Raw genomic sequence first — 57,671 nt, forward strand, 5'->3', positions numbered from 1 at the left:
CTGCGAGGGCATCGAGGGGTCGTCGGAGGGCAGCGCGGCGGCGATGATCAGGAACAGCCCGTTCGCGATGATGAAGCCGATCGGCGCGCCCAGCTGTGGGAAGGTGCCGTACCAGGCCCGCTTGCCCTTCGGCGCGTTCTCGGTCGCGACGAGCGCGGCGCCCGACCACTCGCCGCCGAGGGCGAAGCCCTGCGCGATGCGCAGAACGACGAGCAGCAGCGGGGCGAACCAGCCCACCGCGAGGTAGGTCGGCAGCACGCCGATGAGGAAGGTCGCGATGCCCATCGTGAGCAGCGCGCCGACGAGCGTGGCCTTGCGGCCGATCTTGTCGCCGAGGTGCCCGAAGACGACGGCGCCGAGCGGGCGGGCGACCATCGCCGCGCCGAACACGGCGAACGAGGACAGCAGCGCCGTGGTCGCGTCGCCGGTCGGGAAGAACAGGTGCGGGAAGACGAGGACCGCCGCGGTCGCGTAGACGTAGAAGTCGTAGAACTCGATCGTCGTGCCGATGAGGCTGGCGAGGATGACCCGGCTGCGCGGATTGGCCGGCGCGGCGGGGGCGGTCGATGGGGCTGACATGCTGCAGAGACTCCGTGCGGTTCGAGGCCCCGGCGGACTGGCGTCGGTCTGGCGTCGGTTCCGCTGGTGGCGGGATGATCTGCTGCTTGTGGCAACCCGCCAACCTTACGCGCGGTGGCGTCGCGCGGCGGCTCCGCTGCGACGAGCGGTCGCATCCGGGCGACGAACGGCGACCGGCGGGTCAATCGAAGGTTCGAAGCGACGGATCGCCCCGCTGGTTAGGCTGGGGGCATGGACACCATCTTCACCGTTCTGCACGTCGTCACCGCGGTCTTCATCGTCGGGCCGATGGCGATCATCCCGATGACGGCGATGCGGGCGGTGCGCGCGGGCAACGCGGCGCAGGTCCGCGTGCTCGCGAAGTCGACCACGGTCTTCAGCTGGCTGTCGCTCATCGTCTTCGTGCTCGGCTTCGGCGTCATGGGCATGGCCGACAAGGAGTACGGCCTGAGCTTCACGACGCCGTGGATCCTCTGGTCGATCATCCTCTACGTCGTCGCCTTCGCCCTCAGCGTCTTCGTCGTGGTGCCCGCGATGAACAAGGCGGCCGACGCGCTCGAGGCGAGCGTGACCGCGAGCGCCGGCGGCGCCGTGGCCGCCGAGAAGTCCGGCTACCCGGCGATCGCCGCGGGCAGCGGCATCGTCTCGCTGCTCCTCGTCGCCGTCGTCGTGCTCATGGTCTGGAAGCCGTAGCGGCTAGGCGCCGGCGAGCCCGCGCAGCACGCGCGCGGTCGCGATCGCGGCCTCTGCGGCCTCGCGTCCCTTGTCTTCCTTCGAGCCGGGAAGCCCGGCCCGGTCGAGACCCTGGCGTTCGTCGTCGAGGGTGAGCACGCCGAAGCCGACGGGCTTGCCCGTGTCGAGCGCGACCCGCGTGAGGCCGTCGGTCGCCGCCGCCGAGACGTACTCGAAGTGCGGGGTGCCGCCGCGGATGATGACGCCGAGGGCGACCACCGCGTCGGCGCCGGCCTCGAGCGCCGCCTTCGCGACGACCGGCAGCTCGAAGCTGCCGGGCACCCGCACCAGGCGGTGCGCGGCGCCCGCCGCGTCGAGGGTGCGCGTCGCGCCGGCGATCAGCCCGTCGGTGATCTCGTCGTGCCAGCTTCCGGCGACGACGACCACGTCGAGGCCGGAGCCGTCGAGGTCGAGGCTCGAGCTGTCGAGGTTGGGGGAGCCGGCTCCGCTCATGATGCATGTCCTTCCAGGAGTGCTTCAGCCGCGGCATCCGCGAGCTGCTGTTCGTCGATCTGGTGCCCCATCCGGGCGGCCTTGGTCTCGAGGTAGCGCTGGTTGCCGCGACCGACCCCGACGACGAGCGGCAGCCGCTCGGCGACGTCGACGCCGTGCTCGGCGAGCTGGCGCACCTTCTCGGGGTTGTTCGTCAGCAGGCGCACGCGCGTGACGCCGAGCTCGGCGAGGATGGCGCTCGCCGCGCCGTAGTCGCGGGCATCGGCCGGCAGGCCGAGCGCCACGTTCGCGTCGAGGGTGTCGAGGCCGTCCTCCTGCAGCCGGTACGCCCGCAGCTTGTTGATGAGGCCGATGCCGCGCCCCTCGTGCCCGCGCAGGTAGATGACGACGCCGCCCTCGCGCTGGACGATCTCGAGCGCCGCGTCGAGCTGCGGCCCGCACTCGCACTTCAGCGAGCCGAGCGCCTCGCCCGTCAGGCACTCGGAGTGCACCCGGACGATGGCGCCGCCCGCGGTCGCGGCAGGGTCGCCGGACAGGATCGCGAGGTGGTCCGCACCGGTCTTGCGGTCGCGGTACGCCCGCACCCGGAAGTCCCCGAAGCTCGTCGGCAGCAGCGTCTCGACCTCGAAGTCGACCCGCGCCGACTCGGCGATCGCGGCGGCGCCCGAGGCGTCTGCGCCGACCGCGGCATCCCCGTGCTCGTGGAGCCAGTCCACGAGGGCGGCGACCGTCGTGACGGGCAGCCCCTCCTCCTCGCCGAGCTCGATGAGGCCGGGCAGGCGCATCATCTCGCCGTCGTCGGCCACGAGCTCGCCGATCACGCCGACGGGGGACAGCCCCGCGAGCCGCATCAGGTCGACCGCGGCCTCGGTGTGGCCGGCACGTTCGCGCACCCCGCCGTCGACGGCGCGGAGCGGCAGGATGTGCCCGGGCCGGATCAGCCGCTCGGGCGTCGCCTCGGGGTCGGCGAGCACGCGCAGCGTGTGCGCGCGGTCGGCCGCCGAGATGCCGGTCGAGGTGCGGTCGGCCGCGTCGACCGAGATCGTGTAGGCGGTGCCGCGCACGTCCTCGTTTCGGGCCACCATGGGCGGCAGCTGCAGCCGGTCGGCGAAGCCGTTCGGCATGGGCGCGCAGAGGAAGCCGCTGGTGCGGCGCACCATCCAGGCGATCCACTCCTGCGTCGCGAACTCGGCCGCCATGATGGCGTCGCCCTCGTTCTCGCGCGCCTCGTCGTCGGCGACGATCACGGGCTTGCCCGCGCGCAGCGCGTCGAGGACTTCGGGGATGGTGGCGAGGCTCATGCCCGCACCTCCTGCTCGTCGGCGAGGGAGCTCGGCAGTTCGCGCCCCTCGAAGCGGTGCAGCCTCGCGACGTGGCGCGCGAGGATGTCGGTCTCGATGTTCACGAGCTCGCCCGGCCGCCGCTCGCCGAGGGTCGTCGCCTGCAGCGTCTCGGGGATGAGCGACACCTCGAACCAGTGCCCCGCATCGGCGCCGGTGCCGGTCGTGCCGACCTCGCTCACGGTGAGCGAGACGCCGTCGACGGCGATCGAGCCCTTGTCGACCACGAGCGGGGCGTGCGCCTCGTCGAGGGAGAAGCGCACGACGCGCCAGCCGTCCTCCTGGCGCACCTCCAGCACCGTCGCGGTGCCGTCGACGTGACCCTGCACGATGTGCCCGCCGAGGCGGTCGCCGACGCGGGCGGCGCGCTCGAGGTTCACCGCGAGGCCCGCTCGGGCGCCGTCGAGGGTCGAGACGGCGAGCGTCTGGCCCATGACGTCGGCGGTGAAGCGCTCCGCGTCGAAGTCGACGACCGTGAGGCAGACCCCCGAGACGGCGATCGAGTCGCCGTGCGCGACGCCCTCGACCGCGAGCGGCCCGCGGACGGTGAGCCGGGCGGCGTCGGCGCCGCGCTCGACGCGCTCGATGCGGCCGAGCTCTTCGATGATGCCGGTGAACATGTCAGTTCCCTTCGGTGGGGGTGGTCGGTGCGGCCCGGTGGGCGACGAGGAGCACGTCGTCGCCGAGGCGTTCGACGGCGGAGAACGCGAAGCGCGGGGCCGCGGCGATGGTGGGCACGCCGAGCTCGCCGAGGGCGAGGCCCGGCCCGCCGAGCAGGGTCGGGGCGAGGTAGACGAGGAGCTCGTCGGCGAGGCCGGCGGCGAGGAACGCGGAGGCGAGCGTCGGCCCGCCCTCGACGAAGAGCGAGCGGATGCCTCGCGCCGCGAGCTCCTCGAGGGCGGCGGCGAGCTCGCGGCCGTCGTACTGCAGCAGTTCCTGCGGGTGGCGGCGCAGGGCGGCGCCCGCGGGCACCTCGCGGCGGCCGAAGACGACGGGCACCGGCTGGTGTGCGAGCAGGCCGCCCTCGGCGTCGCGGGCGGTGAGCGCGGGATCGTCGGCGAGGACGGTGCCGGTGCCGACGGCGATGGCGTCGGCGGCGGCGCGCCGGCGGTGCACGTCGGCGCGGGCGGCCGGGCCCGTGATCCACTGACTCGTGCCGTCCGCGGCGGCGGCGCGGCCGTCGAGGCTCGACGCCCATTTCACCGTCACCCGCGGGCGGCGGGCGCGGGCGGTGAACAGCCAGTCACCGATCGCGGCCTCCACCTCGTCGGCGAGCAGGCCCCGCTCGACCGCGACGCCGGCGGCGCGCAACCGCTCGGCGCCGCCGCTCGAGGCGCGGCCGGGGTCGGCGACGGCGTAGACGACGCGGGCGACCCCCGCCTCGATGAGGGCTTCGGCGCAGGGCCCGGTGCGGCCGGTGTGGTTGCAGGGCTCGAGCGTCACGACGGCGGTGGTGCCGCGCGCCGCGCCCGCGGGGAGCTTCGCGAGGGCGTCGACCTCGGCGTGCGCGGTGCCGGCGCCGCGGTGCCAGCCCTCGGCGAGCGTCTCGCCGTCGGGGGAGAGCAGCACGCAGCCGACCTGCGGGTTCGCGCCCGTGGCGGGACCGCGGTGGGCGAGCTCGATCGCCCGTCGCATCGCGCGGAGCTCCGCGTCGTGGCCTGCCGTCATGTCCGTCCTCGTGATCGAGGCTCCGGGGTGCGCGGCGCGCCGCAGTTCGGCCGCATGCGCGAACGCACCTCGGCCGACACGTGCCGCCTCCCATCCGGACTCTCACCGTCGGTACCGGAGTTCCACCGGTTCAACCGCTCGCTCCCCGAAGGGCGCTCGCGGCTCGCGGACTGTCACCGCCGGTTCGGAATTGCACCGACCCCGGAGCACGTTGTCGTGTTCGATTCTAGGTCAACGCGCCGGGCGCCGGACTATTCCCGTGGTCACGGGGCGACACAGCGTGGCTACGCGTGCTCGACGAGCGCCCGGGCCGTGCCCTCGTCGGTGATGAGGTCGGTGATGAGCCCTGCGGCGATCGCCCCGCGCAGGCTCGGCAGCTTCGCGCGCCCCGACACGACGCAGATGCGACGCGGGGCGCGGCGCAGCACGCCGAAGTCGGGGCCGGTGGCCCGCTCGTTCAGCGGGATGCCGTCGCTCGAGCCATCCGCCCGGTAGAACACGGTGGCGACGTCGCCGACGACGCCGTCCGCGCTGAGCGCGGCGTAGTCGTCGCGCTCGAGGTACCCGCCCTGGTAGACGCGGCTCGCGACCTCGGCGAAGGGCGAGCCGACGCCGAAGAGGGCGACGTCGAGGCGCTCCTGCAACTCGAGCAGCCGCTTCGTGCTGCGCTCGCGCCAGAACGCCTCCTTCGTGGCGGGGTCGTCGAAGAAGGCGGGCACGGGGAACTGCTGCACCTTCGCGCCGAAGGCGTCGCCGAAGCGGCGCAGCAGCTCGCTCGCGTAGAGGATGCCGGTGGTGCGGAGGTTGCCCGCCCCGTTGAGCTGCACGATCTCGCTGTTGTGGGTCGACTTGGGCACGAGGTGCCGACTGACCGCGCTCATGGTCGAGCCCCAGGCGACTCCGACGAGCTGGTTCGAGTCGATGAAGCGGCCGAGAATCCGTGCAGCCGAGAGCGCGACCCGGTCGAGCCGATCGACGTCGCTCGCCTGATCGGGCACGGGCACGACGTGCGCGGCGATCTCGTGGCGTTCGAGGATCTCCTGCTCGAGCCGGCTCGGCAGATCGAGCGGGGAGTGGATGGAGATCTCGACGAGCCCGCTCGCCCTGGCGTGGCTCAACAGGCGCGAGACCGAGGAACGGGAGGTGTGCAGCTCCGCGGCGATGGCGTCCATCGTGAGGTCCTGCATGTAGTACAGGTGCGCCGCGCGCAGCGCGTCGCGCGTCTTGCCGGCCGGCACCTCGGGGCTGCGGTCGGGGTCGTCCTGCGGGGTCCAGGTCATCGCCGGTCTCCTTGCACGTTTGTGCACGCGAGTTGAAAGAAGGTTCGCGTGCGTTCACGATGTATTCATCCACAGACGGGACGCTTCTGGCAAGCCCGTCGGCACCGTCGAAAGGACCGGGATGAGCCACACGTCGACGTCGACGCATCCGACCGCCGCGGAGCGGCCCGAGATCGCCGAGCTGCGCGCCCGGCCGACGGCGCAGGTCGTCGTGATCGGCGGCGGCATCAACGGCATCGCGACCTTCCGCGATCTCGCCCTGCAGGGCGTGGACGTCGTGCTCGTCGAGCGCGACGACTTCGTCTCGGGCGCCTCCTCCGCGTCCTCGCACATGATCCACGGCGGTATCCGCTACCTCGAGAACGGCGAGTTCCGGCTCGTGCAGGAGTCGGTCACCGAGCGCAACGCGCTCATCCGCCTCGCGCCGCACTACGTCAAGCCGCTGCAGACGACCGTGCCGATCTTCTCGACCTTCTCGGGCATCCTCTCGGCGCCGCTGCGCTTCCTCACCCACCGCTCGGGCAAGCCGACCGAGCGCGGGGCGCTGCTCATCAAGACCGGCCTCACGATCTACGACTCCTTCTCGCGCGACGGCGGCAGCGTGCCGCGCCACCGATTCCTGGGGCGCACGCGCACCCTCGCCGAGCTGCCTAGGCTGAACCCCGGCGTGAAGTACACCGCCACCTACTACGACGCGAGCATGCACGACCCCGAGCGGCTCGCCCTCGACGTGCTGCACGACGGGCTCGCCGCGGGGTCCCATGCCCGCGCCGCGAACCACCTGGAGGCCGTCGGCCTGGGCGCCGGCGGCGTGCGCGTGCGCGACCGGTTGAGCGGGGCCGAGTTCGAGCTCGCCGCCGACGTCGTCGTGAACACCTCGGGGCCCTGGACCGACCTCACGAACGAGGCGCTCGGTCAGGAGACCCGCTTCATGGGCGGCACCAAGGGTTCGCACATCGTGCTCGACCACCCCGAGCTGCTCGAGGCCACCGGCGGCCGCGAGATCTTCTTCGAGCACGAGGACGGCCGCATCGTGCTGATCTACCCGCTCAAGGGCCGGGTGATGGTCGGCACCACCGACCTCGAGCACGACATGCGCGAGCCCGCCGTGTGCACCGAGGAGGAGATCGACTACTTCTTCGAACTCGTCGCGCACGTTTTCCCGGACATCGAGGTGGACCGCTCGCAGATCGTCTACCGCTTCTCGGGCGTGCGCCCGCTGCCCCGCCACGACGAGACCCAGCCGGGTTTCGTCTCGCGCGACTACCGCATCGAGCGGGCCGAGGCGCCGGGCCGCCGCGGCACGACCGTGCTGAGCCTCGTCGGCGGCAAGTGGACCACATTCCGCGCGCTCGCCGAGCACCTGTCGAACGAGGTGCTCGAGCTCCTCGGCACCGAGCGCCGGCGCAGCACCGCCGGGCTCGCGATCGGCGGCGGCGCGGGCTACCCGACCACGCCGGACGCCCGCCGGGTCTGGCTCGTGTCGCACGGCGACGAACTCGGCGCCGTGCGCGCCGAGGAACTGCTCGAGCGCTACGGCACCCGCGCCGAAGCGCTCATCGACGAGCTCGAGCCCGCCGAGGACCTCGTGCTCACGAACCACCCCGGGTACAGCCGGCAGGAGATCGCCTGGCTCGTGCGCCACGAGCGCGTCGCCCGGCTCGACGACCTCGTGCTGCGCCGCACCAGCATCGCCTTCACCGGCACCGCCACCCTGCCGCTCCTCGAGGAGCTCGCGGCCATCGCGGGCGAGGTGCTCGGCTGGAGCGCCGAGCGGCGGACGGCGGAGGTCCAGGCGACCCGCGCGCTCCTCGCGGAGCGGCACGGCGTGCAGCTGCCGGAGCTCGAGGCCGCCGCCGCCCAGTAGCGCGCACCGGGTGCACATCTGCACGGATGTGCACCCGAAAACGCTCCGCACCGGGTACTTCCCCGGATAGCGTGCAGCAGGGCCCCTCGGCCCGATGTCACACCGGGGGCGGCGACCCGTGCCGCCCCACCCATTGAAAGAAGGTCAACGTGGACAATCTCGGCGTCCTGTTCCTCGCGGAACTCGTCGGCACCGCCCTGCTCGTGCTGCTCGGCACGGGCGTCGTCGCCAATGTCGCGCTCGTGCGCAACAAGGGCTTCAACGGCGGCTTCCTCATGGTCAACATCGGCTGGGGCCTCGCGGTCTTCGCGGGTGTCGTGGTCTCCTACGCCTCCGGCGCGCACCTGAACCCGGCGGTCACGCTCGGGCTCGTCGCGAACGGCGCGGAGCAGTTCGGCAACGGCGATCTCGGCACCACCGTTCCCGTCTCGTTCGTCTCGGTGCTCACCTACCTCGGCGCGCAGATGCTCGGCGCGTTCCTCGGCGCCGTCGTCACCTGGCTCGCCTACAAGCAGCACTTCGACGCGGAGCCCGAGGCGGCGAACAAGCTCGGCGTGTTCTCGACCGGCCCGGCGATCCGCTCCTACGGCTGGAACCTCGTGACCGAGATCATCGGCACCTTCGTGCTGGTCTTCGTCGTGATCGGCTTCGGCCGCAACGGCGACACCTCGGGGCTCGCCGCGCTCGGCGCTTTGCCCGTCGCCCTGCTCGTGATCGGGATCGGCGCCTCGCTCGGTGGCCCGACCGGCTACGCGATCAACCCGGCTCGTGACCTCGGCCCGCGCATCGCGCACGCCATCCTGCCCATCAAGGGCAAGGGCTCGAGCGACTGGGGCTACTCCTGGGTGCCCGTGCTCGGCCCGATCATCGGCGGCGTCCTCGCCGGCCTCGCGGCGATCCCGCTGCTGCCGGTCCTCGGCTGAGCCGAACCGATTCCCACCCACCACCCGCACTGACAGCAACGGAGTTCTCAGATGGCTGACTACGTCCTCGCGATCGACCAGGGCACGACCTCGTCGCGCGCGATCATCTTCGACAAGTCCGGTTCGATCGTCTCGACCGGGCAGCTCGAGCACGAGCAGATCTTCCCGAAGGCCGGCTGGGTCGAGCACGACCCGAAGGAGATCTGGAACAACACCCGCGAGGTCATCGGCCAGGCCCTGGCCAAGGCCGACCTGACCCGCCACGACATCGCCGCGGTCGGCATCACCAACCAGCGCGAGACCGCCGTCGTCTGGGACAAGACGACCGGCGAGCCCGTGTACAACGCGATCGTCTGGCAGGACACCCGCACCCAGGACATCGTCGACCGCCTCGCCGCGGACGGCGGTGTCGAGCGGTTCAAGGCCAAGGTCGGCCTGCCCCTCGCGACGTACTTCTCCGGCACGAAGATCGTCTGGATCCTCGAGAACGTCGAGGGTGCGCGCGAGAAAGCCGAGGCGGGGGACCTGCTGTTCGGCACCACCGACTGCTGGGTGCTGTGGAACCTCACCGGCGGGGTCGACGGCGGCGTGCACGCCACCGACGTCACCAACGCGAGCCGCACGATGTTCATGGACCTCGAGACCCTCGCCTGGGACGACGAGATCCTCGCGGCCTTCGGCGTGCCCCGCTCGATGCTGCCCGAGATCAAGAGCTCGTCCGAGGTCTACGGCGTCGCCGAGGCATCCAGCCTGCTGCGCGAGACGCCGATCGCCGGCATCCTCGGCGACCAGCAGGCGGCGACGTTCGGCCAGGCCGCGTTCGAGGCCGGCGAGGCGAAGAACACCTACGGCACGGGCAACTTCCTGATCTTCAACACCGGCACGGACATCGTGCACTCGAAGAACGGGCTGCTCACCACCGTCGGCTACAAGCTCGGCGACGCCCCCGTGCACTACGCGCTCGAGGGTTCGATCGCGGTCACCGGCTCGCTCATCCAGTGGCTGCGCGACAACCTCGGCCTCATCTCGAGCGCCGCGGAGGTCGAGGAGCTCGCGAAGGGCGTGGAGGACAACGGCGGCGCGTACTTCGTGCCGGCGTTCTCGGGCCTGTTCGCGCCGTACTGGCGCCCGGACGCGCGCGGCGCGCTCGTCGGCCTCACCCGCTACGTGAACAAGGGCCACATCGCCCGCGCCGCGCTGGAGGCGATCGCCTTCCAGACCCGCGACGTGATCGAGGCCGTGAACGCCGACGCCGGGGTGGACCTCACCGAGCTCCGCGTCGACGGCGGGGCGACGGCGAACGACACCCTGCTGCAGTTCCAGGCCGACATCCTCGGCGTGCCGGTCGTGCGACCGGTCGTCGCGGAGACGACGGCGCTCGGCGCGGCCTATGCCGCGGGCCTCGCGGTCGGCTTCTGGTCGGGCCTCGACGAGCTCAGCGCCAACTGGCAGGAAGACACGCGCTGGACCCCGTCGATGGACGAGGCCGAGCGTGCACGTCTCGACCGCAACTGGAAGAAGGCCGTCACGAAGACCCTCGACTGGGTCGACGACGACGTGCGCTGATCGGCGCGGCGGGGCCCTCGGCCCCGCCCGCCGATCGGGCGCACGGGTCCTGGGGAGGACCCGAAGGGGAGGACGGGCCGGATGCCGAGGCATCCGGCCCGTCCGCGTTCCCGGCTCGGTGTGCTCAGCCGAGCCGACTGACGAGCAGAGCGGATGCCTCGTCGAGCGTCGTCGCCTCGAGCACGCCGAGCTCCCGGGCGAGGGCGGCCTCGGCAGGATCGGGCGTCGCGTCGACGCGGTTCAGCCAGACGCCGAGGAGGCCGGCCTCGGCCGCACCGATCGCGTCGGTGCGGAGCCGGTCGCCGACGTACGCGACGGGCCCGAGCGGACCGGTCTCGGCGAAGCGTTCGACCGCGGCGAGGAAGATCGCCGGGTCGGGCTTGGCGAAGCCGAGCGCGCCGGAGGCGACGACGTGCTCGAACCGCTCGGTGAGGCCGAGCCGGTCGAGCTTCGCGAGCTGGAAGTCGAGCTCGCCGTTCGTGATGACCCCGAAGCGCACGCCGGGCAGACCCGCCTCGAGGGCCGCGAAGCTGCGAGCGACGTCGGCGTGCACGCGCCACGAGGCGCGGTAGTGCGCGAAGTACTCGTCGAACCAGGCGCCGGCCGCCGGGTCGTCGAGGGACTCGCCGTGGGCGAGGGCGAAGTCGCGCGCTCTGGCCCGCCGCTGCCCCTCGAACGTCAGCTCGCCCGCGAGGTACGCGTGGTAGTGCCGCTCCTCGAGCTCGTGCCAGAGCACGGGCACGTCGAGCCCGGCGACCGGGTCGTATGCCCGGATGCGCATGTGCTGCTCGATGCCGAGCTGCACGGCCTCGCGGTGCGCCATCAGCGTGTCGTCGAGGTCGAAGAGCACGACGGGCGCAGGGCGGCCCGGCGCTGAGCGGTGCGTCGGCACGGCCGCGCCGGTCACGGCGTCGCCGGGCCTAGCGGCGGCGGAGGAAGCCGACACGCTCGTACACCTGGGCGAGCACGCGCTCGGCGCGCTCGGAGGCCTTGTCGGCGCCGATCGCGAGGAGCCGGTCGAGCTCGGCCGGGTCGTCGAGCAGTTCGAAGGTGCGCGCGCGGAACGGCTCGAGCCGTTCGACGACGAGCTCGGCGAGCTCCTTCTTCAGGTCGCCGTAGCCGCGACCCTCGTAGCGGGCCGCGATGGTCTCGATCGACTCGCCGCTCGCCGCGGCGTAGATGTCGAGCAGGTTCGAGATGCCGGGCTTCGCCTGCCGGTCGTAGCGGATCTCGCGCTCGGCGTCGGTGACCGCGCTCTTGATCTTCTTCGCGGTGATCTTCGGGTCGTCGAGGAGCTTCACGAGGCCGGCCTCGGAGGCGGCCGACTTGGACATCTTCGCCGAGGGGTCCTGCAGGTCGTAGATGCGCGCGGAGGCCTCGGGGATGTACGCCTCGGGGATGACGAACGTCTCGCCGTAGCGGGAGTTGAAGCGGCCGGCGAGGTCGCGGGTGAGCTCGAGGTGCTGCCGCTGGTCGTCGCCGACGGGCACGAGGTTCGTCTCGTACAAGAGGATGTCGGCGGCCATCAGCACCGGGTAGGTGAAGAGGCCGACCGTCGTGGACTCGGCGCCGTAGCGCTGCGACTTGTCTTTGAACTGCGTCATGCGCCCGGCCTCGCCGAAGCCGGTGATGGTGCCGAGCACCCAGGCGAGCTCGGCGTGCGCGGGCACCTGCGACTGCACGAAGAGCGTGGATCGCTCAGGGTCGATGCCGGCGGCGAGATACTGCGCGGCGGTGCGCCGCGAGCTCTCGCGGAGCTTGGCCGGGTCCTGCGCCACGGTGATGGCGTGCAGGTCGACGACGCAGTAGATCGGGTCGACGGTGTCTTGCAGCGCGACCCAGTTGACGAGCGCGCCGAGGTAGTTGCCGAGATGGAGGGAGTCGCTCGACGGCTGCATGCCGGAGAAGACGACGGGTCGTTCGGTGCTCATGGTGTCCTCGATGAAGTTCGGATGACGCACGGTCGGGGCGGCCGGAGGCCGGGGATCGCGGGGTCGCGGGGTCGCGAGTCGCGGGTCGGGGCGGGCGTCAGATCGCGTAGTCGACCACGACGGGCGCGTGGTCGGACCATCGCTCGTCGTAGGCCGCGGCGCGGTCGACCACGTAGTTCTGCACCGTCGCGGCGAGCTGCGGGGTGGCCAGGTGGTAGTCGATGCGCCAGCCGGTGTCGGTGTCGAACGCCTTGCCGCGCTGCGACCACCAGGTGTACGGCCCGGGGACCTCGCCCGCGTGCCGGCGGCCGACGTCGATCCAGCCGAGGCCGGCGCCGTCGTTGTAGCCGGGCTCGCCCTCGGCGCCGAGGAAGCGGTCGAAGTACGCGCGCTCTTCGGGCAGGAAGCCGGCGCGCTTGACGTTGCCCTTCCAGTTCTTGATGTCGAGGGTGCGGTGCCCCACGTTCAGGTCGCCCATGATGACGGCGTACTCGGAGTGCGCGGCGAGCTGGGGGAGGCGCTCGACCATCGCGTCGAGGAACTTGTACTTCTCGACCTGCTTGGGGGTGTCGACCTCGCCGGAGTGCACGTAGGTACTGACGACGGTGATGACCTTGTCGCCGACCTCGTAGTCGGCCTCGAGCCAGCGCCCCGCGCTGTCGAAGTCGGCCGGGCCGAGCTCGACGCGGTGGATGCTCGCCCGGTGCCGGCTGGCGAGCGCGACGCCCGCGCGGCCCTTCGCCGTGGCGGGGTCGTGCAGCACGTCCCACTCGTCGCCGAGGAGGCCGACGAGGTCGTCGGTGGAGGCCCGAACCTCTTGCAGCGCGAGGATGTCGACGTCGCGGGCGGCGAGCCAGTCGCCCATGCCCTTGCGGAACGCGGCGCGCACTCCGTTGACGTTGACACTGGCGATGCGGAGGGGCTGAGCGGGCATGGAACGATCCTACGGGAGCCCGCCGACACCGCCGCGCCCGGCGGAATCGCGGGTCACGGGCGCTCGGCCGGGCCCGGCCCGCCCCGCTCGATCTCCTCCAGCTCGAGCCGCGCCCGCTCGAGCCGGCGGCGGGCGGGGAAGCGGGCGAACCATCCCGCCTCGCCGAGCTCGTGCTCGGCCTCGCGCACCCGCACCCGCGCCGCCGTGACGAGCGCCCGGTGCTCCTCGGCGAGCCGCTCGGCCTCGAGCTGCTCCGGCGTCACCATGCGCAGGGACTCGTGCGCGTCGCCGGCCTCGACCGCGATCCACGCCGAGGCGACGAGGATCACGATGCTCGTCAGCCGGAACCAGAGCAGCAGACCGATGAACACGGTGAAGGTCGCGAGCAGCGGGTTCCTCGAGGTGCTCGACAGCAGCAGGCTGCTGAACAGCTGCAGCACCGAGAGTCCCGCCGAGCCGAGCAGCGAGCCGATCCACATCCGCCGCCAGGGCATCGCCGCACCGGACAGGAAGCGGAACAGCACCGCGAGCGCGAGGGTGTCGATGAGGAAGACCGCCACGAGTGAGCCGAGCTGCACGAAGAAGGTGAACCATCCCGACTCGCTGCTCCAGCCGAGCAGGGAGAAGACCCAGCTCACGAACGAGGTCGCGGCGAGCGAGAGCACGGAGGCGAGGAGGAGGACGAGCCCGAAGCCGAGCCCGGCGAGCAGGTCGCGCGCCTTGAGGAGGAGGTAGGCGCGCGTGTCCTTGGGCAGGCCGAAGATCGAGCGCACGGCGGTGCGGGTGTAGGTGATCCAGCCGATCGCGGTCCAGATCAGGCCGGCGAGGGCGACGGCGCCGGTCCAGCCGAAGAGGCTCGTGCTGGAGCGTGCGATCTCGGTGACGTCCTGCTCGGAGATGACGCCCGCGCTGCCGTTCTCGCCGACGAGCCCTGGGGCGAGGGTGTTGATGAGCCCGAGCAGCGCGTTCAGGGCGTCCGGGTTGTTCGTGAGCCAGAGGCCCGCGATCGCGAAGACCACGTAGAGCGCCGCGAACACCGCGAAGAGGGCCTGGTAGCTGAGCCCCGCGGCGAGGATGAAGCCGTTGCGGTCGAGGAAGCGCCGCCAGACCCGCACCGGGAAGAGCGCGAGCGTGCGCTCGGTGATCGCCGTCACCCGCTTGATCGGCTCGTCGAAGCGCTGCCGGATGGGCTGCTCGGCGGTCTCGAGCCGCTGCTTCGCCTCCTGGCCGGCGACCGACAGCTCGGCGCGGATCCGCGCGGTGCGCGACGTCGAGGGCGTCGGCTCGGATGCCTCGTCGCCGGCCGTCGCCGGCGCGGGCGTCGGCCCGGGCGCGCCCGCGCGCCGCGTCGGCCCCGAGGCATCCCGTCCGCTCACGCTCTCACCATACCGACGGGCCCCGTCCGGCGGTGCGCCCGCTCGGGCGCGCCCGGCGGACGGACCCGGGTGCGCACGGTCCCCGGCTCGGGGGTCGCCCTGAGCCCCACTCGGGGGACACCCCGCTTTCGGGGGGTGGAAGATGAGGAATCCTTGCGGATGGCGCCGAAGTGTGGCAGAACTGGCGCCAGCTGACCCGAAGTTCGAGCCGGCTCCAACCCGATGAAATACAGGAGCTGTCATGCACGCACTCAGTCGTGGGCGCTTCAGCGCGCCCGCACGATCCGGACCGAGGCGGCGACCCGCCGTCGCACTCGTGTCCATGCTCGCGATTCCCGCACTCGTCCTCCTCGGGGCGCCGACGCTCGCCGCCGCCGAGGAGCTGCCCGACTCGGCGGCGAGCGCCGACACGCTCGTCGCCGACCCGGCGGCCGGCGAGGGCACCGACGCCGCGGCGACGACGCCGCCGGCGCCGGACCCCGCGACGCCGCCCGCGGAGGAGGTGCCGCCGCCCGCCGAGGAGCCCGCGCCACCGGCCGAGGAGCCCGCTCCGCCGGCCGAGGAGGTGCCGCCCCCCGCCCCAGTAGACCCCCCGGACGCAGCCGTAGAACCCGAAACGGATGCCCCGGCGGCGCCTGACCCGCAGGCGCCGGCCACGGTGCCGGAGGCGGACGCGCCTCCGGCACCCATCGACTGCATGACGATCCCGATCGCCAACGACGACCGCAGCGAACGGGACGCCTGTCTCGCGGCCCAGCAGGGCTCGATGCGCTCGTTGGCGGCGCAGGCCGTCGTGGACCCCGCCCCGAACCCCGACCTGCCCGATGTGTGCGGCCTCGACATGGCCTTCATCCTCGACAAGTCGGGCTCCATCGGCGGTGCGGGCATCGCGAACCTGAAGGCCGCGGCCGACGCGTTCTCCGGCGCCCTCGTCGACACCGGATCCGAGGTCTCGGTGACCTCCTTCGATCAGGATGCCGCGGTGCTGCTCGGCGCGACCGAGCTCTCGAGCGGCAACGTCGGCACGGTGCAGGGCTCGTACGCCGGCCTCAGCTCCGACGGCTGGACGAACTGGAAGCGCGGGCTCGAAGTCGGCCACGGCACCTTCGGCGGCTTCAGCGACGGGCCGGTCGAGCTCACGATCGTCATCACCGACGGCAACCCGAACACGGTCGATCCGAACAACGGCGGGGAGTTCCCCGACGGTTCGCCCGGTGCGCTGAACCCGGCGATCGAGCAGGCCAACGCCATCAAGGCCGACGGCTCGCACGTGCTCGTCATCGCGGTCGGCAGCAGCGTCACGCTCGGCCCGATCGAGGCGATCTCCGGCCCCGAGGCGTTCGACGGCACGAACATCACGACCGCCGACTACCTCACCACCACCGATTACTCGACCCTCGCGGACTCCCTGAAGGAGGTCGCGATCGCCCTCTGCGGCGGCTCGGTGGTCATCGACAAGACGGTGAACGGGCAGCCCGCCGAGGGCTGGGAGTTCTCGACGAGCGACGCCGACGTCACGCCGGCCTCGCAGGAGACCGCCGCCGACGGCATGACCGACCCGTACGACGTCTCCGGCTACGGCGACGCGGACAGCCGGGCGATCACCTTCACCGAGGAGGACCGCCCCTATTGGGAGATGGCGGCCGTCAGCTGCGAGGTCGGCGGGGACGACCGGCCGGTCACGCTCGTCGGCGACCACGGCTGGACCGTCGACGTCGGCAAGTTCGAGATCGTGCACTGCAGCGTCACGAACCGGGAGAACGAACCGGTCTGGGGCGTGACGAAGTCGAGCGATCCGCCGAGCGGCACCTCCGTGGAGCGCGGCGACACGATCGACTACACGCTCTCGGTGCAGCACGTCTCCGGTCCCGGAGTGAGCGACATCGAGATCGAGGACGACATCTCGCAGCTCGCGCCCTACGTCGACTTCGAGGGCTTCGTCGGCACGCAGCCGGCGGCGTTCAGCTGGGACGACGACGAGCCAGGCAAGCTCTGGCTGAAGGTCGCCCAGCTCGACCCGGGCGAGACGCTCGACCTCGTGTACCGCGTGACGGTGCGCGACGACGCCGATCCCGGCGCCGTGCTGCGCAACCACGTGCTCACGAACTGCCCGCCCGCGCAGCCGCCGGTGACGGTCGCCGCTGTGCCGGACGCCGAGCCCGACCCGTGCGTCACCGAGCACCCGACGCCCGGCTGGGAGCTGTGGAAGACGGCCGACCCGGCTTCGGGCAGCACCGTCTACCCGGGCCACGACGTGGTCTACACCCTGCACGCGTACAACTTCTCGCAGGCGGAGGTGTCGGGCGCGACCGCGGTCGACGACCTCTCCGACGTGCTGGACGACGACGCGAGCCTCGTGGAGCCGCTCGACCCGCAGCTGGAGCTCGACGGTACGGACCTCACCTGGTCCATCCCCGACCTCGCACCCGGTGAAGAGGCGGCGATCTCCTTCACGGTGACCGTCGCGGACGACGCCTGGGGCGAGACGCTGCACAACGTCGTCACGCCGGACGGCGTGGGGGAGTGCCCGCCCGAGGGCGGCGACGATCTCGCGCCGCTCGAGCAGAGCGAGGAACTCGTGCTCGCCTCCTGCGAGACCGACCACGAGGTGGCCGAGCCCGACGTGCGGATCGAGAAGCTGTGGTCGCACGACGACGGTGAGCACCCCGTCGACTCCGGCGACGCCCCGCCCGACGTCATCAGCTACACGCTCAACGTGTGGAACGACGGCGATGCGGTCGTGGACCCGGTGGTGACGGACACCCTGCCCGAGGGCGTGACCTTCGTGCCCGGCAGCGAGGTGCTGCCGGCGGGCTGGACGCTCGACGACTCGGTCGAGGGGGAGCTCACCTTCTCCTACCTGGGGAAGTTCGCGAGCATGGCGTACCCCGGGGTGACGATCACCTTCGACGTCGAGGTGGGCGAGCTCGCCCAGCCCGACCCGACGGTGCCGATCCCGGACCTCGTCAACACCGCCTGCGTGGCGGCCGAGGTGCCGCCGGCCGAGGAGGAGTCGCCGCCGGAGCTGGCCCCGGCCTCGCTCGCCGAGATCTTCGCGGCGGCCGCGGCCGAGGAGCCGGACCCGGAGGGCCCGCTCGCCGACTGCGCCGAGGCGGAGACGCCGGTGAAGTCGATCGCCCTCGACGGCTTCGCGCAGTGCCTGAACGACACCCCGTGGTTCAGCTACGCGATCACACCATCGAACCTCGACACGCTGCCCGACGTCGCGCTGATCTGGTGGACGCCCGACGCCTTCGCGGGGCACGACCCGTCGATCCCGGCCGGCGACGAAGCGGCGATCCTCGCCGACGGCGCCTCCCAGGTCGACTACGTGACCGTGCCTCCCGGCTGGCAGCCGGGCGACACCATCTCGGGAGCCCAGCTCTGGCCGGGCGCCGAGGTGGACGCCGAGGGCAACCCGACGGACTGGCCGGGCTGGACCCTGCTGCCGAACGGCACCTGGGTGCTCGACCCGTCCGCACCGTTCTACGACCTCCGCAACGAGGCGGTCGTGGAGATCCGGGTGAACCCGTCGACGGACACGATCACGGCGTACCCGCCGGCGACGCCCGATTGCAACGCGGCGCCGACGAACTCGCCGAAGCCGCCGAAGCCGACGCCCTCGGGCATGGCCTCGACCGGCTTCGACCAGGGCTGGCTGCTGCCGCTCGCGGCGGGCCTGCTCGCCGTCGGAGCGCTCGGCGTCTGGTTCGTCGCCCGCCGTCAACGACGGGACGACGCGGGCTGAGCCCGCGCGCCGTCGCGCCGTGAGCAGCGCGACGGCGCCCCGCCCGGTCGGGGCGGGTCGGGTCGGGGGACCCCGATCCGCGCCGACCCTGGAAAACGGATGCCCCGGCGTGCGCGCCGGGGCATCCGCCGTGCCTGTCGGGCATCCGCCGTGCCTGCGATCCGGCCGCGACTTTTCCCCGGAATCGGGCGAATGCCCAGGTGCGGTGCGAAAAGGGGGCGCTTCGGGCGGCGCGGGGGCCAGGCATCCGTCAGTTGCCCCCCGTTTTGGTGGTGGTGCCAGTATTCCGAACGACCCTCATCTCTGCCACGCTACGAAGGACTCACGTTCTGCGTGGGTTGCAAACCCGAAACCCGAATGACGCGCAACCCGAAATTTCGCGTCGAACCCGAAGGCGTGCAGCCATGCTTACCCGAACCCGTGTTTCGTCGACCCCTCGGCACCGCGACACCCTACCCAAGGGCCGCCTGAAGAAGGCGCTCTCGGTCCTCGCGAGCGGTGCGCTCATCATCGGCATGGGGGTGAGCGGCGCACTCTTCGCCGCGGCGCCAGCCCAGGCACTCGATGTCGATCTCGGCTCGATCAGCGCGAGGGTGAGCGATCAGCGCACCACGAACGCGAGCGGCAGCCAGGACGGCACGACCAGCAACAACTGCTTCAAGTACTCGCCCGAGGCGAGCTCTTCGAGCACCGACTGGGTCTCATCGACCGGGAGCTGGGCCCGCGCCGCGCACGGCACCAGCGGCAGCTGTCCGAACAACCTGAGCACCTCCAGCCAGAGCGTGATCAGCGTGCAGCCGGCCGCCGGCGGCAACATCACCCTCGGCTCCGAGTTCCTGCTCGGCTCGATGTCGCACATCAACAACCCGATCAACGGCGTCACCTCGGACTACTTCAAGGGCAAGCTCGACTACCGCCTGAACGGCATCAGCGGCGCCCCCGTGCTGAGCTTCCCCTGGTGGCTCTGGGAGAGCCCGAATGACCTGACCGGCAGCAACTGTCCGACCGGGCGTGAGAACAACGGCTGCAACGACCAGGTGAAGTTCACCTCGCAGGCCTCCGACCAGGCCATCACCATCGGCGGCCAGGACTACAAGCTCGTCATCACCGGTTTCATCCGCGTCGGCACCGGCAACCAGAGCTCGACCGAGGCGATCACCTGCCCGGCGACCGCGACCGGCACGCCTGTGAACTCCTTCAACACCGTCGAGAGCCGGACGACGAAGGCCTGCCTCTACGGCAAGCTCGCGCAGGTTCGGGACATCACCGTCAAGAAGGTCGTCGTGGGCAGTGGCGCCCCCGACACCACGTTCAACTTCGCCCCCACCTCCAGCCTCGACGGCTCGCCGTGGAAGGACAGCTTCACGCTGAAGGGCGGCCAGTCCAAGACGGCGCAGGCTCTGCAGGGCGAGACCATCACGATCGCCGAGAACGCCGTCGCCGACGCGCAGTGGTCGCTCACCGGCGTCGCCTGCGTCGACAGCGCGAACCAGCCGATCGGCACGCCGAACCTCGGCAGCCGGAACGTGACCCTCACGAACATCCCGGCGAGCGCCAACTCCGACATCACCTGCACGTTCACGAACACCTACGCCACGAAGGCGAAGCTGACGCTCAAGAAGGTCGTCGCCTCCGGCACCGCGAACAAGAACGCCTGGACCCTCTCCGCGAACACCGGCGGCGGCGCCGCCGAGCTCTCCGGCAACGACCAGGGCTCGGGCGTCAGCAACGCGAACCTCTCGGCCGGCACCTACGTGCTCGCCGAGTCCGGCGGCCCGGGCGGCTACACGCAGCAGGGCAACTGGGTGTGCACCAACGACGGCAACGGCTCGAGCGTGACCGTGACCAACGGCAGCGTCGACCTCGTGGACAAGGCCTCGGTCACCTGCACCGTCACGAACCGGTACCAGACCGGCTCGCTCGAGGTGAAGAAGGTCATCACGGATGCCTCGGGCTTCTCGGGCACCGCCTCGACGCCGTTCACCGGCACCTGGAGCTGCACCGTCGCCGGCCAGGGCGTCGTGCAGAGCGGCAACTACACCGTCTCGACCGGCACCGCGCAGACCGTGAGCACGACACTCCCCGCCGGCGCCGAGTGCACCGTCACGGAGAACGGGCCGAGCGGCAACCTGAAGAACGGCTCCTACGAGTGGGTGCAGTACGCCACCGACGGGCCGAAGACGATCGTCGACAACCAGAAGACCACCATCACGGTCACCAACTCGACGAAGCAGAACACCGGCACGTTCACGGTCGAGAAGAAGGTCTCGCCGGCCGACGCGAGCACCCCCGCCGGCGGCTACACCGGCGGCACCGGCCGGCAGTTCACCGTGCACTACGTCTGCACGCTCGGCGGCCAGACCATCTCCGAGGGCGACCTGCAGGTGACGCCGGGCACGCCGGTCTCCGGGCCGACGCTGCCGACGAGCACGAGCTGCGCGCTCACCGAGCCCGCCTTCTCGGCCAAGGCCGGCGACTTCGCGGACGCCTCGTACGAGTGGGCCGGCCGCACCGTGCTGCCGAACGTCGTCACGATCCCGAAGGGCGTCGACGCGACCGTCGACTCGACGGTCACGAACACCTTCGTGCGCAACTTCACGAAGCTCGACGTCAAGAAGGTCGTCACGGGCGACGGCTACACCTCGACCGGTGACGACTTCAACGTCAACGTCGTCTGCGGTTCGACCACGACGCCGCTCACGCTGAAGAACGGCGAGACCGAGACCGTCCAGAACATCCCGGTCGGCAGCCTCTGCACCGTCCAGGAGGTCACCCCGATCACGGCGCCGCTCGACGCGGGCCACGAGTGGGGCGCCCCGACGTACGCGCCGGGCACGCAGGTCACGGTCGCGAAGAACGAGACCAAGCTCGTCACCGTCACCAACACGACGGTGCCGGTCTACGGCCAGGTCTCGGTGACCAAGGCGACCCAGGGCGGCGGCATCGCGGCCGACACGGCCTTCGACATCACGATCACCTGTGGTGCGAAGACCTACACCGCCGCCATCAAGGCGGGCGAGACGTACACCACCCCGGCCGGCGAGCTGCTCGCCGGCACCGAGTGCACCGTGCACGAGGGGGCGGTCTCCGGCGGCCTCGTCGACGACTCCTACGCCTGGGCCGCGACCCCCGTCGCGAACGACGTGAAGGTCACCGTCGCGAAGAACGAGACGAAGAACGTCGTCATCACGAACACGACGAAGCGCGCCTACGGTGCGCTCGTGATCACGAAGGACCTCGTCGACCCCGACGGCGTCTACAACGGACCCGGCTTCTCCGGCACGTACAGCTGCACCGACGGCAAGAGCGGCAACTGGGGCCCGCTGGCCGACGGCGGTCAGGCGACCGTCACCGGCATCCTGCTCGGCTCGAGCTGCACCGTGACGGAGACGGCGCCCGCCGCTCCCGCCTCGGGCGACGGCTCGTACGTCTGGGCCGGCATCGACTACGCGCCCGGCACCCAGGTGACCCTCAGCGCCGCCACGCCGAACCCCGGCGTCACGGTGACGAACACCATCGTGCGCCAGTCCGGCTCCTTCGCGGTCTCGAAGACCGTGCAGGGCGACGCCGCCGGCTACGACCCCGACGTGCCCTTCGGCTTCGACTGGGTCTGCACCGACGACAGCAACCAGGAGTACAGCGGCAGCTTCGACGTGCTCGCCGGTGCTGCCGGCGGGCCGGGCGAGCCCATCCCCGCGGGCAGCGACTGCACCGTCACCGAGCACGACGCCCCGGCGCCCGCCTCGGGCTACACCTGGGACGGCGTGACCCTCACGGCGACCCCGGGCGGCAGCCCGCAGGACGGCCGCTCGGTCTCCTTCACCATCCCGGCCCCGCAGAACGGCGACCCGGTCACCGTGCAGGTCTCGGCGATCAACGCCCTGTCGAAGAAGTACGGCTCGGTCGAGATCACCAAGGTGGTCGAGGGCGACGGCTACACCGGCGGCGCCGACATGGAGTTCGAGGCATCCGTCGCCTGCGGCGTGAACGGCACCGAGCAGGTGACCTTCACGACCGGCGGCAGCGACGCCCTCGAGCTGCCCCTCGGCTCCGAGTGCACCGTGACCGAGGTCACGCCGGTCGGCGGGCTCGCCGACGGCAGCTGGGCCTGGGACGGCGTGACCGTCTCGCCCGAGACCTTCACCATCACGGAGCCCGGCCAGCAGATCGACGTCACGATCACGAACACGCTGAAGCGGGTCTACGGCTCGGTCACCCTCGAGAAGACCCTCAGCGGTCCGAGCGGCGTGGTCGACCCCGACCGCGAGTACTCCGGCACCTGGCAGTGCACCCACGACGGTGACGCCCCGGTGAACGGCGACTGGACGACCACCGCCGGTGCGAGCGCCATCACGCTGAGCGACGAGGTGCTCGTCGACTCCGACTGCGTGGTGCTCGGCGAGGACCTCTCGCAGGCGCCGACGAACGACCCCTCCTACACCTGGGGCGACCCGAAGTTCACGGGCGACACGGTCGGCGCGGCCGAGCCCGCGCTGCTGGTGGTCGGCAACTCGTTCAGCCGCGAGACCGGCAAGATCGAGGTCCTGAAGGCCGTCACCGGCGACACCGAGGGCTACGTCGCCCAGGCCGCGGGCGGCACGGACTTCCCGATCAACTACGACTGCTCCGTGGACGGCGTCGCCGGCCACCTGAAGGGCACCGTGAACGTCGCGGACGGCCAGAAGACCGTCCTCGTCGACGGGGTGCCGCTCGGCTGGAGCTGCGAGCTCAGCGAGGGTCAGATCGACCCCGACACGCTGAAGGACGCCTCGTACAGCTGGGGCCAGGCGACCGTGTCGCCCAGCTCGGTCACCCTCGGCTCCGACGGTGAGACGAAGCTCGTGAACGTCACGAACCCGATCTCGCAGGCCTTCGGCACCTTCACCGTGACGAAGCAGCTCGACCAGGTTCCCGGCAAGGTCGTCGCCGACGGCACCGCCTACACCGGCACCTGGAGCTGCAGCTACGACGGCGACGTCGTGGCGTCCGGCGACTGGCAGATCGACGACGCGACGGGCGGCACCACCGAGGCCTTCGGGCCGGTCCCGCTGACGAGCGAGTGCTCGATCACCGAGGACGCGCCGAGCGACGGCGACCTCGCGACCGGCTGGTCGTGGAACACCCCGGCCATCGCCGACCCGGTCGAGATCGTCTCGCCCGACGTCGTGCCGACGGCCGAGGTCACCAACTCGGTGTCTCAGCTGTGGGGCGCGCTCGAGCTGACCAAGGTCGCCGAAGGCGAGACGGCCGGCATCCCGGCGGGTCTCGACGTCACCGGCTCGTGGACCTGCGACTGGGTCGACGGCGAGGGCGAGGACGCGCAGGCCGGCGGTCAGTGGACCGTCCCGGCCACGGGCGGCACCGTCTCCCTCTTCACCGCCGCGCAGAAAAAGGTGCCGGTCGGCGCCGACTGCCAGGTGCAGGAGGACACGCTCGACAACGGCGAGCTGAAGGACCCGTCGTACGCCTGGGCCGCCCCGGACAACGGCGAGACCGTCACCCTGGTCGACGGCCAGACCGCGGGCATCACCGTGACCAACACGGTGGAGCGCGTGCGCGGCACGGTCATCATCGACAAGGTCGTCACCGGCCCGGCGAAGGATCTCGTCGACGGCGCCACGCCGTTCACGGGCACCCTGAGCTGCGTCTACGGCGACGACCCGGCGGTCGAGTACGAGTGGACCGCGACCCCCGACGGCAACGCGACCGTGACCGGTGTGCTCGCGACGAGCGACTGCACCGCCGTGGAGACCGCGCCGGCCGCCGGTCCGGTCCCGACCGACCCGTCGTACCAGTGGGTCGAGGTCGTCGGCTACGACGGCAACCCGGCCACCGTCCCCGCTGCGGGCGACGACTGGCCCGTCATCACGGTCACGAACGACACCTTCCGCCTGAAGGGCGACTTCACGATCGAGAAGGTCGTCGCCGGCACCGATGCGGCGCTCGAGGGCGTCGACCCGGATGCCTCGTACACCTTCGAGTACTCCTGCGTGCTGCCCGAGGGCGGCGACCCGGTGACGGGTGAGCTCACCGCCACGGCGACGAGCCCCGCGAACCTCCCGAAGGGCGTGGACCTCCCCGCCGGCACCGAGTGCACCGTGACCGAGCCGGTCGACGGGCTCCCGGGCCTGAAGGACGACGCGTACTCGTGGGGCGACGTGAGCTACACCTCGACCGACGCGGGAGCGTCGACTGAGGGCCGCAGCATCACCTTCACGATCGCCGGGAAGGGCGCCGAGGAGCTCGGACACGTGCTCGTCACCGCGACCAACCCGATCACGAAGACCCCGGGCGCCTTCACCACCTCGAAGACGTCGAACCCGGTGAGCGGCAGCACGGTGAAGCCGGGCGACACCATCACCTACACGGTGACGGTCACCCCGACCGGTCAGGTGACCGTCCACGACATCGTCGCGGTCGACGACCTGAGCGGCGTGCTCGGCAAGGCGGTCCTCGACGAGGACGGCATCACCGCGAGCGTGGGCACCTTCGCCTTCGACGACGCGACGCAGAAGCTCACCTGGAACGTCGGCGACCTCGCCGCGAACGCCGGGCCGCAGACGCTCGTCTACTCGGTCAAGGTGAACGCGGACGCCTGGGACGCCACGATCGGCAACTCGGTCACCGCCGGCGGCGACGTGCCGTCCGACGAGTGCACCCCCGAGGAGCCGTGCACGACGGACCACCACACCGACCCCGAGCCCGCCCACCTCACCCTGGTGAAGGAGGTCGACAACTCGGCCTTCGAGGGCAAGCTCGGCGAGGGCCAGGTGCCCGGCAAGCCCGCCGACTGGCGCCTGCGCCTGCTCGGCGACGGCTCGTCGGTCTTCCACGGGCTCGGCGGCTCGGCCGACCTCCTCGACCGCGAGGTCAAGCCGGGCGCGTACACGCTGCTCGAGACGCTCGAGAACGAGACGAACCCGCTGCTCGGCTTCTACAGCCCGGGCGAGTGGAGCTGCGTCGGCGAGGGCGTCTCGCTCAGCGAGGGCGTGCTGACGCTCGACCCGGGCGCCGACGGCACCTGCACGATCCTGAACACCGCCAAGACGGTCGACCTGTCGATCGACAAGCACCACGTCGAGCAGAACGACGGCGGTGACTGGCTCGTGCCGACCGACGAGGACGCCAGCTACCCCTACTCGATCACCGTGAAGAACAACACGCCGAAGCTGGTCGTGCCGAACGTGGTCGTGAAGGACGAGCTGCCCGCCACCCTGAAGGCCGCCCCGGTGGCCGAGTGGACGGTGCCGGCCGGCTGGACCGCGACGCTCACGGGCGCCTCGGCCGACGGCTTCGGCGGCACGGCGACCTTCACGAAGAACGCCTCGTGGACGCCGGAGGAGGCGCAGAGCGCCGAGTTCGGCTTCCAGGTGACGACGGCCGCGACCCTCCCGCGGGAAGGCGGCAGCGACACCGGCAAGATCCTCGACATCGTCAACACCGCGACGGTGACGAGCGGCGGCGTCGAGGGCACCCCGGACGACAACACGTCGACCGAGGAGACGCCGGTGAAGTCGATCGAGGTCAACGCGCTCGCGATGTGCATCGCGAACGCCCCGTGGGTCACCTACGACCTGACGCCGTACAACATCGAGAACGTCGAGCTGCCGCGGATCGTGATGATCTGGTGGACGCCGGAGGCCTACGCCGCCCGCAACCCCGACATCCCCGCGAGCGACATCGACGGCATCCTCGCCGACGGCGCCGCGAAGGTCGATGAGATCGTGCCCCCGGCCGACGCGCAGAGCGGCGTGACCATCACCGGTCAGAAGCTCTGGCCCGGCGCGGCGGTCGACTCGGCCGGCAACGGCATCGCCTGGCCCGGCTGGCGCCTGCTGCCGAACGGCCGCTGGGTGCTCGACCCGAGCGCACCGTTCTACGAGCTGCGCGGGAACGCGGTCGTCGAGATCCGCATGAACCCGAGCACCGACGCGGTCGAGGCGTACCCGCCTGCAACGCCCGACTGCAACGCCGCTCCGACCCAGCCGAAGCCGAACACTCCTGGCGGCATGGCCAGCACCGGCTTCGACCCGAGCTGGGGCATCTGGGGCGCCGCGATCCTCGTGATCGGAGGTGTCGGGCTGCTGCTGATCATCCGCCGCCGCCGCACCGCGGAGTAAGACCCCGGCGGCCGTCGTCGCCGCCGAGGCTGGAGCCTTCTTCGCTCCAGCGGGTCCGGAGTCCATCCCGAGCTCCGGGCCCGTTCCCCATAACACCCACCCGGGTCGCTTTCCCCCGAGAGCGGCCCGGGTGAGTGCATTCCGGGTGAGTGCATCCCAGGTGAGTGCATCCCGGGCTGGAGCGTGCCGAGCACACGCTGACACGAAAACGGCGGATGCCGCGGCGATCGAATCGCCGCGGCATCCGCCGTCCGTGCTGGAGCCGCTAGGGGCGGCCGCGCATGATCGCCTGCTTGACCTCGGCGATCGCCTTCGTCACCTCGATGCCGCGGGGGCACGCCTCGGTGCAGTTGAAGGTCGTGCGGCAGCGCCACACGCCCTCCTTGTCGTTCAGGATGTCGAGGCGCACCTTCGCCTCGTCGTCGCGCGAGTCGAAGATGAAGCGGTGCGCGTTCACGATCGCCGCGGGGCCGAAGTACTGGCCGTCGGTCCAGAACACCGGGCAGCTCGACGTGCACGCGGCGCAGAGGATGCACTTCGTGGTGTCGTCGAAGATCGCCCGCTGAGCGACCGACTGCACGCGCTCCTTGCCGGGCTCCGGGGTGGAGTTGGCCTGCAGGAACGGCTGCACCTCGCGGTAGCTCGCGAAGAACGGCTCCATGTCGACGATCAGGTCCTTCTCGAGGGGGAGGCCCTTGATCGCCTCGACGTAGATCGGCTTCGAGATGTCGAGGTCCTTGATCAGCGTCTTGCAGGCGAGGCGGTTGCGGCCGTTGATGCGCATGGCGTCGGAGCCGCAGATGCCGTGGGCGCACGAGCGGCGGAACGTCAGCGAGCCGTCCTGCTCCCACTTGATCTTGTGCAGGGCGTCGAGCACGCGGTCGGTGGCGTACATCTCGACGTCGAAGTCCTGCCAGCGCGGCTCGGTGTCCACGTCGGGGTCGAATCGACGGATCAGGAAGGTCACCGTGAACGACTGGATGGCGTCGGCCTCGGCCGGCGGGTGCTCGAGCGTAGCGGTGCTCACCTCAGTACTTCCTCTCCATCGGCTGGTAACGAGTGACGACGACCGGCTTCCAATCGAGCCGGATGTGGTCGCTCGCGTCGGACGAGTGCGCGTCGCCCGACAGATAGGCCATCGTGTGCTGCATGAAGTTCTCGTCGTCGCGCTTCGGGTAGTCGTCGCGCATGTGACCGCCGCGGCTCTCCTTGCGGTTGCGGGCGCTCGTGACGACGACCTCGGCGAGGTCGAGCAGGAAGCCGAGCTCGACGGCCTCGAGCAGATCGGTGTTGAACCGCTTGCCCTTGTCCTGCACGGCGACGTGCTTGTAGCGCTCGCGGAGCTCGGCGACGACGCCGGCAGCGTGGGTCAGCGACTCCTCGGTGCGGAACACCTGGGCGTTGCGGTCCATCTCGTCCTGCAGCTCCTTGCGGATCGCCGCGATGCGCTCGGTGCCCGTCGAATCGCGCAGACCCGTGAGCATCTCGCGGACGCCGGCGGCCGGGTCCTCAGGGAGCGGGGTGAAGTCGACCGTCTTCACGTACTCGACCGCGTTGCGACCGGCGCGCTTGCCGAAGACGTTGATGTCGAGCAGCGAGTTGGTGCCGAGGCGGTTCGAGCCGTGCACCGAGACGCAGGCGCATTCGCCGGCGGCGTAGAGGCCGGGCACGACGGTGGTGTTGTCGCGCAGCACCTCGGCGTCGGTGTTGGTCGGGATGCCGCCCATCGCGTAGTGCGCCGTCGGCATCACGGGGACCGGCTCGTAGACCGGGTCGACGCCGAGATAGGTGCGGGCGAACTCCGTGATGTCGGGCAGCTTCGTCTCGAGCACCTCGGCGCCGAGGTGGGTGCAGTCGAGCAGCACGTAGTCCTTGTGCGGGCCCGCGCCACGTCCCTCGGCGACCTCCTGGACCATGCAGCGCGCGACGATGTCGCGGGGCGCGAGGTCCTTGATGGTCGGGGCGTAGCGCTCCATGAACCGCTCGCCGGAGGCGTTGCGGAGGATCGCGCCCTCGCCTCGGGCGCCCTCGGTGAGGAGGATGCCGAGGCCGGCGAGGCCCGTCGGGTGGAACTGGAAGAACTCCATGTCCTCGAGCGGCAGGCCCTTGCGCCAGATGATGCCGACGCCGTCGCCCGTGAGGGTGTGGGCGTTCGACGTGGTCTTGAAGATCTTGCCGAAGCCGCCCGTCGCGAAGATGATCGCCTTCGCCTGGAAGACGTGCAGCTCACCGGTCGCGAGCTCGTACGCGACGACGCCGGAGGGCTGGGGCACCCCGTCGACCTCGGTCATGATGACGTCGAGCGCGTAGTACTCGTTGTAGAACTCGATGCCGAGCTTCACGCAGTTCTGGAACAGCGTCTGCAGGATCATGTGGCCGGTGCGGTCGGCGGCGTAGCAGGCCCGGCGCACCGGGGCCTTGCCGTGGTCGCGGGTGTGCCCGCCGAAGCGGCGCTGGTCGATCTTGCCGTCGGGCGTGCGGTTGAACGGCAGGCCCATGTTCTCGAGGTCGATGACGGCGTCGATCGCCTCCTTGGCGAGGATCTCGGCCGCGTCCTGGTCGACGAGGTAGTCGCCGCCCTTGACCGTGTCGAAGGTGTGCCACTCCCACGAGTCCTCCTCGACGTTCGCGAGCGCCGCGGCCATGCCGCCCTGCGCCGCGCCCGTGTGGGAGCGAGTGGGGTAGAGCTTCGAGATGACGGCCGTCTTCGCACCCGGGCCGGCCTCGATGGCCGCCCGCATGCCGGCGCCGCCGGCACCGACGATGACGATGTCGTACTGGTGGTAGTGAACGCCGTCGACGACCTTGGTCTCGGCGTGGGTCTCGCTGGTCACGTGTCTCCTAGGCGGCGCAGAACGAGGGGAGGAGGTCCGCCGGGGCGCCGGCGGGGCACGGGTCGAAGGTGAAGACCACGAGGGTGCCGAGCACGATGAGCACGGCGGCGGCAAGGAACAGCGCGAGCTTCAGCAGCTTCTGCGCCGTGCCCGGCTTGGTGTAGTCGTTCACGATGGTGCGCATGCCGTTCGCGCCGTGGATGAGCGCGAGCCAGAGCATCGCGACGTCCCACCACTGCCAGAACGGGTCGGCCCACTTGCCGCCGACGAAGCCGAAGTCGATTGCCTTGACGCCGTCGCCGAGCATGAGGTTGACGAACAGGTGGGTGAAGATCAGCACGATGAGCACGACGCCCGAGACGCGCATGTAGATCCAGCCCCACTTCTCGAGGTTCACGCCGCGCTTGGGGGCGGGGCGGACCGGGGTGCGGGGTGCTTCGATGGTGGTCACGCTCGCACTCCTCAGTGGCTGAAGACGTTGATCAGGTGGCGCGGGGTGAAGGCGAGCATCGTCACGACCCAGAGGGCGATGACGATCCAGAACAGCACCTTCTGGTGGCGCGTGGCCCAGGTCCAGAAGTCGACCAGGATGATGCGCAGGCCGTTCAGGGCGTGGAACACGATCGCGCCGACGAGGGCGACCTCGCCGAGGCCCATGATCGGGGTCTGGTACGTGCCGATCACCGCGTTGTACGCCTCGGGGGAGACCCGGACGAGCGCGGTGTCGAGGATGTGCACCAGCAGGAAGAAGAAAATGGCGACACCCGTGATGCGGTGCAGCACCCAAGACCACATTCCCTCGCGGCCGCGATACAGCGTGCCGCCCGGCTTCTGCTTCGCCGGCTTTTCGGGTGCGGTCAGGGTTCCTGCCGAGGACTCTGGCATGAACAACCCTCCCTGGCTGTGTGACGATCGGCCCGTGACGAGCGGGCGCGTCGAGGCGCAGTGCGCCCTGTGCCGAGTCTAGACCCGTGCCGCTCGACACGCGGGTTAGGGGAGCCTTAGCCGTTCGCCGCCGCGGCGAGCGCTCCGGCTATCCTGGGCTGATGTCAGCGAAGCTCGACCGGTTCTACGCGGTGATCCCCGCCGGGGGCATCGGCTCCCGTCTGTGGCCGCTCTCCCGCGCCGATGCGCCGAAGTTCCTGCACGACCTCACCGGTTCCGGGCAGACCCTGCTGAAGGACACCTGGGACCGGCTCGCGCCGCTCGCGGGCGAGCAGCGGGTCATGGTCGTGACGGGCCGCGCGCACCGGGCCGCCGTCGAGGCGCAACTGCCGCAGCTCGCCGACGAGAACGTCGTGCTCGAGAGCGAGCCGCGCGACTCCACCGCAGCGATCGGCCTCGCCGCGGCCATCCTCGAACGGCGCGAGCCGGGCGTCATCGTCGGCTCCTTCGCCGCCGACCACGTCATCTCGGGCGACGCCCTCTTCCAGCACGCCGTCGCGCAGGCGGTCGCCGCCGCCGACGCGGGCTACATCGCCACGATCGGCATCACGCCGACCGAGCCGGCGGTCGGCTTCGGCTACATCGAGTGCGGCGACCGACTCGAGGTGTCGGGCGCCGACGACGTCGAGGCCGTGTCGAGCTTCGTCGAGAAGCCCGACCTCGCGACGGCGAAACGCTACCTCGCGGGCGGCAAGCACCTCTGGAACGCGGGCATGTTCATCGCCCGAGCCGACCAGCTGCTCGCCGAGATCGAGCGCAACAAGCCCGAGCTGCACGCCGGGCTCGTCGAGCTCGCCGCCGCGTGGGACGACCCCGCGACCCGCGGGCCCGCCGTCGACCGCATCTGGCCGAACCTCGAGAAGATCGCGATCGACTACTCGGTCGCCGAGCCCGCCGCCGAGGCGGGACGGCTCGCCGTCGTGCGCGGGCACTTCCAGTGGGACGACGTGGGCGACTTCGCCTCGCTCGCGAAGCTGAACACCGCCGGTCGCTCCGGCGAGCTCGCGATCCTCGGCGAGGGCGCGCGGGTGCTCGCCGACGCCTCGAGCGGCATCGTCGTGAGCCGCTCCAAGCGCGTCATCAGCCTCATCGGCGTGCACGATATCGTCGTCGTGGACACCCCCGACGCGCTGCTCGTCACCACGAGCGAGCACGCCCAGCGGGTGAAAGCGGTCGTCGACGCCCTGCGGCTCGGCGGCTCGAGCGACGTGCTCTAGCCCGTCCGGGCAGGGCAGCCGGGCCCCTCGGGGCGCGAAAGAAGGGGAGGCGGGCGGATGACCCGACGCACTCGGTTCGGATTCGGCGCCGTGCTGGCCGCGGCATCCATCGCCCTCGTGGCGTGCGCGCCCGCGCCCGCCGGCGACGGCGCCACGCAGAGCGAGGCGTGCGTGCGCATGGTGACGAACTCCGGGGGGCTGGAGGACCGCTCGTTCAACCAGTCGAGCTGGGAGGGGCTGCAGCAGGCGGAGTCCGAGTACGGCATCGACGCCGAGGCGATCGTCTCGACCGGCGAGACCGACCTCGCCCCGAACGTGCAGCAGGCGGTCGACAGCGGCTGCGGCCTCGTCGTGACGGTCGGCTGGGAGCTCGCCGAGGCCACGACGGACCAGGCCGGCAAGAACCCCGACCTCGCCTTCGCGATCGTCGACGAGACCGTCGAGGGCGAGAACATCAAGCCCGTCGTGTTCGACACTGCGCAGGCCGCCTACCTCGCCGGCTACCTCGCGGCCGGGGTCTCGAAGACCGGGGTGGTCGCGACCTTCGGCGGTGGCAACCAGCCGCCCGTGACGCTGTTCATGGACGGCTTCGCCGACGGCGTCGCCAAGTACAACGAGGTGCACGGCGCGACGGTGCGGCTGCTCGGCTGGGACAAGGCGGCGCAGGACGGCGCGTTCACCGGCGACTTCGAGGACATCAACAAGGGCAAGGCGCTCACCGAGGGCTTCATCGACCAGGGCGCCGACGTGATCCTCCCGGTTGCCGGCCAGGTCGGCGAGGGCGCCACCGCGGCCGCCGTCGAGCGCGAGGGGATCTCCGTGATCTGGGTGGACAGCGACGGCTACGAGACGCTCGCCGCGCAGTACCGGCCGGTCATCCTCACGAGCGTGCTGAAGAACACCCAGGACGCCATGGTGCAGATCGTCGGCGAGGTGCTCGACGACTCGTTCACGAACGAGCCGTACATCGGCACGCTCGAGAACGGCGGGGTCGAGATCGCGCCGTACCACGACCTCGCGCCGCTCGTGAGCGCGGAACTGGACGCCGAGATCGACGGGCTGCGCCAGCAGGTCATCTCCGGCGAGCTCGAGATCACCTCGCCGAGCGCCCCCTGAGCTGGTCCCCTGAGCTTGTCGAAGGGAGCCTGTCGAAGGGCTTGGCCCCCTGAGCTTGTCGAAGGGATGGTCTCCTGAGCTTGTCGAAGGGCTTGGTCCCCTGAGCTCGTCGAAGGGGCTGGTCCCCTGAGCTTGTCGAAGGGGCTGGTTCCCTGAGCTTGTCGAAGGGGCTGGTTCCCTGAGCTTGTCGAAGGGTGCCCGTCCTCCCCAGAGGCCGTCCGAGACTCGTTGTTCCCCAACTTCGCTCATCCGCTACCGCAACGTCCCCGCTCCCGGCCACGATCGACGCATGCCTTGGATGTACATCGTCCGCTGCACCGGCGGCGCCTTCTACACGGGCTCGACCAACGGCGATGTCGAGTTCCGCGTTGCCGAGCACAACGCCGGCCTCGGGGCGAACTTCACCCGCCGTCATCGACCGGTCACGCTCGTCTACTGCGAGGAATGGCCGACCGTCGCGCAGGCCTACGAGCGGGAGAAGCAGGTGCAGGGGTGGGGGAGGGCGAAGAAGCTCGCGCTCATCGAGGGGCGCGGTGCGGAACTTCCGGGGTTGGCACGTGGGCGCCAGAGGGAGGACGCGGGGTGAGATCACTGGGGTTCCCCTTCGACAGGCTCAGGGGGCCGCTCCCCTCGACGGGCTCCCCTTCGACGGGCTCAGGGGACCACTCCCTTCGACAGGCTCAGGGGACCAATCCCGTTCGAGAGCCGTGCTCATATGAGCAGAATGTCGCGTCTTGATAACCATTGACGCTGCGGCTCTTCGCGCCCGAGGCATCCGGCGCAACATTCGGTAACGTAACGACGATCAGCCCCCTGCGAGAAGGCGGGGGCCTCTCACGTCTTTGGAGGACACTGTGAAGGTCACGACCAAGAAGGCCGCGCTCGGCGGCCTCGCGCTGCTCAGCAGCGCGGCGCTGCTCGCCGGCTGCGCCTCGGCCCCCGACGAGGGCGGTTCGAGCAGCGGCGAGGCGATCGACTTCCTGCCCTGCATGGTCTCGGACGCCGGCGGCTTCGACGACAAGTCCTTCAACCAGCTCGGCTTCGAGGGCATCACCAAGGCGGCCGACGAGCTCGGCGTCGAGGTCAAGACGGTCGAGTCGAAGGACGAGACCGAGTACGCGCCGAACCTGACGAGCCTCGTCGACCAGGGCTGCGACCTCATCGTCACGGTCGGCTTCGCGCTCTCCGCGGCGACCGTCGAGTCGGCCACCGCGAACCCCGATGTCGAGTACGTCATCATCGACGACGCGGCCGACAACGACTTCGACGGCAAGACCGACGCCGAGAACATCAAGCCGATCCTCTTCGACACCGCGCAGGCAGCGTTCCTCGCGGGCTACGCCTCGGCCGACTACACGAAGACGAACGTCGTCGGCACCTACGGCGGCATGAACTTCCCCACCGTCTCGATCTTCATGGACGGCTTCGCCCAGGGCGTCGACTACTACGCCAAGGAGAAGGGCAAGGCCGTCAAGGTCGTCGGCTGGGACCGCGCCGCACAGGACGGCTCCTTCACCGGCGGCTTCGAGGCGAACGACACCGCTCGCCAGACCGCGCAGGCGCTGATCGACCAGAACATCGACGTGCTGCTGCCCGTCGGCGGCCCGATCTACCAGTCGGGCGCCGCGGCGGTGCGCGACTCCGGTCGTGACATCGCGATGGTGGGCGTCGACGCCGACCTCACCCAGACCGACCCCTCGGTCGCCGACCTCATCCTCACCTCGATCCTCAAGGGCATCGACGTCGCGACGTACGACTCGGTCCTCGCCGCGGGCAAGGGTGACTTCGACGCGACCCCGTACGTCGGCACGCTGGAGAACGACGGCGTCGGCATGGCGCCGTTCCACGACTTCGAGTCGAAGGTCTCGTCCTCGCTGCAGGGCGAGCTCGACGACCTGAAGGCGAAGATCATCTCGGGCGACGTCAAGGTCGAGTCCTACCTCGCCGGCTAAGTCGAGGCAGCCATGATCGGGGAGGTCGGTACGCCGGCCTCCCCGATCTGCTTCCCGCGCTGCGCGCGAGGGCGCGCGCGCCGCAACATTTGAGCGGCCCCCTTCCCCCCGCCCCAACATCGGCGCAGCATCTGCTGCAGATGCTGCCCGCTCACTAGGATCAAGGACATGAAGCTCGAACTTCGCGGAATCACGAAGCGGTTCGGCAGCCTGGTCGCGAACGACCACATCGACCTCACCGTGGAGGCCGGCGAGATCCATTGCCTGCTCGGTGAGAACGGTGCAGGCAAGTCGACGCTGATGAACGTGCTCTACGGCCTGTACCAGGCCGACGAGGGCGAGATCCTGCTCGACGACGTCGTCCAGCACTTCTCGGGCCCCGGCGACGCCATGGCCGCCGGCATCGGCATGGTGCACCAGCACTTCATGCTCATCCCCGTCTTCACCGTCGCCGAGAACGTCATGCTCGGCAACGAGGCGACCAAGGGCGGGGTGTTCCTCGACCTGAATGCGGCCCGCGCGAAGGTGCGCGAGATCAGCCAGCGCTTCGGGTTCGACGTCGACCCCGACGCCCTCGTCGACGAGCTCCCGGTCGGCGTGCAGCAGCGCGTGGAGATCATCAAGGCCCTCTCGCGCGACGCCCGCGTGCTCGTGTTCGACGAGCCGACCGCCGTGCTCACCCCGCAGGAGACCGACGAGCTGATGCAGATCATGCGTCAGCTGCGCGACGCGGGCACCTCCATCGTCTTCATCACCCACAAGCTCCGCGAGGTGCGCGAGGTCGCCGACCGCATCACGGTCATCCGCCTCGGCAAGGTCGTCGGCGAGGCATCCCCGACCGCGTCGAACACCGAGCTGGCCTCGCTCATGGTCGGCCGCGCGGTCGAGCTGACCGTGCACAAGAACCCGCCGCAGCTCGGCGACGAGGCGCTCGTCGTCGAGGGCCTCACCGTCGTCGACCACATCGGCCAGCTCGTCGTCAACGACGTCAGCTTCGAGGTGCGCAAGGGCGAGATCCTCGCGATCGCAGGCGTGCAGGGCAACGGCCAGACCGAGCTCACCGAAGCGCTCGTGGGCCTCCAGCCCCGGGTGCACGGATCGATCCGCCTGAACGGCGAGGAGCTCACGACCGCGAGCGTCCAGCGGATCCTCGACGAAGGCGTCGGCTTCGTCCCCGAGGACCGCAACGAGGACGGCCTGGTCGGCGCGTTCACGATCGCCGAGAATCTCATGCTCGACCGCTCCGCCGGCGCCCCCTTCGTGAAGGCGGGCACCATTCAGCGCGGCACGCTCGCCGAGTTCGCGCGCGAGAAGGTCAAGGAGTTCGACGTCCGCACCCAGGGCATCGACGAGCAGGTGCGCCAGCTCTCCGGCGGCAACGCGCAGAAGGTCGTCCTGGCGCGCGAGCTCAGCCGCGAGCTCTCGCTGCTGGTCGCCGCCCAGCCGACCCGCGGCGTCGACGTCGGCTCGATCGAGTTCATCCACAAGCGGATCGTCGAGACGCGCGACAGCGGGGTCCCCGTCGTCGTCGTGTCGACCGAGCTCGACGAGGTCGTCGCGCTCGCCGACCGCATCATGGTGATGTACCGCGGTCGCGTGGTCGGCATCGTGCCCGGCACCACCCCCCGTGACGTGCTCGGCCTCATGATGGCCGGCGAACAGCCCGAAGGAGCCGCAGCGTGAGCGAGCCCCAGCCCCAGACCAGCACGACGCCGAGGGACACCACGACGGTGCCCGCGCAGGCGCCGGAGCCCTCGCGCTGGCACCAGACGTTCCAGAAGATCACCACCGGCAACGCGCTCATCTCGGTGCTCTCGGTGCTGCTCGCCCTCGTCGTCGGCGCGATCATGATCGCGTTCACCGACGAGGACGTGCAGAAGGCGGCCGGCTACTTCTTCGCCCGCCCGGGCGACACCTTCGCCGCCATCTGGCAGTCGGTGTCGGGCGCGTACTCGGCACTCTTCCAGGGCTCGATCTACAACTTCCGCCGCGACAGCTTCGCTGCCGGCATCAAGCCGCTGACGGAGACCCTGACCTTCGCGACGCCGCTGATCGCCGGCGGCCTCGGCGTGGGCCTCGCCTTCCGCGTCGGCATGTTCAACATCGGCGGCCGCGGCCAGATGCTGATCGCCGCCTCGGTCGCCGGATGGCTCGCCTTCGGCTTCGAGTTGCCGTGGGGCCTGCACATGCTCGTCGCCCTCGTCGGCGGCCTGCTCGGCGGTGCGCTCTGGGGCGGCATCGCCGGTCTGCTGAAGGCCAAGACGGGCGCGCACGAGGTCATCGTGACGATCATGCTGAACTTCGTCGCCTTCTACCTGGTGTCGTGGCTGCTGCGCACGCCCGGCCTGCTGCAGGCGCCCGGCTCCTCCAACCCGAAGACACCGCCGATGAAGGACACGGCGATCTTCTGGAACCTGAAGGAGTACGGCTACAACCTGCACCTCGGCTTCGTCATCGTCCTCGCCGCGACCGTGCTCGTCTGGTGGATCCTCAGCCGCTCGAGCCTCGGCTTCCGCTTCCGCGCGGTCGGCGAGAACCCGAACGCGGCGCGCGTGGCCGGCATCAACGTGCCCTCGATCTACGTCTACGCGATGCTCATCTCGGGGGCGCTGCTCGGCCTCGCCGGCGTGAACCAGGTGCTCGGCACCGTGACGACTGGCTTCACCGCCGGCATCGACGCGGGCGTGGGCTTCGACGCGATCACCGTGGCGCTCCTCGGCCGCTCCACCCCGTGGGGCATCTTCGCCGCGGGCCTGCTGTTCGGCGCCTTCAAGGCCGGCGGCTACTCGATGCAGGCCGCCGAGGGCGTGCCGGTCGACATCGTGCTCGTCGTCCAGTCCCTCATCGTGCTGTTCATCGCGGCGCCGCCGCTCGTCCGCACGATCTTCCGCCTGCCCGACCCGAGCCGAGGTCCGAAGCGACCCCGGCCGATCGTGACGAAGGAGGTGACGGCGAAGTGACCACCGTGACCGAACACCACCAGGTCTCACCGCAGCCCGACGCACTGGCCACCACGGTCGTCACGAGCTGGAAGGCGCCCATCGCCTTCGCCGTGTTCACGCTGGCCGCGCTCGCGCTCGCCGTCTTCGCCCCGCGCGAGGGCGACACGACGTACCGGCTGAACGCCTCCGACAAGGACGCGATCATCATCGCGAACATCTCGGTGCCGGCGATGCCGGCCCTGTGGGTCGTCGTGGTGCTGCTGCTGCTCGCGACGGCGTTCTCCGTCTGGCTCGTCACGCAGAAGCGCCGGGTGCCGCTCTGGCTCATCGTCGTCTTCGCGATCGTGTTCCTGTTCGGCTTCCTGACCTGGGCCGGCGCCGGGGCGATGCTGCCGATGATCAACCTGCTCTACGGCTCGCTGAGCCTCGCGGTGCCGCTGATCTTCGGTGCGCTGACCGGCGTCATCGGCGAGCGGGTCGGCGTCATCAACATCGGCATCGAGGGGCAGCTGCTCGCCGGCGCGTTCACCTCGGCGGTCACCGCCTCCGTGGTGATGAGCTCGACGGGGTCCATGGGCCTCGCGCTCCTCGCGGGCGTCATCGGCGCGATGATCGCCGGCGCGCTCGTCGGCATGGTGCTCGCGGCCTTCGCCATCAAGTACTTCGTCGACCAGGTCATCGTCGGTGTCGTGCTGAACGTGCTCGTCACGGGCCTCACGAGCTTCTTCTTCTCGCAGGTGCTCGCCCCGAACGCGGCCGTGCTGAACTCCCCGCCCCGGTTCCCGCGGCTGCCGATCCCGCTGCTCAGCGAGATCCCGATCATCGGGCCGGTGCTGTTCCGCCAGACGCTCATCGTCTACCTGATGTACGTCGCGGTGATCGTCGTCTTCATCGGGCTCTTCAAGACCCGCTGGGGCCTGCGGCTCCGCGCGGTCGGCGAGCACCCGCAGGCGGCCGACACGGTGGGCATCAACGTGAACCGCACCCGGTTCTGGAACGTCGCCCTCGCCGGCACCATCGCCGGCCTCGGCGGCACGTTCTTCACGATCGGCTCCGGCATCGCCTTCAACAAGGAGATGACGGCGGGCGCGGGCTTCATCGCTCTCGCCGCGGTGATCTTCGGTGGCTGGGACCCGATCAGGGCGACGCTCGCGGCGCTGCTGTTCGGCTTCGCGTCGAACCTGCAGAACACGCTCTCGGTGATCGGCTCGCCGGTGCCGAGCGAGTTCATGCTGATGCTGCCGTACCTCGTCACGATCATCGCCGTCGCCGGTCTCGTCGGGAAGGTGCGCGGGCCGGCCGCAGCGGGCAAACCCTACATAAAGTCCTGAGCGACGCATCCGGAGGCCTCGTGCGGCCAGCCCGCGCGGGGCCTCCGGCGTTCCATCCGGCCGGCGCGCGTCGCCGCATCCCTCCGGCCGTTCCAACCGCCAAGCACTGCCCGGAAAGGGGAGCACCATGACCCGAACCGACGAGATCGACTGGGGGCTCCTGCGGGAGCGGGCCCGCGACGCGATGGCGAAGGCGTACGTGCCGTACTCGCAGTACCCCGTGGGCGCCGCCGCGATCGTCGACGACGGCCGGGTGGTCTCCGGCTGCAACGTGGAGAACGCCTCCTACGGCGTCACGCTCTGCGCCGAGTGCTCGCTCGTCTCCGCCCTCGTCATGTCGGGCGGCGGCAAGCTCGTCGCCTTCGCGTGCGTCGACGGGCACGGCGAGACGCTGATGCCGTGCGGCCGCTGCCGCCAGCTGCTCTTCGAGCACTCGGCGGAGGGGATGGTGCTCGACACCGTCTCCGGTTTCAAGACCATCGACGAGGTGCTGCCGGACGCGTTCGGTCCGCGCACCCTCGCCGTCTACCGGGGCGAGGCGGACCAGTCCGCGGACCCGAGCAAGGGAGCATGACCATGGCCGCAGTCGAGGTCTTCGACGCCGTCGACCTGATCCGGGCGAAGCGCGATCGGCGCGAGCTCACGACCACCGAGATCGAGTGGCTCGTCGAGGCGTACACGCGCGGTTACGTCGCCGACGAGCAGATGTCGGCGATGACGATGGCGATCTTCCTGAACGGGATGAGCCGTCGCGAGATCCGCGACCTCACGATGGCGATGATCGCCTCGGGGGAGCGGATGGACTTCTCGGGGCTCGGCAAGCCCACGAGCGACAAGCACTCCACCGGCGGCGTCGGCGACAAGATCACCCTGCCGCTCATGCCCCTGGTCGCGACCTTCGGCGTCGCGGTGCCGCAGCTCTCGGGCCGCGGTCTCGGCCACACCGGCGGCACCCTCGACAAGCTCGAATCGATCCCGGGCTGGCGCGCCGAGATCACGAACGACGAGATGTTCGCGCAGCTGCGCGACGTGGGCGGCGTGATCTGCGCCGCCGGCGCCGGGCTCGCCCCCGCCGACAAGAAGCTGTACGCGCTGCGCGACATCACCGGCACCGTCGAGGCGATCCCGCTCATCGCCTCCTCGATCATGTCGAAGAAGATCGCGGAGGGCACGAGCGCGCTCGTGCTCGACGTGAAGTTCGGCTCCGGCGCGTTCCTGCAGGACATCGAGCGCTCCCGGGAGCTCGCCCGCACCATGGTCGAGCTCGGCGAGGACGCCGGCGTCGCGACGAGCGCCCTGCTCACCAACATGAACGTGCCGCTCGGCCGCACGATCGGCAACGCGAACGAGGTGCGCGAGTCGGTCGAGGTGCTCGCCGGCGGCGGCCCCGCCGACGTGCGGGAGCTCACGATCGCGCTCGCCCGCGAGATGCTCGCCCTGGCCGGGCGCGACGGCGAGGACGTCGAAGGCGCCCTGGACGACGGCCGGGCCATGGACACCTGGCGTCGCGCGATCGCGGCGCAGGGCGGCGACCCGGATGCCGAGCTGCCCGTCGCCCGCGAGCACCACGTCGTCACGGCCGACCGCGATGGCGTCCTCGTGGAGCAGCACGCGCTGCCCTTCGGCATCGCCGCGTGGCGGCTCGGCGCGGGACGCGCCCGCAAGCAGGACCCCGTGCAGCACGCCGCGGGCATCGAGCTGCACGCGAAGCCCGGCGACGAGGTGCGCGCCGGACAGCCGCTGTTCACCCTCTCGGCCGACGAGCCGGAGCGCTTCGCCCGGGCCCTCGAGGCGGTCGAGGGCGCCTGGCGGATCGGCGACGCGGGCGAGCCCGTGCAGGACGGCGGTCCGCTGATCGCCGACCGCGTCGGCCGCTGACGCCGCGCCGCTTCGCACAACTCAGGAACGTCGCGCGCGGCATCCCCGGGAATCGAGGGATGCCGCGACGCGGCGTTCGCCGTATTCGGCAGATGTTCCTGAGTTGCGACCGGCTATCGTTGTCACGTGGACACGACTGAGTACCGCCTCGAGGGCGACGGCATCGAGCTGCGGCGCCTGCCCAAGGTCAGCCTGCACGATCATCTCGACGGAGGACTGCGCCCGCAGAGCCTCATCGAGCTCGCCGAGGAGATCGACCTCGACGTGCCCGCCACCGACGCGGACGGTCTCGCCGAGTGGTTCTCCACCCAGTCGAACTCCGGCTCGCTCGTCGAGTACCTGAAGACCTTCGAGCTCACCACGGCGGTCATGCAGACCCGCGAGGGCCTCACGCGCGTCGCCCGCGAGTCCGTGCAGGACCTCGCCGCCGACGGCGTCATCTACGGTGAGCTGCGCTGGGCGCCCGAGCAGCACCTCACGAGGGGCCTCACCCTCGACGAGGCGGTCGAGGCCGTGCAGGCGGGCATCGAGCAGGGCATCGACGACGCCAGGCACCAGGGCCGGGGCATCCGCATCGGCCAGCTCATCACCGCGATGCGCCACGCCGACCGCGGCCTCGAGATCGCCGAGCTCGCCGTGCGCCACCGCGACCGCGGCGTCGTCGGCTTCGACATCGCGGGCGCCGAGGCGGGCTTCCTGCCGAGCCGGCACCGCACCGCCTTCGACTACCTCGCCGGGCAGTTCCTGCCGGTGACGGTGCACGCGGGCGAGGCCGACGGCCTCGACTCCATCCGCAGCGCCCTCGTCGACGGCCGCGCGCTCCGGCTCGGGCACGGCGTGCGCCTCGCGGAAGACCTCGTCATCGAGCGGCAGGACGACGAGAACACCTACGTCTCGCTCGGCCAGCTCGCCCAGTGGGTGCGCGATCGCGAGATCGCCCTCGAGACGAGCCCGTCCTCGAACCTGCAGACCGGCGCGATCGCGGCGTGGGGCGACGAGCTCGTCGACCACCCCTTCGACCTGTTGTACCAGCTCGGCTTCCGGGTCACCGTGAACACCGACAACCGGCTGCAGTCGGGCACCTCGCTCACGCGAGAGCTCGCCCTGCTCTCCGACGCCTTCGGCTACGACCTCGACGACCTCGAGGCGTTCCAGCTGAACGCGGCGGCCGCCGCCTTCCTCCCGCTCGACGACCGCGAAGAGCTCGCCGAGCTGATCGAAGACGGGTTCGACGAGGCCTGACCGGCCGCGACGACCCCGTCGCAACCCGCCCGCCGCGCCACGAACGCCCCGGGCTGTGAAACGGAACCGCCAGTGACCCTCCCGCCGCTCCCCGACGAGGCCGTCGCTCTCGGCGCGCACGCCGCCGACTGGCGCGCCGCCGTGCGCGAGGCCGGCCGTGCGCTCACCCGAGCCGGCGCGGTGCGCATCGAGTACGCCGAGCGGATGATCTCGGTGATCGACGAGTTCGGCGCGTACGTCGTGATCGCGCCGGGCCTCGCGCTCGCCCACGCCCGGCCGGGCCCCGACGTGCTGCACGAGGGGCTCGCCGTCGTCACCCTCGCCGAGCCGGTCGCGTTCGGGCACCCGCACAACGACCCGGTGCGCGTGATCGTCGGCCTCGCCGTCGCGAACGCCGAGGAGCACGTCGCGAGCGTCGCCGCCCTCGCGAACGCCTTCAACGACCCCGAGGCGATCGATCGGCTCGTCGCGGCGGAACGCGCCGACGAGGTGCGGGCCATCCTCGGGCTGGAGGCCCGGCGATGAGGATCGTCGCGGTCTGCGGCGCCGGGATCGGCACCTCGGCGATCCTCAAGGTCAACGCCGAGCGCGTGCTCGAGCGGCTCGGCATCGACGCCGAGGTGAGCGCGAGCGACCTCGACGGGGTCGCCCGCGCGGCGAGCGACGCGCAGGTCATCCTGACGTCCACCGAACTCGCAGCGGCGGTGCGCCGGGCGATCGGGCGCAACTACGCCGAGATCGTCGAGGTGCGCAACTTCCTCGACCTCGACGAGCTCGCCGTGCTGCTCGAGCGCTCGCTCGGCTGAGCCGACGCGATCGCCCGAGCGAGCCGGCGACCGGTCGCCCGCGCGACCGGTCGCTCGCGCGACCGGTCGTTCAGGCGACGAGCTCGCGCATGCCCGCCTCGAGCGCGGCCGCGGCGGCCGTCGCCGCGGCGCGGCGCTCGGCGACGGTGCCCTCGTCGGAGACGGCGTCGATGTAGACCTTCAGCTTCGGCTCGGTGCCGCTCGGCCGGACCATCACGCGGCCGCCGCCGGCCAGCACGATGCGCAGCACGTCCGAGGGCGGCAGCTCGCCGCCCTCGGCGAGGTCCTCGATGCGCTCGACGCGGATGCCGCCGACCTCAGCCGGCGGGTTCGCGCGGAGCCGGGCCATGACCTCGCCGATGCGGGCGAGGTCGGTGACGCGGATCGAGACCTGCGCGGAGGCGAAGCAGCCGAAGCGCTCGACGAAGTCGTCGAGGTGGTCGGCGACCGTGCGGCCGGCGGCCTTCAGCTCGGCGGCGAGGGCGAGGAAGGCGACCGCGGCGGAGATGCCGTCCTTGTCGCGCACCGTGCCGGGGTTCACGAGGTAGCCGAGGGCCTCCTCGAAACCGAACACGAGATGCGGGGCGCGGGAGATCCACTTGAATCCCGTGAGCGTGGCCCGGAACTCCAGGCCGTGGTGGCGCGCCACCGCCTCCAGGCCGGGGGAGGAGACGATCGAGCAGGCGAGGGTGCCTTCGGGGCCGCCGTCTCCCGTCGCCGCGGCGACGGCGCGCTCAGCGGCTTGCCAGCCGAGCAGGAGGCCCACCTCGTTGCCGGTGAGCCGGCGGTAGCCTTCGGCGGCGGTCTCGTCGGGGATCGCGACGGCGAGGCGGTCGGCGTCCGGGTCGTTCGCGACGATCAGTTCCGCCCCGGTCTCGCGGGCCGTGGCGAACGCGAGGTCCATGGCGCCCGGCTCCTCAGGGTTCGGGAACGCCACCGTCGGGAACGCCGGGTCGGGCTCGATCTGCGCGGCGACGAGCGTCGGGCGGTCGAACCCGGCGGTCGCGAGCACCTTGGCCGTCGTCTCCCAGCCCACGCCGTGCATCGCCGTGTACACGACCTTGGGCTGCGCCGCGGGCGCGCCTCCGGCCGCCTGGGCCGTCGCCGCCACGTAGGCCTCGACCACCGACTCGTCGGCGGTCTCGTACGGGCCGCGCGGCAGCTCGGGCACGAGTGCGGTCTCGGCGACGCGCAGGATGTGCGCCGCGATCTCGGCGTCGGCCGGCGAGACGATCTGCGAGCCGCCGTGCTCGCCGCCGAGGTACACCTTGTAGCCGTTGTCGTTCGGCGGGTTGTGGCTCGCCGTCACCATGACCCCGGCGCTGAGACCCAGGTGCCGCACCGCGAACGCCGTCACCGGCGTCGGCAGGAGCCGGGGCAGCAGCACGGCGCGGACGCCGGCGCCCGACATGATCTCCGCCGAGTCCCGGGCGAACACCGCCGAGTTCTTGCGGCCGTCGTAGCCGATCACCACGGAGGGCGTCTCACCGGGCGCCGCCTGCTCGAGCAGGTACGCCGCGAGCCCGGCCGCCGCCTGCGACACGAGCACCCGGTTCATCCGGTTCGGCCCGGCGGCGATCTCGCCGCGGAGCCCCGCTGTGCCGAACGCGAGCCGGGCGTCGAAGCGGTCGGCGAGCTCGGCCGCCGCCGCGCCGTCGCCCGCGCGGACGGCGTCGAGGATGCCGCTCAGCTCCTCGCGCGTCTCGGGGTCGGGGTCCTGGGCCAGCCAGGCCTCGGCGAGGGCGACGCGGGCGTCGTCGGTGGGGTGCTGCTCGGGCATCCGATGGTCCTTTCGGGGTCGGCGAAACGCCGGAGCCGCCAACAGGGCGGCGCTGGGCTCAGATCGCGGCGACGATGTCCGCGAGGAGCTTGGAGATCACGGGCTCGGCCTCGCGGCCCGCCTCGATGACCTCCTCGTGGCTGAGCGGGGTGGTCTGGATGCCGGCGGCGAGGTTGGTGATGAGGCTCATGCCGAGCACCTCCATGCCGGACTGGCGTGCGGCGATGGCCTCGAGCGCGGTCGACATGCCGACGATGTGGCCGCCGATGGTCTTCGCCATCTGCACCTCGGCCGGCGTCTCGTAGTGCGGACCGCGGAACTGGCAGTACACGCCCTCGTCGAGCTCGGGCGAGATCGAACGGGCGAGCTCGCGCAGGCGCGTCGAGTACAGATCGGTGAGGTCGATGAACGTCGCGCCCTCGAGCGGTGAGTCGGCGGTGAGGTTGATGTGGTCGCTGATCAGCACGGGCGTGCCCGGCTTCCAGTGCGACTTGATGCCGCCGGCGCCGTTCGTGAGGATCATCGTCTTCGCCCCGGTCGCCGCGGCGGTGCGCACCGAGTGCACGACCCGGCGCACGCCGTGGTTCTCGTAGTAGTGGGTGCGCGCGCCGATCACGAGGGCCCGCTTGCCGTTCGGCAGCAGCACCGAGCGGAGCGTGCCGACGTGGCCCTCGAGCGCGGGCTTCGAGAAGCCGGGCACCTCGGTCGCCGGGATGGTGTGCGTCGTCTCGCCGATGATCTCGGCGGCCTTGCCCCAGCCGGAGCCGAGGGTGAGGGCCAGGTCGTGCCGGGCGACCCCGGTGAGCTCGGCGATGCGGTCGGCCGCCTGCTGGGCCACCACGAAGGGGTCGGCGGCGGGATCGTCGAGGGGGTTCTGCTCGGTCATCCCACCATGCTAATCAGCGCGGGCGGGCCGTGGCATCCGCCTGCTCGTTTGCTGCCCTTTCGCGGCCTGCGCCAGAATATTGAGCATGGCCTATGAATTCGAGCGCACCCAGAGAATCGCTGTCCTCGGCGGCGGTCCCGGCGGGTACGAGGCGGCGCTCGCCGCGGCGCAGCTCGGCGCCGAAGTCACGCTCATCGAACGGGCCGGCGTCGGCGGCTCGGCCGTGCTCACCGACGTGGTCCCCTCGAAGTCGCTCATCGCGACCGCCGAGGCCTCGAACGCCGTGAAGGAGGCCGCCGACCTCGGCGTGCAGTTCTATGCGAAGGGCGAGTCCGAGAAGGCCGTGAAGCCCAAGGTCGCCATCAACCTCGCCGCCGTGAACAAGCGCCTGCTCGGGCTCGCCGCCCAGCAGTCGGAGGACATGCGCTCGAACCTCATCGAGGCGGGCGTGCACCTCGTGCAGGGCGAGGGGCGGCTCGACGGCGCCAACGCCGTCATCGTCTCGACCTCGAAGGGTGGCACCGACTTCGACCGCATCGAGGCCGACACCCTCGTCATCTCGGTCGGCGCCACGCCGCGCGTGCTGCCGACCGCCGTGCCGGACGGCGAGCGCATCCTCACCTGGACGCAGCTGTACCACCTGCAGCAGATCCCCGAACACCTCATCGTCGTCGGCTCGGGCGTCACGGGGGCGGAGTTCGCCTCGGCGTACCGCGCGCTCGGCGCGAAAGTGACGCTCATCTCGAGCCGCGACCAGGTGCTGCCGGGCGAGGACGCCGACGCGGCGGCGGTCATCGAGAAGGTCTTCACCCGCAACGGCATGAAGGTCATGAACAAGTCCCGCGCCGAGTCCGTGGTGCGCGACGGCGACTCCGTCGTCGCGACGCTCACCGACGGGCGCGAGGTGCGCGGCTCGCACTGCCTGATGGCGGTCGGCTCGGTGCCGAACACGCAGGGCATCGGCCTGGAGGAGGCCGGCGTGCAGCTCACCGAGTCCGGGCACATCCGGGTGAACCGGGTCGCCCGCACCTCGATGCCGAACATCTACGCGGCGGGCGACTGCACGACGTTCCTGCCGCTCGCCTCGGTCGCTTCGATGCAGGGCCGCACGGCCGTGTTCCACGCGATGGGCGACGTCGTGAACCCGCCCGAGAACCGCAACATCACCTCGAACATCTTCACTCAGCCCGAGATCGCGACCGTCGGCTGGACGCAGAAGGAGATCGAGGAGGGCGTCGTGCCCGGCACGGTCTACAAGCTGCCGCTCGCCTCGAACCCCCGGGCGAAGATGATGGGCATCCGCGACGGCTTCGTGAAGCTCTTCGCCTCGGCCGGCTCCGGCGCGATCATCGGCGGCGTCATCGTCGCCCCGAAGGCGTCCGAGCTGATCTTCCCGCTCGCGCTCGCCGTGGAGCACCGCCTCACGGTCGACCAGTTCGCCGAGGCCTTCCCGGTCTACCCCTCGCTCTCGGGCTCACTCACCGACGCGGCCCGCGCCATGCACGTCGTGCGCTGACCCTCCACAACTCAGGAACATCCGGCGGTTATGCGGGCCGTGGATTCGCGCGCGGCCCGGGAATCCGCCGATCGTGCGGGAGCGTTCCTGAGTTTGCGATGGCTCTCCTCCACATCGTGCGGGAGCTGCGAGCCATCCGCAGCTTCGTCGAACCGCCGATCGCGATGCGTAGTGCACAGCCAGCATGTGAGGCGTGGAACGTCTCGTCGCAGTGGTCACGGCGCTCGGGGGACTCGCGTGCCGCGGTGAGCTCCTCGATCGCGGCTTCCGCGACGGGCAGCTCGCGGCCGGCGTGCGCAGTGGAGCCATCCTCCGCGTCCGGCGCGGGCACTTCGCGGTGCCCGGTGCTCCGCTCGACGCGCGGGTCGCTGTGCGGCTCGGCGGCCGGGTCGGCTGCCTCAGCGCGCTCCGCAGCTATGGGCTCTGGGGCGGGTTTCGGGATGACGCCACGCACATCACGCTCCCGCGCAACGCGGCGCGGCTCCGCTGGCGGGTCGACGACGACGGCGGCCTGCGAGCGGACCGCTACCCTGCCCGCGCGTGCGTGGTGCACTGGCGCGATGTGCCGGTCCGGCGACGTTCGCCGCGGGCGTCGAGCTGGCGGGTGAGTCTGCGCGAGGCGTTGGCGGAGGTCGCGTCGTGCGCTCCGCGCGCCGATGTCCGAGCCGCGTTCGAGTCGAGCATCGAGGCCGGAGTCCTGCGGCTCCCCGAAGCGCAGACGCTGCTCGACGCGGTGTGGTCCGGTGAGCGCGCACCGATGACGCTGCAGGGCGGATCAGGCTCGGGCGCCGAATCGCACCTCGTCGAGATCCTGCTCGGCCTCGGCGCCGCGTTCGTGCAGCAGGCCGAGTTCGCCGGCGTCGGCCGAGTCGACGCGCTCGTGGAGCAGCGCCTCGTCATCGAGGTCGACGGGTATCGGTATCACTCCGCCGAGGCCCAGTTCGAGGCGGACCGGCGACGGGACGCGCAGTTGCTCGCCCTGGGCTACCCGGTGCTGCGACTGTCCGCGCGGACCGTCATCGAGCAGCCGGAGCTCGCCGCCCGCCTCATTTCCGAGGCGCTTGCGACGGTCCGGCGGGGCCGGCTCCCGCGCCGCTAAGGGCGCCGTCGCGCGCACAACTCAGGAACACGCTCCGACCGGCCCGTGAAATCACGGGCCGGGCGGAATACGTCGCGGTCCATAACCGCCGGATGTTCCTGAGTTGTGAGGGGAGGCAGGCTAGGGGCGGTCGGGGTCGACGGCGGGGATCGAGCCGGTGGGCACGATCTTCACCTCGGCGCCGTCCTTGTCGATGAGCTTGCCGCCGACGTAGTAGTCGCCCTCCTCGAGCGCGGTGAGCGCCTCCTCGGGCACCAGGCGCGTCGGCGCCGCCACGAAGGTCGAGCGATCGCCGCGCGAGTTCGAGCGCCGCACGACGTGGTTGAACAGCACGTTGAGCAGCACGGCCATGATCGTCGCCGAGCTGATGCCGGAGTGGAAGATGATCTGGAACCAGCTCGGGAACGCGTCGTAGATGGCGGGCAGCACGACTGGCAGCATGCCGAAGGCGAGCGAGATCGCGACGATGATGAGGTTCAGGTTGTTGCGGTAGTCGACCTTCGACAGCGTCGCGATGCCGCTCGCGGCCACCGTGCCGAACAGGGCCACGCCGACCCCGCCGAGCACGGGCGTCGGGATGGCCGCGACGATCCGCCCGAGCACGGGCAGCACGCCGAGCAGCACGAGCACGACGCCGCCCGCGGCGACGACGTAGCGGCTCTTCACCTTGGTGATGGCGACGAGACCGACGTTCTGCGCGAACGCGCTCTGCGTGAACGAGTTGAAGACCGGCGAGACCGCGCTGGAGAGCATGTCGGCGCGCAGGCCGGCCGCGATCCGCTTGGAATCCACCTTCGTGCCGACGACCTCGCCGACCGCGAGGATGTCGGCGGTCGTCTCCGTGAAGGTGACGAGCACGACGATCAGCATCGAGATGATCGCCGCGGGTTCGAAGGTGGGCAGCCCGAACTGGAAGGGCGTCGGCACGGCGAAGATCGGGCCCTCGAGGGCGCCCGCGAAGTCGACGCGGCCGAAGAACGCGGCGACGACGGTCGCGAGCACGAGGGAGAGCAGGATGGCGAGGCGAGCCAGCGCCGGGGTGCCGAACTTCGTCAGCAGCACCATGATGAGCAGCGCCACACCGGCGAGCCCGAGGTTCGCCGGATCGCCGAAGTCGGGCGCGCCGGCCCCGCCCATCGCCCAGGTCCCCGCGACCGGGATCAGCGTCAGGCCGATCGAGGTGATCACGACGCCGGTCACGACGGGTGGGAAGAACTTCACGATCATGGCGAAGAACGGGGCGATGAGGATGCCGATCACCGCGGAGGCGAGGATGGCGCCGAACACCGCCGGCAGCCCGCCGCCGCCGGAGAGGATGGCGAGCATCGTCGCGACGCCCGCGAACGAGACGCCCTGCACGAGCGGCAGCTGGGAGCCGAAGAAGGGGATGCCGATGGTCTGCAGGATGGTGGCGAGGCCGCCGATGAACAGCGCGCTCGCGATGAGTACGCCGATCTCCAGCTGGCTGAGGCCGGCGGCCTGGCCGATGACGAGGGGCGGCGCGATGATGCCGCCGTACATCGTGAGCACGTGCTGCAGGCCGTAGGCGAAGGTCGGGCCGAGGCCGAGCTTCGTGTCTTCGGGCCTCGTGGGGGTGGCCTTCGCGGCGCTTCGTGTGCGTCCCATGGTTCCTCTGCTGTCGGTTGCGGTTGATGCGATATCGCATGTGTCTTCACCGGGGGCCGTGTGGGGAACGGACCGAGGTGGCGGGGCGCACCGACGCGAGCCGGCGACCCTGCCGGAGAATTCAGCTTCCGCTATTTGGAAACTGGATTCCAATGAGTGAGAAGAGTGAAGCATTCGACTCGGCGGCTGTCAAGGGCTGGCGAGGAGCCATCGAGCGACGGCGGCGGACGCTCCGCTCGCGCTGATGTGAGACTGGACGGCATGGCCCCGGCAGCGCGCGAGTACCACGAGTTCTACCGAGGCATCCGCCATTCCGGTCTGCGCGGCGCCGTCGCCGCCGTCGCGATCCTCGCGATCTACTTCGGCCTCGCGGCCGTGATGGGCGGCTGGGTCGTGCCCGCGATCGTCGCCGCGGGTTTCCCTGAGGCCCGGCTGCCGCTCTCGTTCCTCACGATCGCGGCGGTGCTGCCGTTCGTCTTCCTCGTGCAGCGCATCGCCTTCGGCGTCCGCGGGCGCTGGCTGCACGCCGTGACGGGACGGTTCCGCTGGGGCGTCGCGGGTCGGGCCGCACTGCTCGTCGCTCCCGCGTTTGCACTGCTCGGCGCCCTCGACTGGATGCTCGACGGCGCCCCGTCGCCGCCGGCGGTGTCGGCCGCGATGGCGGCGGCGATCCTGCTCGCCCTCCTCCTCGCGCCGCTGCAGTCCATGGCCGAGGAGTACCTGTTCCGGGGCTTGCTGACGCGCTCCGTGGCCACTTGGTTCGGCCCGAGCATCGTGAGCCTCGCGATGAGCCTGCTCATCACGGCGGTGCTCTTCGCGGCGTTCCACGGCACCGCGGACCCCTGGCGGCTCGCGTTCTACCTCGCCTTCGGCGTCGCGGCATCGCTCGTGACCTGGCGAACCGGCGGGCTGGAGTCGGCGAGCGTGATGCACGCCGCCAACAATCTCGCCGCGATCGTCGTCACGGTGTGGCTCGGTGGCGACCACCGCGTCGCCGACCCCGAGGCCGCGGGCTCGCCGCGTCAGCTGCTCGGCATCGCGGTCTGTGCGATCGTCACCGCGGGGATCTGGGTCGTCTCCTCGCGCGCGGGCGATCAGCGCCGGACGGACGAGCGCGCCGTGTAGGTGCGCGGCGGCCGCCCGGCAGTGCTTGCTACACTTTCCCATATCGGCATATGATGTGGCCATGGCCCGTGCAGCGACGACCTCCGACGTCTTCAACGCGATCGCCGAGCCGCAGCGACGAGACATCCTGCTGCTGCTCCGCGCCGGCGAGCGCCCCGCGACCTCCATCGCCGAGGAGCTCGGCCTGAGCCAGCCGGGGGCGTCGAAGCACCTGCGCGTGCTGCGGGAGGTCGGGCTCGTGCACGACCGGCGCAACGGCAGGCAGCGCGTGTACCGGCTCGACGCGCGCGGCCTCGAGCCGGTGCACGAATGGGCCGGCGGCTTCGAGCGGTTCTGGAACGAGAGCTTCGACCGCCTCGACGCGTACGTGCAGGACCTCGAGCAGAAACGGAGTGCAGAATGACGGACAGCCACGCGACGAGCGGAGCGGAATCGGCCACGGCCGACCGCGAGATCGTGATCACCCGGGTGATCGCGGCCCCGAGGGCCCTCGTGTTCGAGGCCTTCACCGAGGTGCGGCACCTGTCGCAGTGGTGGGGGCCGCACGGCTTCACGACGACCACCCGCGCCTTCGAGTTCCGCGAGGGCGGGGTCTGGGAGTTCGTGATGCACGGGCCGGACGGCACGAAGTACCCCGAGTGGATCAGCTGGACCGAGATCGTCCCGCCCGAACGGATCGCGATGCTCCACGGCGAGCATCGCGACGACCCCGACGCCTTCGAGTCCGTGCTGAGCTTCGAGGAGCGCGGGGAGTCGACCGAGGTCCGCATGCTGACCGTGTTCCCGAGCCGGGAACTGCGGGATGCCGCCATCGAACGGCACGGCGCGGTCGAGGGCGGCCGGCAGACGCTCGCCGAACTCGCCGCCTACGTCGAAGGCGCGAGCCGGACGCCGGAGGCGCACTGATGGCCGGCACCGTGTTCTTCAGCGTCTCGATGTCGCTGGACGGCTTCATCGCCCCGGCCTCCGCGGACGAGCTGATGGGGCGGCAGTGGATGCAGCTGCAGCAGTGGGTGTTCCGGCAGAAGCACTTCCGGGAGAACCTGCAGCTCGGCACCGGCGGTGAGGAGGGGCCCGACAACGATCTCGTCCGCGCCACCTTCGAGCGCACCGGGGCGAGCGTCATGGGCCGGCGCATGTTCGACGCCGGCGAGGCCATGTGGCCGGAGGAGCCGCCGTTCCACACCCCGGTGTTCGTGGTGACCCATGCGCCGCGCGAGCCGTGGGTGCGCGCCGGCGGCACCACTTTCTTCTTCGTCACCGACGGCATCGAGTCCGCGGTCGAGCAGGCTCGTGCGGCCGCCGGCGCGCGCGACGTCCGGGTCGCCGGCGGCGCGGACACGATCGTGCAGGCGTTGAACGCGGGGGTCGTCGACGAGTTCCACCTCGCCGTCTCGCCGGTGCTCTTCGGCGCCGGGGTGCGCCTCTTCGACCGGATCGACGCCGCGAGGATCGGGATCGAGCAGGTGAGCGCCGAGTCCTCGCCGCTCACCACGCACCTCCGCTACCGGGTGCGCGTCGGGGAGGCGGCGCGATAGGTTTCGGTCATCGGAAAGGACCCGACGATGACTGAGCTCCACCTGCCGCCGAGCGGGTTCCCCGCGCTCGACTGGGCCGCACGCTCCATGCCGGTGCTCGCCGCGACGATGCGCGAGCACGCCGGGGCCTTCGCCGGCCGCCACGTCGGCATCTGCCTGCACACCGAGCCGAAGACGGGCGTGCTCGTGCAGTGGCTGCTCCGGGTCGGCGCGCGCGTCACGATCACCGGCAATCTCGGCACCACCGTGCCCGAGACGGCGGCGGCGCTCGCCGAGCTCGGCGCGACGGTCGTGGGGGAGCGGACGGATGACCCGGCCGAGCACTCCCGCAACGTCGCGCAGGTCGTGGCCGCCGAGCCGGAGCTGCTGCTCGACAACGGCGGCGAGATGATCGAGCTCGTGCTGCGCGGCGGCCCGCGCGCCGCCGGCTTCCTCGGCGCGACCGAGGAGACGACGACCGGTGGGCGGCGGCTGCGGCAGCTCGACGTCGCCGCGGACTTCCCGGTCGTCGTGATCAACGACAGCCGGCTGAAGCTCCTCGTCGAGAACGAGTTCGGCGTGGGCCAGAGCATCGTGCAGGGCTTCATGAACGCGACGAACGCGATGCTGCCGGGCACGAGGGCCACCGTCGTCGGCTATGGACCTTGCGGCAAGGGCGTCGCCGACACGCTGCAGCGGCTCGGCGCCCGGGTGAGCGTCGTGGACCCCGACCCGTACCGGGCGCTCGAAGCGATCATGCACGGCCACCGGGTGGGCCCGCTCGCCGAGCTGCTGCCGGGTTCGGACGCCCTCTTCCTCGCGACGGGACATCCCGACGTCGTGCCCGCCGAGGCATTCCCGCTCCTGCCCGACGGCCTCATCATCGCCGGGGTCGGGCACGAACCGTACGAACTCGACCTCGCCGCGCTCGCCGAGGCGGCCGTCGAGCAGCGCTCGTTGTCGGTGCCGGGCGGCGACGCGTCGGCGCGCAGCCTCTACCGGATGCCGGACGGACGCGAGATCGTCGTGCTGCACGGCACCCGCATGCTCAACCTCGTCGCCGCGAGCGGGAACCCCATCCAGGCGATGGACCTCGGCCTCGCGCTGCAGGCGGCGAGCCTCGCCGCGATCGCCACTGGGCGCGCGGCGTTCACCGGTCCGCATGGAGTGCCGGCCGACGTCGACCGCGCGCTCGCGGCGCGGCTCGTGGAGACGTGGCGCTGAGGCGACGGCTTGACCTCGAGCGCGCTTGAGGTTCGAGACTGGGAGGCGAGGTGAGGAGCCCGCATGAACCCAGCAGTCCTGCAGTGCGCCGTCTGCGGCGTCGAGTACGACCCCGAGGCGCTGCCGGAGATCTGTCCGATCTGCGCCGATGAACGCCAGTACCTGGCGGCGGACCGACGGCAGCACTGGGTGGACCCGGCCGACTTCGCCGGCGGCATCGCGGTCTTCGAGACCGAGCCCGGGCTGTGGTCGATCGCGGTCGACGGTGGACCCGGCATCGACCAGCAGGCGAAGGTCATCGTCACCGAGGCGGGCAACGTGATGGTGGAGGTGCCGGCGTCGAGCACCGAGCGCGCCGTCGAGGCGGTTCGCGCGCTCGGCCCGCTCGCCGCGATCATCGCCTCGCACCCGCACATGTACGGGCTGCAGTCGCAGTGGTCGCGGGCGCTCGGCGGGGCGACCGTGTACGTCTCGAACGTGGACCGCGAGTGGCTCGGCGTCACGCCGGATCCGGTCGTGTACTGGGACGGCGAGATCGAGCTGGTGCACGGCGTGGTCGCCTCGCAGCCCGGCGGGCACTTCCCTGGCAGCTGCGTCGTGCACTGGGCCGGGCGCGACGGCGCCGGCGTGCTGCTGACCGGCGACACGATCGGGGTCAACCCCGACGGGGAGTCGCTCGCCTTCATGCGTTCGTACCCGAACCGGATCCCGCTCTCGGCCGGTGTCGTGCTGCGGATCGCCGATCACGTCGAGCGATACGAGTTCGACCGCATCTACGGCAACTTCGGCGGCGCCATCCGCTCCGAGGGGAAAGCTCGACTGCGTGCCTCGGCGGACCGGCACGCGGCCTGGGCACGCGGCGACTTCGATCACCTCACCGGGCCGGGCTGACGGTCGAGGGCGGCGTCGCCGCGGCCGCTCGGAACCCGGCAGGATGGGATGGTGACCACGTCTCACTCGCTTCGCCGCGCCATCCGCCCGCTGCTCGCCGCGACGCTCCTCGCGGGCCTGCTCGCCGGGTGCGCGAGCGGGCCGGCCGACGGAGCCGCGCCGACCGGGGCGGCGTCGGCCCCGGCGTCGTCAGCGCCCGCCTCCGCGAGCCCCACCGCGACGGAGACCCCTGAGCAGAGCTTCCGCACCTGGCTCGCGGCGAGCCGGGAGCCGGACGTCGAGCTGGCCTGCTCCTACCTCAGCGAGGAGCTGGTCGCGAAGATGCTGGCGGAGCTCGCGGCGGGCGGGGTCTCGCTCGGCGGCTGCGCCGAGCTGATCGCCACGACGGCGCAGCTGTACGCCGCGCTCGGCGCGACGGCGGATGCCGAGGTCGAGACGATCGAGGAGGCGGCCGGCCGCGCCGAGCTCTTCGTCACCTACGGCTCCGGCGACTGCGGCACGGTCGCGCTCGTGCCCGAGGGCGGCCGCTGGATCCTGACCGAGCACTCTCAAGAGGTCTGCTGAGGGAGGCTACGCGCCGCCGGGGTGCTCGGCCGCGTCGAGGATCGTGTCGAGGAGTCCGGGGAAGCGGGCGTCGAGGTCCTCGCGGCGCAGGGTGAGGAGGCGGCCGCGCCCGTTCGGCTCGTTGCGGATGACGCCGGCCTCGCGGAGCACCTTCATGAGGTGCGACTTCGTCGATTTCGGCACGTTCGGGTCGCTCAGGTGGCACGCGGCCATGTCGAGCGGGCCGTCGTGGAGCTGCTGCGCGATCGCGAGCCGCTCGGGATCGCTCAGCGCGAAGAGCACGGCGCCGAGAGTGAGTTCTGACCGCTCGGGGTGCGGGAGCTCGACCGGGGCGGGCATGGTTCGAGAATAGTTGAATAATGCGCGGATGGCGAGTACTGTCCAATCGTTCGAGATTTTTGGAACAGACAGGATGCTTCATGCGCACTCGTCCCACCGGACCCGGATTCGCCCTCGCGGTCGCCGGCGTCACCGTGATGATGGCCGGGGCGAGCGCCCCATCGCCGTTCTACCCCGTGCTGCAGGCCGAACTCGGCATCGATTCGGGCACCATCACCGCGGTGTTCGCCGTCTACGCGATCACGCTGCTCGGCGCGCTGCTCACGACCGGCTCGCTCTCGGATCACCTCGGCCGCAGGCCCGTCGTCAGCGCCGGGTTCCTGCTGCTCGCGCTGAGCGTGCTCCTCTTCTGGCATGCGGATGCCACGGCGACCCTGTTCGCGGCCCGGGCCGTGCAGGGGGCGGCGAGCGGACTCCTGCTCTCCGCCCTCTCCGCGAGCATCGCCGACCTCGAGCCGGCCGGTCGCCCCGGCTCCGCCGCCCTCTGGAACGCGGTCGCGCCGATGGCGGGGCTCGCGCTCGGGGCGCTCGCCGCGGGCGCGGTGCTCGACATCGCGCCCGAGCCGCTCGCCGCCGTGTTCCTCCCGCTCACGGTCGTCTTCCTCGCGATGTCTTTGCTCGCCTGGGTCGCGCCCGAGACCTCCCCGCGGCACCCCGGCTGGCTGGCCTCGCTCCGCCCGCGGCTGGGGGTTCCTGGGCACGTGCGCGGCCTGTTCGTGAAGAGCACCCCCGTCGTGCTCGCCGGCTGGGCGACCGGCGGACTGTTCCTCTCGCTCGGGGCGAGCATCGTGCACCGCGAGCTCGGCGCCGAGCTGCACCTCTGGCAGGGGCTCGCGGTCGCCGCGCTCGCCGGCTCCGGGGCGGTGTCGGCGGCGCTCATCCGCTCGCGCACTCCGCGCTTCATCACGATCTACGGCGCCGCCGCGCTCGCCATGGGTACGGCGCTCAGCCTGCTCGCGCTCGGCGCGCACTCGCTCGCCGCGTACTTCGCCGCGGTCGTCGTCGCCGGTTCGGGATTCGGCACCGCCTTCATGGGTGTGCTGCGCTCGATCATCCCCGCCGTGGCACCGTCGGAGCGGGCCGCCACCTTCGCCGCGCTCTACACCGTCTCCTACCTCGCCTTCGGCATCCCGGCCGTCATCGCGGGCCTGCTCGCCCCCGCGATCTCGCTCGGTGCGACGACGTACGGGTACGGCGCAGCGGTCGTCCTGCTGGCCGCGCTCGCCGCCGCGCTCCGGTGGCGGGCGCCGGGGCGACCCGGCTACTGAGCGGCGACCGGCGGCGCGGCGGCGACGTCCGGCTCGAGCGGGGGAGTGCGCTCGCTCACTCCTTCGAGCAACGCGATGAGCGCTCCGCCGAGCGCCGGGCTCTAGGCGTCCGCGATCGACAGCAGCAGGTGCCCGCTCGACACCGTGACGCCGGGCTCGGCGTTCACGACGCCGACGATGCCGTCCTTGTGCGCGATGATCGGCTGCTCCATCTTCATCGCCTCGAGCACGAGCACGAGGTCGCCCTTGACGACCTTGTCGCCCTCGGCGACGGCGACCTTCACGACGGTCGCCTGCATGGGGGCCTTCACGGCGTCGCCGGTGGCGGTGTCGACCGCCCCGCCCGCGGCGCGGCGGCGGGGAGCCGGGGCGCCGGCGGAGGCGCCGCCGTTGGAGCCTGCGGTGCCGACGAGCTTCTTCGGCAGGGAGACCTCGATGCGGCGGCCGTCGACCTCGACGACGACGCTCGCGCGCGCGGCCGGGCCGCGCACCTCCTCGAGCTCGCCCGACCAGGGCTCGAGCGTGTTCTCGTACTCGGTCTCGATCCAGCGCGTGTAGATCGAGAACGGCTGCTCGCCCTCGGGGGCGAACGCGGGGTTCGTCACGATGTCGCGATGGAACGGCAGCACCGTGGGCAGACCGGCGACCTCGACCTCGTCGAGGGCGCGGCGGGCGCGCGAGAGCGCCTCCTGGCGGTCCTTGCCGGTCACGATGAGCTTCGCGAGCAGCGAGTCGAAGGCGCCCGAGATCTCGTCGCCGCTCGTCACGCCGGAGTCGACGCGGATGCCGGGGCCGCCGGGGAAGCGGAGCTGGTGGATCGGGCCGGGCGCGGGCAGGAAGTTGCGGCCCGGGTCCTCGCCGTTGATGCGGAACTCGATCGAGTGGCCGCTCGCCTCGGGGTCGTCGTAGTCGAGGACGCCGCCCTCGGCGAGGCGGAACTGCTCGCGGACGAGGTCGAGGCCGGTGACCTCCTCGGACACGGGGTGCTCCACCTGGAGGCGGGTGTTCACCTCGAGGAACGAGACGGTGCCGTCCTGGCCGATCAGGAACTCGCAG

General features: G+C 71.3%; 47 protein-coding genes and 1 riboswitch (2 of these 48 running past the window's edge). Of the genes, 28 read left to right on the top strand and 19 right to left on the bottom strand.

The window, feature by feature from the left end:
• Positions 1-579: the 5' end (the start) of an MFS transporter gene (locus tag ACFWE1_RS09095; protein WP_376933158.1), read on the bottom strand. Its footprint begins 801 nt before the window's first position; only the first 579 of its 1,380 coding nucleotides appear in the window; the start codon lies at positions 577-579; the stop codon falls past the left edge of the window.
• Positions 580-810: 231 nt separating this feature from the next.
• Between ACFWE1_RS09095 and ACFWE1_RS09100 the strand changes: the two genes are divergently transcribed.
• Positions 811-1,272: a DUF2269 family protein gene (locus ACFWE1_RS09100; RefSeq protein WP_376933159.1), complete on the top strand. Its 462-nt coding sequence runs from the start codon at positions 811-813 to the stop codon at positions 1,270-1,272.
• A gap of 3 nt (positions 1,273-1,275) precedes the next feature.
• On the opposite strand, the gene ribH is transcribed toward ACFWE1_RS09100, so the two are convergent.
• The 5 genes from ribH to ACFWE1_RS09125 form a co-directional block, all read right to left on the bottom strand.
• Positions 1,276-1,764, bottom strand: a complete 489-nt coding sequence (gene ribH, locus ACFWE1_RS09105) for a 6,7-dimethyl-8-ribityllumazine synthase (RefSeq protein ID WP_376933160.1) — start codon at positions 1,762-1,764, stop codon at positions 1,276-1,278.
• Positions 1,761-3,065, bottom strand: coding sequence for a GTP cyclohydrolase II (gene ribA, locus ACFWE1_RS09110; RefSeq protein ID WP_376933161.1), 1,305 nt, complete (start codon positions 3,063-3,065; stop codon positions 1,761-1,763). The genes ribH and ribA overlap by 4 nt, the downstream gene beginning before the upstream one ends.
• Complete coding sequence (locus ACFWE1_RS09115; protein WP_376933162.1) at positions 3,062-3,724, bottom strand: riboflavin synthase; 663 nt, start codon at positions 3,722-3,724, stop codon at positions 3,062-3,064. Before ACFWE1_RS09115 ends, ribA begins: the two co-directional genes overlap by 4 nt.
• 1 nt (position 3,725) lies before the next feature.
• Positions 3,726-4,772: a bifunctional diaminohydroxyphosphoribosylaminopyrimidine deaminase/5-amino-6-(5-phosphoribosylamino)uracil reductase RibD gene (gene ribD / locus ACFWE1_RS09120; RefSeq protein ID WP_376933163.1), complete on the bottom strand. Its 1,047-nt coding sequence runs from the start codon at positions 4,770-4,772 to the stop codon at positions 3,726-3,728.
• Between the two features lie 76 nt (positions 4,773-4,848).
• Positions 4,849-4,986: riboswitch (FMN riboswitch) on the bottom strand.
• 70 nt (positions 4,987-5,056) lie between these two features.
• The gene (locus tag ACFWE1_RS09125) at positions 5,057-6,052 is read right to left on the bottom strand and encodes a sugar-binding transcriptional regulator (RefSeq protein ID WP_376933164.1); all 996 of its coding nucleotides are present in this window, start codon (positions 6,050-6,052) and stop codon (positions 5,057-5,059) included.
• Positions 6,053-6,173: 121 nt separating this feature from the next.
• Here ACFWE1_RS09125 and ACFWE1_RS09130 point away from each other — a divergent pair, with 121 nt between their 5' ends.
• From ACFWE1_RS09130 to glpK, 3 genes are all read left to right on the top strand, one after another.
• Positions 6,174-7,919, top strand: a complete 1,746-nt coding sequence (locus ACFWE1_RS09130; RefSeq protein ID WP_376933165.1) for an FAD-dependent oxidoreductase — start codon at positions 6,174-6,176, stop codon at positions 7,917-7,919.
• Between the two features lie 149 nt (positions 7,920-8,068).
• Positions 8,069-8,842, top strand: coding sequence for an MIP/aquaporin family protein (locus tag ACFWE1_RS09135; RefSeq protein ID WP_376933166.1), 774 nt, complete (start codon positions 8,069-8,071; stop codon positions 8,840-8,842).
• A 51-nt stretch (positions 8,843-8,893) separates the two neighbouring features.
• Entirely contained in the window at positions 8,894-10,408 is a 1,515-nt protein-coding gene (gene glpK, locus ACFWE1_RS09140) for a glycerol kinase GlpK (protein WP_376933167.1), read from the top strand.
• Between the two features lie 124 nt (positions 10,409-10,532).
• Here the strand turns inward: glpK and ACFWE1_RS09145 are convergent, their stop codons facing one another.
• From ACFWE1_RS09145 to ACFWE1_RS09160, 4 genes are all read right to left on the bottom strand, one after another.
• Complete coding sequence (locus ACFWE1_RS09145) at positions 10,533-11,354, bottom strand: HAD family hydrolase (protein ID WP_376933168.1); 822 nt, start codon at positions 11,352-11,354, stop codon at positions 10,533-10,535.
• The gene (gene trpS / locus ACFWE1_RS09150; protein ID WP_376933169.1) at positions 11,329-12,339 is read right to left on the bottom strand and encodes a tryptophan--tRNA ligase; all 1,011 of its coding nucleotides are present in this window, start codon (positions 12,337-12,339) and stop codon (positions 11,329-11,331) included. Before trpS ends, ACFWE1_RS09145 begins: the two co-directional genes overlap by 26 nt.
• Before the next feature lie 97 nt (positions 12,340-12,436).
• Positions 12,437-13,273, bottom strand: coding sequence for an exodeoxyribonuclease III (locus ACFWE1_RS09155; RefSeq protein ID WP_376933170.1), 837 nt, complete (start codon positions 13,271-13,273; stop codon positions 12,437-12,439).
• A gap of 53 nt (positions 13,274-13,326) precedes the next feature.
• Positions 13,327-14,649 (bottom strand): YihY/virulence factor BrkB family protein, encoded by a 1,323-nt coding sequence (locus ACFWE1_RS09160; RefSeq protein ID WP_376933171.1) that lies wholly within the window; start codon positions 14,647-14,649, stop codon positions 13,327-13,329.
• Positions 14,650-14,971: 322 nt separating this feature from the next.
• Here ACFWE1_RS09160 and ACFWE1_RS09165 point away from each other — a divergent pair, with 322 nt between their 5' ends.
• Both ACFWE1_RS09165 and ACFWE1_RS09170 read left to right on the top strand, forming a co-directional pair.
• Positions 14,972-18,397, top strand: a complete 3,426-nt coding sequence (locus tag ACFWE1_RS09165; RefSeq protein ID WP_376933172.1) for a VWA domain-containing protein — start codon at positions 14,972-14,974, stop codon at positions 18,395-18,397.
• Between the two features lie 404 nt (positions 18,398-18,801).
• Positions 18,802-26,517 carry a DUF5979 domain-containing protein gene (locus ACFWE1_RS09170; protein ID WP_376933173.1) on the top strand — a complete coding sequence of 2,572 codons (7,716 nt, stop codon included), beginning with the start codon at positions 18,802-18,804 and terminating at the stop codon, positions 26,515-26,517.
• Between the two features lie 265 nt (positions 26,518-26,782).
• Here ACFWE1_RS09170 and ACFWE1_RS09175 read toward each other — a convergent pair whose 3' ends face one another.
• The 4 genes from ACFWE1_RS09175 to sdhC are packed head-to-tail and all read right to left on the bottom strand — an operon-like array spanning position 26,783 to position 30,236.
• Positions 26,783-27,544 carry a succinate dehydrogenase iron-sulfur subunit gene (locus ACFWE1_RS09175; RefSeq protein ID WP_251202258.1) on the bottom strand — a complete coding sequence of 254 codons (762 nt, stop codon included), beginning with the start codon at positions 27,542-27,544 and terminating at the stop codon, positions 26,783-26,785.
• Position 27,545: 1 nt separating this feature from the next.
• Positions 27,546-29,351: a succinate dehydrogenase flavoprotein subunit gene (gene sdhA / locus ACFWE1_RS09180; RefSeq protein ID WP_376933174.1), complete on the bottom strand. Its 1,806-nt coding sequence runs from the start codon at positions 29,349-29,351 to the stop codon at positions 27,546-27,548.
• A 7-nt stretch (positions 29,352-29,358) separates the two neighbouring features.
• On the bottom strand, positions 29,359-29,802 hold the full coding sequence (locus ACFWE1_RS09185) for a succinate dehydrogenase hydrophobic membrane anchor subunit (protein ID WP_243568929.1): 444 nt from the start codon (positions 29,800-29,802) through the stop codon (positions 29,359-29,361).
• An 11-nt stretch (positions 29,803-29,813) separates the two neighbouring features.
• Positions 29,814-30,236: a succinate dehydrogenase, cytochrome b556 subunit gene (sdhC, locus tag ACFWE1_RS09190; RefSeq protein ID WP_189086221.1), complete on the bottom strand. Its 423-nt coding sequence runs from the start codon at positions 30,234-30,236 to the stop codon at positions 29,814-29,816.
• Positions 30,237-30,397: 161 nt separating this feature from the next.
• Between sdhC and ACFWE1_RS09195 the strand changes: the two genes are divergently transcribed.
• From ACFWE1_RS09195 to ACFWE1_RS09250, 12 genes are all read left to right on the top strand, one after another.
• The gene (locus tag ACFWE1_RS09195; protein ID WP_376933175.1) at positions 30,398-31,513 is read left to right on the top strand and encodes a mannose-1-phosphate guanylyltransferase; all 1,116 of its coding nucleotides are present in this window, start codon (positions 30,398-30,400) and stop codon (positions 31,511-31,513) included.
• 57 nt (positions 31,514-31,570) lie between these two features.
• Positions 31,571-32,629 carry a BMP family protein gene (locus tag ACFWE1_RS09200; protein ID WP_376933176.1) on the top strand — a complete coding sequence of 353 codons (1,059 nt, stop codon included), beginning with the start codon at positions 31,571-31,573 and terminating at the stop codon, positions 32,627-32,629.
• Between the two features lie 289 nt (positions 32,630-32,918).
• Positions 32,919-33,215, top strand: coding sequence for a GIY-YIG nuclease family protein (locus ACFWE1_RS09205; RefSeq protein ID WP_376933177.1), 297 nt, complete (start codon positions 32,919-32,921; stop codon positions 33,213-33,215).
• A 268-nt stretch (positions 33,216-33,483) separates the two neighbouring features.
• Positions 33,484-34,581, top strand: coding sequence for a BMP family protein (locus ACFWE1_RS09210; protein ID WP_376933178.1), 1,098 nt, complete (start codon positions 33,484-33,486; stop codon positions 34,579-34,581).
• A gap of 168 nt (positions 34,582-34,749) precedes the next feature.
• Positions 34,750-36,264, top strand: a complete 1,515-nt coding sequence (locus ACFWE1_RS09215) for an ABC transporter ATP-binding protein (protein WP_376933179.1) — start codon at positions 34,750-34,752, stop codon at positions 36,262-36,264.
• Entirely contained in the window at positions 36,261-37,541 is a 1,281-nt protein-coding gene (locus ACFWE1_RS09220) for an ABC transporter permease (RefSeq protein WP_376933180.1), read from the top strand. Before ACFWE1_RS09215 ends, ACFWE1_RS09220 begins: the two co-directional genes overlap by 4 nt.
• The gene (locus ACFWE1_RS09225) at positions 37,538-38,854 is read left to right on the top strand and encodes an ABC transporter permease (protein WP_376933181.1); all 1,317 of its coding nucleotides are present in this window, start codon (positions 37,538-37,540) and stop codon (positions 38,852-38,854) included. Before ACFWE1_RS09220 ends, ACFWE1_RS09225 begins: the two co-directional genes overlap by 4 nt.
• A gap of 127 nt (positions 38,855-38,981) precedes the next feature.
• Positions 38,982-39,428, top strand: coding sequence for a cytidine deaminase (locus ACFWE1_RS09230; RefSeq protein WP_376933182.1), 447 nt, complete (start codon positions 38,982-38,984; stop codon positions 39,426-39,428).
• 2 nt (positions 39,429-39,430) lie between these two features.
• Positions 39,431-40,732: a thymidine phosphorylase gene (locus ACFWE1_RS09235; RefSeq protein ID WP_376933496.1), complete on the top strand. Its 1,302-nt coding sequence runs from the start codon at positions 39,431-39,433 to the stop codon at positions 40,730-40,732.
• Between the two features lie 126 nt (positions 40,733-40,858).
• Positions 40,859-41,974 carry an adenosine deaminase gene (locus tag ACFWE1_RS09240; protein WP_376933183.1) on the top strand — a complete coding sequence of 372 codons (1,116 nt, stop codon included), beginning with the start codon at positions 40,859-40,861 and terminating at the stop codon, positions 41,972-41,974.
• 72 nt (positions 41,975-42,046) lie between these two features.
• Entirely contained in the window at positions 42,047-42,499 is a 453-nt protein-coding gene (locus ACFWE1_RS09245) for a PTS sugar transporter subunit IIA (protein ID WP_376933184.1), read from the top strand.
• Positions 42,496-42,780, top strand: coding sequence for a PTS sugar transporter subunit IIB (locus ACFWE1_RS09250; protein WP_376933185.1), 285 nt, complete (start codon positions 42,496-42,498; stop codon positions 42,778-42,780). The genes ACFWE1_RS09245 and ACFWE1_RS09250 overlap by 4 nt, the downstream gene beginning before the upstream one ends.
• A 70-nt stretch (positions 42,781-42,850) precedes the next feature.
• On the opposite strand, the gene ACFWE1_RS09255 is transcribed toward ACFWE1_RS09250, so the two are convergent.
• Positions 42,851-44,560 carry a phospho-sugar mutase gene (locus tag ACFWE1_RS09255; protein ID WP_376933186.1) on the bottom strand — a complete coding sequence of 570 codons (1,710 nt, stop codon included), beginning with the start codon at positions 44,558-44,560 and terminating at the stop codon, positions 42,851-42,853.
• A gap of 58 nt (positions 44,561-44,618) precedes the next feature.
• Entirely contained in the window at positions 44,619-45,446 is an 828-nt protein-coding gene (locus ACFWE1_RS09260) for a purine-nucleoside phosphorylase (RefSeq protein WP_189086232.1), read from the bottom strand.
• A gap of 85 nt (positions 45,447-45,531) precedes the next feature.
• On the opposite strand from ACFWE1_RS09260, the gene ACFWE1_RS09265 reads away from it, so the two are divergent.
• Together ACFWE1_RS09265 and ACFWE1_RS09270 are read left to right on the top strand one after the other, a co-directional pair.
• On the top strand, positions 45,532-46,962 hold the full coding sequence (locus ACFWE1_RS09265) for an NAD(P)H-quinone dehydrogenase (RefSeq protein WP_189086233.1): 1,431 nt from the start codon (positions 45,532-45,534) through the stop codon (positions 46,960-46,962).
• 193 nt (positions 46,963-47,155) lie between these two features.
• Positions 47,156-48,061: an endonuclease domain-containing protein gene (locus tag ACFWE1_RS09270; RefSeq protein ID WP_376933187.1), complete on the top strand. Its 906-nt coding sequence runs from the start codon at positions 47,156-47,158 to the stop codon at positions 48,059-48,061.
• Positions 48,062-48,181: 120 nt separating this feature from the next.
• Here ACFWE1_RS09270 and ACFWE1_RS09275 read toward each other — a convergent pair whose 3' ends face one another.
• Positions 48,182-49,687, bottom strand: coding sequence for a nucleobase:cation symporter-2 family protein (locus ACFWE1_RS09275; protein WP_376933188.1), 1,506 nt, complete (start codon positions 49,685-49,687; stop codon positions 48,182-48,184).
• A gap of 261 nt (positions 49,688-49,948) precedes the next feature.
• On the opposite strand from ACFWE1_RS09275, the gene ACFWE1_RS09280 reads away from it, so the two are divergent.
• From ACFWE1_RS09280 to ACFWE1_RS09310, 7 genes are all read left to right on the top strand, one after another.
• On the top strand, positions 49,949-50,812 hold the full coding sequence (locus ACFWE1_RS09280) for a CPBP family intramembrane glutamic endopeptidase (RefSeq protein WP_376933189.1): 864 nt from the start codon (positions 49,949-49,951) through the stop codon (positions 50,810-50,812).
• A 61-nt stretch (positions 50,813-50,873) separates the two neighbouring features.
• Entirely contained in the window at positions 50,874-51,215 is a 342-nt protein-coding gene (locus ACFWE1_RS09285) for an ArsR/SmtB family transcription factor (RefSeq protein WP_376933190.1), read from the top strand.
• The gene (locus tag ACFWE1_RS09290; protein WP_376933191.1) at positions 51,212-51,718 is read left to right on the top strand and encodes an SRPBCC family protein; all 507 of its coding nucleotides are present in this window, start codon (positions 51,212-51,214) and stop codon (positions 51,716-51,718) included. The genes ACFWE1_RS09285 and ACFWE1_RS09290 overlap by 4 nt, the downstream gene beginning before the upstream one ends.
• Entirely contained in the window at positions 51,718-52,350 is a 633-nt protein-coding gene (locus tag ACFWE1_RS09295) for a dihydrofolate reductase family protein (RefSeq protein ID WP_376933192.1), read from the top strand. The genes ACFWE1_RS09290 and ACFWE1_RS09295 overlap by 1 nt, the downstream gene beginning before the upstream one ends.
• A gap of 27 nt (positions 52,351-52,377) precedes the next feature.
• Positions 52,378-53,553, top strand: a complete 1,176-nt coding sequence (locus tag ACFWE1_RS09300; protein WP_376933193.1) for an adenosylhomocysteinase — start codon at positions 52,378-52,380, stop codon at positions 53,551-53,553.
• A 63-nt stretch (positions 53,554-53,616) separates the two neighbouring features.
• A complete protein-coding gene (locus ACFWE1_RS09305) occupies positions 53,617-54,444 on the top strand; it encodes an MBL fold metallo-hydrolase (RefSeq protein ID WP_376933194.1) in 828 nt (275 codons plus the stop codon).
• A gap of 51 nt (positions 54,445-54,495) precedes the next feature.
• On the top strand, positions 54,496-55,008 hold the full coding sequence (locus ACFWE1_RS09310) for a hypothetical protein (protein ID WP_376933195.1): 513 nt from the start codon (positions 54,496-54,498) through the stop codon (positions 55,006-55,008).
• Positions 55,009-55,014: 6 nt separating this feature from the next.
• Here ACFWE1_RS09310 and ACFWE1_RS09315 read toward each other — a convergent pair whose 3' ends face one another.
• Positions 55,015-55,347: an ArsR/SmtB family transcription factor gene (locus tag ACFWE1_RS09315; protein ID WP_376933196.1), complete on the bottom strand. Its 333-nt coding sequence runs from the start codon at positions 55,345-55,347 to the stop codon at positions 55,015-55,017.
• An 80-nt stretch (positions 55,348-55,427) separates the two neighbouring features.
• On the opposite strand from ACFWE1_RS09315, the gene ACFWE1_RS09320 reads away from it, so the two are divergent.
• Positions 55,428-56,615 carry an MFS transporter gene (locus ACFWE1_RS09320; protein ID WP_376933197.1) on the top strand — a complete coding sequence of 396 codons (1,188 nt, stop codon included), beginning with the start codon at positions 55,428-55,430 and terminating at the stop codon, positions 56,613-56,615.
• A gap of 101 nt (positions 56,616-56,716) precedes the next feature.
• Here ACFWE1_RS09320 and ACFWE1_RS09325 read toward each other — a convergent pair whose 3' ends face one another.
• Positions 56,717-57,671, bottom strand: partial view of an acetyl/propionyl/methylcrotonyl-CoA carboxylase subunit alpha gene (locus tag ACFWE1_RS09325; protein WP_376933198.1) — the 3' portion only. The gene runs 824 nt beyond the window's last position; 955 of the gene's 1,779 nt are visible here — the last part of the coding sequence; the start codon falls outside the window, past its right edge — the gene reads right to left on this strand; its stop codon occupies positions 56,717-56,719.

This window comes from Agromyces sp. NPDC060279 (genome assembly GCF_042726785.1).
Lineage (GTDB): Bacteria > Actinomycetota > Actinomycetes > Actinomycetales > Microbacteriaceae > Agromyces.

Bases quoted from the DNA above. Each gene is read 5' to 3' on its own strand.
- ACFWE1_RS09100 (WP_376933159.1), top strand. From the start codon at position 811: ATGGACACCATCTTCACCGTTCTGCACGTCGTCACCGCGGTCTTCATC.
- ribH (WP_376933160.1), bottom strand. From the start codon at position 1,764: ATGAGCGGAGCCGGCTCCCCCAACCTCGACAGCTCGAGCCTCGACCTC.
- ribA (WP_376933161.1), bottom strand. From the start codon at position 3,065: ATGAGCCTCGCCACCATCCCCGAAGTCCTCGACGCGCTGCGCGCGGGC.
- ACFWE1_RS09115 (WP_376933162.1), bottom strand. From the start codon at position 3,724: ATGTTCACCGGCATCATCGAAGAGCTCGGCCGCATCGAGCGCGTCGAG.
- ribD (WP_376933163.1), bottom strand. From the start codon at position 4,772: ATGACGGCAGGCCACGACGCGGAGCTCCGCGCGATGCGACGGGCGATC.
- ACFWE1_RS09125 (WP_376933164.1), bottom strand. From the start codon at position 6,052: ATGACCTGGACCCCGCAGGACGACCCCGACCGCAGCCCCGAGGTGCCG.
- ACFWE1_RS09130 (WP_376933165.1), top strand. From the start codon at position 6,174: ATGAGCCACACGTCGACGTCGACGCATCCGACCGCCGCGGAGCGGCCC.
- glpK (WP_376933167.1), top strand. From the start codon at position 8,894: ATGGCTGACTACGTCCTCGCGATCGACCAGGGCACGACCTCGTCGCGC.
- trpS (WP_376933169.1), bottom strand. From the start codon at position 12,339: ATGAGCACCGAACGACCCGTCGTCTTCTCCGGCATGCAGCCGTCGAGC.
- ACFWE1_RS09155 (WP_376933170.1), bottom strand. From the start codon at position 13,273: ATGCCCGCTCAGCCCCTCCGCATCGCCAGTGTCAACGTCAACGGAGTG.
- ACFWE1_RS09165 (WP_376933172.1), top strand. From the start codon at position 14,972: ATGCTCGCGATTCCCGCACTCGTCCTCCTCGGGGCGCCGACGCTCGCC.
- ACFWE1_RS09170 (WP_376933173.1), top strand. From the start codon at position 18,802: ATGCTTACCCGAACCCGTGTTTCGTCGACCCCTCGGCACCGCGACACC.
- sdhC (WP_189086221.1), bottom strand. From the start codon at position 30,236: ATGCCAGAGTCCTCGGCAGGAACCCTGACCGCACCCGAAAAGCCGGCG.
- ACFWE1_RS09195 (WP_376933175.1), top strand. From the start codon at position 30,398: ATGTCAGCGAAGCTCGACCGGTTCTACGCGGTGATCCCCGCCGGGGGC.
- ACFWE1_RS09200 (WP_376933176.1), top strand. From the start codon at position 31,571: ATGACCCGACGCACTCGGTTCGGATTCGGCGCCGTGCTGGCCGCGGCA.
- ACFWE1_RS09205 (WP_376933177.1), top strand. From the start codon at position 32,919: ATGCCTTGGATGTACATCGTCCGCTGCACCGGCGGCGCCTTCTACACG.
- ACFWE1_RS09215 (WP_376933179.1), top strand. From the start codon at position 34,750: ATGAAGCTCGAACTTCGCGGAATCACGAAGCGGTTCGGCAGCCTGGTC.
- ACFWE1_RS09230 (WP_376933182.1), top strand. From the start codon at position 38,982: ATGACCCGAACCGACGAGATCGACTGGGGGCTCCTGCGGGAGCGGGCC.
- ACFWE1_RS09235 (WP_376933496.1), top strand. From the start codon at position 39,431: ATGGCCGCAGTCGAGGTCTTCGACGCCGTCGACCTGATCCGGGCGAAG.
- ACFWE1_RS09250 (WP_376933185.1), top strand. From the start codon at position 42,496: ATGAGGATCGTCGCGGTCTGCGGCGCCGGGATCGGCACCTCGGCGATC.
- ACFWE1_RS09255 (WP_376933186.1), bottom strand. From the start codon at position 44,560: ATGCCCGAGCAGCACCCCACCGACGACGCCCGCGTCGCCCTCGCCGAG.
- ACFWE1_RS09260 (WP_189086232.1), bottom strand. From the start codon at position 45,446: ATGACCGAGCAGAACCCCCTCGACGATCCCGCCGCCGACCCCTTCGTG.
- ACFWE1_RS09265 (WP_189086233.1), top strand. From the start codon at position 45,532: ATGGCCTATGAATTCGAGCGCACCCAGAGAATCGCTGTCCTCGGCGGC.
- ACFWE1_RS09275 (WP_376933188.1), bottom strand. From the start codon at position 49,687: ATGGGACGCACACGAAGCGCCGCGAAGGCCACCCCCACGAGGCCCGAA.
- ACFWE1_RS09280 (WP_376933189.1), top strand. From the start codon at position 49,949: ATGGCCCCGGCAGCGCGCGAGTACCACGAGTTCTACCGAGGCATCCGC.
- ACFWE1_RS09285 (WP_376933190.1), top strand. From the start codon at position 50,874: ATGGCCCGTGCAGCGACGACCTCCGACGTCTTCAACGCGATCGCCGAG.
- ACFWE1_RS09290 (WP_376933191.1), top strand. From the start codon at position 51,212: ATGACGGACAGCCACGCGACGAGCGGAGCGGAATCGGCCACGGCCGAC.
- ACFWE1_RS09295 (WP_376933192.1), top strand. From the start codon at position 51,718: ATGGCCGGCACCGTGTTCTTCAGCGTCTCGATGTCGCTGGACGGCTTC.
- ACFWE1_RS09300 (WP_376933193.1), top strand. From the start codon at position 52,378: ATGACTGAGCTCCACCTGCCGCCGAGCGGGTTCCCCGCGCTCGACTGG.
- ACFWE1_RS09305 (WP_376933194.1), top strand. From the start codon at position 53,617: ATGAACCCAGCAGTCCTGCAGTGCGCCGTCTGCGGCGTCGAGTACGAC.
- ACFWE1_RS09315 (WP_376933196.1), bottom strand. From the start codon at position 55,347: ATGCCCGCCCCGGTCGAGCTCCCGCACCCCGAGCGGTCAGAACTCACT.
- ACFWE1_RS09320 (WP_376933197.1), top strand. From the start codon at position 55,428: ATGCGCACTCGTCCCACCGGACCCGGATTCGCCCTCGCGGTCGCCGGC.